The organism is Algoriphagus marinus (assembly GCF_001936475.1).
In the GTDB taxonomy this organism is placed as follows: Bacteria; Bacteroidota; Bacteroidia; order Cytophagales; family Cyclobacteriaceae; genus Algoriphagus; species Algoriphagus marinus.
On the sequence record NZ_MSPQ01000008.1, the window covers coordinates 1 to 57,671 of the forward strand.

At 39.9% G+C, this 57,671-nt stretch carries 44 protein-coding genes and 1 pseudogene (1 of these 45 running past the window's edge); 15 read left to right on the forward strand and 30 right to left on the reverse strand.

The features are described from left to right. Nucleotides 1–231 precede the first annotated feature (231 nt). The 6 genes from BVC88_RS13445 to BVC88_RS13470 all read right to left on the reverse strand — a co-directional run bounded on the left by BVC88_RS13445 (nt 232) and on the right by BVC88_RS13470 (nt 8,216). Nucleotides 232–894 (reverse strand): LytR/AlgR family response regulator transcription factor, encoded by a 663-nt coding sequence (locus tag BVC88_RS13445; RefSeq protein WP_075351230.1) that lies wholly within the window; start codon nt 892–894, stop codon nt 232–234. 1 nt (nt 895) lies between these two features. Continuing rightward, nucleotides 896–2,314 carry a sensor histidine kinase gene (locus BVC88_RS13450; protein ID WP_075351231.1) on the reverse strand — a complete coding sequence of 473 codons (1,419 nt, stop codon included), beginning with the start codon at nt 2,312–2,314 and terminating at the stop codon, nt 896–898. Nucleotides 2,315–2,779: 465 nt separating this feature from the next. Next, complete coding sequence (locus BVC88_RS13455; protein WP_075351232.1) at nt 2,780–4,246, reverse strand: SLC13 family permease; 1,467 nt, start codon at nt 4,244–4,246, stop codon at nt 2,780–2,782. A 198-nt stretch (nt 4,247–4,444) separates the two neighbouring features. Continuing rightward, nucleotides 4,445–5,959 (reverse strand): Do family serine endopeptidase, encoded by a 1,515-nt coding sequence (locus BVC88_RS13460; protein WP_075351421.1) that lies wholly within the window; start codon nt 5,957–5,959, stop codon nt 4,445–4,447. Between the two features lie 754 nt (nt 5,960–6,713). Next, entirely contained in the window at nt 6,714–7,628 is a 915-nt protein-coding gene (locus BVC88_RS13465; RefSeq protein WP_075351233.1) for a ceramidase domain-containing protein, read from the reverse strand. Between the two features lie 126 nt (nt 7,629–7,754). After that, entirely contained in the window at nt 7,755–8,216 is a 462-nt protein-coding gene (locus BVC88_RS13470; RefSeq protein WP_075351234.1) for a hypothetical protein, read from the reverse strand. Nucleotides 8,217–8,759: 543 nt separating this feature from the next. Between BVC88_RS13470 and greB the strand changes: the two genes are divergently transcribed. Next, the gene (gene greB / locus BVC88_RS13475) at nt 8,760–9,275 is read left to right on the forward strand and encodes a transcription elongation factor GreB (RefSeq protein ID WP_075351235.1); all 516 of its coding nucleotides are present in this window, start codon (nt 8,760–8,762) and stop codon (nt 9,273–9,275) included. 211 nt (nt 9,276–9,486) lie between these two features. Here greB and BVC88_RS13480 read toward each other — a convergent pair whose 3' ends face one another. Next, nucleotides 9,487–10,680, reverse strand: a complete 1,194-nt coding sequence (locus BVC88_RS13480; RefSeq protein ID WP_075351236.1) for a PP2C family protein-serine/threonine phosphatase — start codon at nt 10,678–10,680, stop codon at nt 9,487–9,489. 311 nt (nt 10,681–10,991) lie between these two features. Between BVC88_RS13480 and hsdR the strand changes: the two genes are divergently transcribed. The 10 genes and pseudogenes from hsdR (at nt 10,992) to BVC88_RS13530 (ending at nt 21,763) form a co-directional block, all read left to right on the forward strand. Next, complete coding sequence (gene hsdR / locus BVC88_RS13485) at nt 10,992–13,364, forward strand: EcoAI/FtnUII family type I restriction enzme subunit R (RefSeq protein WP_075351237.1); 2,373 nt, start codon at nt 10,992–10,994, stop codon at nt 13,362–13,364. A 23-nt stretch (nt 13,365–13,387) separates the two neighbouring features. Then, nucleotides 13,388–13,853 (forward strand): annotated as a pseudogene (gene tnpA / locus BVC88_RS21770) (IS200/IS605 family transposase). A 210-nt stretch (nt 13,854–14,063) separates the two neighbouring features. Continuing rightward, nucleotides 14,064–15,503, forward strand: coding sequence for a class I SAM-dependent DNA methyltransferase (locus BVC88_RS13495; RefSeq protein WP_075351238.1), 1,440 nt, complete (start codon nt 14,064–14,066; stop codon nt 15,501–15,503). Further along, nucleotides 15,504–17,234, forward strand: a complete 1,731-nt coding sequence (locus BVC88_RS13500) for a restriction endonuclease subunit S (protein ID WP_075351239.1) — start codon at nt 15,504–15,506, stop codon at nt 17,232–17,234. It abuts the gene before it with no gap. A 26-nt stretch (nt 17,235–17,260) separates the two neighbouring features. Next, nucleotides 17,261–19,009 (forward strand): DUF6119 family protein, encoded by a 1,749-nt coding sequence (locus tag BVC88_RS13505; protein WP_075351240.1) that lies wholly within the window; start codon nt 17,261–17,263, stop codon nt 19,007–19,009. An 11-nt stretch (nt 19,010–19,020) separates the two neighbouring features. Next, nucleotides 19,021–19,434: a PDDEXK-like family protein gene (locus BVC88_RS13510; RefSeq protein ID WP_075351241.1), complete on the forward strand. Its 414-nt coding sequence runs from the start codon at nt 19,021–19,023 to the stop codon at nt 19,432–19,434. 39 nt (nt 19,435–19,473) lie between these two features. Beyond that, on the forward strand, nt 19,474–20,220 hold the full coding sequence (locus tag BVC88_RS13515) for an FRG domain-containing protein (RefSeq protein WP_175574421.1): 747 nt from the start codon (nt 19,474–19,476) through the stop codon (nt 20,218–20,220). Between the two features lie 61 nt (nt 20,221–20,281). Then, nucleotides 20,282–20,824, forward strand: a complete 543-nt coding sequence (locus BVC88_RS13520) for a hypothetical protein (protein ID WP_075351243.1) — start codon at nt 20,282–20,284, stop codon at nt 20,822–20,824. 4 nt (nt 20,825–20,828) lie between these two features. Further along, entirely contained in the window at nt 20,829–21,311 is a 483-nt protein-coding gene (locus BVC88_RS13525; RefSeq protein WP_075351244.1) for a helix-turn-helix domain-containing protein, read from the forward strand. After that, the gene (locus BVC88_RS13530) at nt 21,308–21,763 is read left to right on the forward strand and encodes a preprotein translocase subunit SecB (protein WP_075351245.1); all 456 of its coding nucleotides are present in this window, start codon (nt 21,308–21,310) and stop codon (nt 21,761–21,763) included. Before BVC88_RS13525 ends, BVC88_RS13530 begins: the two co-directional genes overlap by 4 nt. A 647-nt stretch (nt 21,764–22,410) precedes the next feature. On the opposite strand, the gene BVC88_RS13535 is transcribed toward BVC88_RS13530, so the two are convergent. The 8 genes from BVC88_RS13535 to BVC88_RS13570 form a co-directional block, all read right to left on the reverse strand. Further along, nucleotides 22,411–23,811 carry an APC family permease gene (locus BVC88_RS13535; RefSeq protein ID WP_075351246.1) on the reverse strand — a complete coding sequence of 467 codons (1,401 nt, stop codon included), beginning with the start codon at nt 23,809–23,811 and terminating at the stop codon, nt 22,411–22,413. Next, nucleotides 23,808–25,163, reverse strand: a complete 1,356-nt coding sequence (locus BVC88_RS13540; RefSeq protein WP_075351247.1) for an NAD-dependent succinate-semialdehyde dehydrogenase — start codon at nt 25,161–25,163, stop codon at nt 23,808–23,810. Before BVC88_RS13540 ends, BVC88_RS13535 begins: the two co-directional genes overlap by 4 nt. A 113-nt stretch (nt 25,164–25,276) precedes the next feature. Further along, entirely contained in the window at nt 25,277–26,257 is a 981-nt protein-coding gene (locus tag BVC88_RS13545; RefSeq protein ID WP_075351248.1) for a C45 family autoproteolytic acyltransferase/hydolase, read from the reverse strand. A gap of 229 nt (nt 26,258–26,486) precedes the next feature. Further along, nucleotides 26,487–27,980 carry a biotin carboxylase gene (locus BVC88_RS13550; RefSeq protein WP_083639099.1) on the reverse strand — a complete coding sequence of 498 codons (1,494 nt, stop codon included), beginning with the start codon at nt 27,978–27,980 and terminating at the stop codon, nt 26,487–26,489. Nucleotides 27,981–28,009: 29 nt separating this feature from the next. Then, a complete protein-coding gene (locus BVC88_RS13555; protein WP_075351249.1) occupies nt 28,010–30,751 on the reverse strand; it encodes an aminotransferase class I/II-fold pyridoxal phosphate-dependent enzyme in 2,742 nt (913 codons plus the stop codon). Further along, a complete protein-coding gene (locus BVC88_RS13560; RefSeq protein WP_075351250.1) occupies nt 30,748–31,149 on the reverse strand; it encodes a VOC family protein in 402 nt (133 codons plus the stop codon). Before BVC88_RS13560 ends, BVC88_RS13555 begins: the two co-directional genes overlap by 4 nt. Before the next feature lie 119 nt (nt 31,150–31,268). After that, on the reverse strand, nt 31,269–32,195 hold the full coding sequence (locus BVC88_RS13565) for a carbon-nitrogen hydrolase family protein (RefSeq protein ID WP_075351251.1): 927 nt from the start codon (nt 32,193–32,195) through the stop codon (nt 31,269–31,271). A 2-nt stretch (nt 32,196–32,197) separates the two neighbouring features. Continuing rightward, nucleotides 32,198–33,505 carry an aspartate aminotransferase family protein gene (locus BVC88_RS13570; protein ID WP_075351252.1) on the reverse strand — a complete coding sequence of 436 codons (1,308 nt, stop codon included), beginning with the start codon at nt 33,503–33,505 and terminating at the stop codon, nt 32,198–32,200. A gap of 624 nt (nt 33,506–34,129) precedes the next feature. On the opposite strand from BVC88_RS13570, the gene BVC88_RS13575 reads away from it, so the two are divergent. Then, nucleotides 34,130–35,086 carry a succinylglutamate desuccinylase/aspartoacylase family protein gene (locus tag BVC88_RS13575; RefSeq protein ID WP_075351253.1) on the forward strand — a complete coding sequence of 319 codons (957 nt, stop codon included), beginning with the start codon at nt 34,130–34,132 and terminating at the stop codon, nt 35,084–35,086. 104 nt (nt 35,087–35,190) lie between these two features. Here the strand turns inward: BVC88_RS13575 and tssD are convergent, their stop codons facing one another. Next, a complete protein-coding gene (gene tssD / locus BVC88_RS13580; protein WP_075351254.1) occupies nt 35,191–35,667 on the reverse strand; it encodes a type VI secretion system tube protein TssD in 477 nt (158 codons plus the stop codon). 481 nt (nt 35,668–36,148) lie between these two features. Between tssD and BVC88_RS13585 the strand changes: the two genes are divergently transcribed. Next, a complete protein-coding gene (locus BVC88_RS13585; RefSeq protein WP_075351423.1) occupies nt 36,149–37,729 on the forward strand; it encodes a CHRD domain-containing protein in 1,581 nt (526 codons plus the stop codon). A 100-nt stretch (nt 37,730–37,829) separates the two neighbouring features. On the opposite strand, the gene BVC88_RS13590 is transcribed toward BVC88_RS13585, so the two are convergent. From BVC88_RS13590 to BVC88_RS13645, 12 genes are all read right to left on the reverse strand, one after another. Next, a complete protein-coding gene (locus tag BVC88_RS13590; protein ID WP_075351255.1) occupies nt 37,830–38,837 on the reverse strand; it encodes a Gfo/Idh/MocA family protein in 1,008 nt (335 codons plus the stop codon). Between the two features lie 178 nt (nt 38,838–39,015). Beyond that, complete coding sequence (locus BVC88_RS13595; protein WP_075351256.1) at nt 39,016–40,134, reverse strand: acyltransferase family protein; 1,119 nt, start codon at nt 40,132–40,134, stop codon at nt 39,016–39,018. Nucleotides 40,135–40,142: 8 nt separating this feature from the next. Next, complete coding sequence (locus tag BVC88_RS13600; RefSeq protein ID WP_075351257.1) at nt 40,143–41,477, reverse strand: Gfo/Idh/MocA family protein; 1,335 nt, start codon at nt 41,475–41,477, stop codon at nt 40,143–40,145. A 35-nt stretch (nt 41,478–41,512) separates the two neighbouring features. Beyond that, complete coding sequence (locus BVC88_RS13605) at nt 41,513–42,658, reverse strand: N-acetylglucosamine-6-phosphate deacetylase (protein WP_083639100.1); 1,146 nt, start codon at nt 42,656–42,658, stop codon at nt 41,513–41,515. Continuing rightward, complete coding sequence (locus BVC88_RS13610; protein ID WP_075351259.1) at nt 42,655–43,983, reverse strand: sugar MFS transporter; 1,329 nt, start codon at nt 43,981–43,983, stop codon at nt 42,655–42,657. Before BVC88_RS13610 ends, BVC88_RS13605 begins: the two co-directional genes overlap by 4 nt. Before the next feature lie 100 nt (nt 43,984–44,083). Beyond that, nucleotides 44,084–44,824 (reverse strand): glucosamine-6-phosphate deaminase, encoded by a 741-nt coding sequence (locus BVC88_RS13615; RefSeq protein ID WP_075351424.1) that lies wholly within the window; start codon nt 44,822–44,824, stop codon nt 44,084–44,086. Between the two features lie 117 nt (nt 44,825–44,941). After that, nucleotides 44,942–45,553: an SOUL family heme-binding protein gene (locus BVC88_RS13620; protein ID WP_075351260.1), complete on the reverse strand. Its 612-nt coding sequence runs from the start codon at nt 45,551–45,553 to the stop codon at nt 44,942–44,944. A gap of 270 nt (nt 45,554–45,823) precedes the next feature. Further along, entirely contained in the window at nt 45,824–46,816 is a 993-nt protein-coding gene (locus BVC88_RS13625; RefSeq protein WP_075351425.1) for an aldo/keto reductase, read from the reverse strand. A gap of 86 nt (nt 46,817–46,902) precedes the next feature. Then, nucleotides 46,903–47,805 carry a helix-turn-helix domain-containing protein gene (locus BVC88_RS13630; protein WP_075351261.1) on the reverse strand — a complete coding sequence of 301 codons (903 nt, stop codon included), beginning with the start codon at nt 47,803–47,805 and terminating at the stop codon, nt 46,903–46,905. Nucleotides 47,806–47,940: 135 nt separating this feature from the next. After that, the gene (locus BVC88_RS13635; RefSeq protein ID WP_083639101.1) at nt 47,941–48,720 is read right to left on the reverse strand and encodes a hypothetical protein; all 780 of its coding nucleotides are present in this window, start codon (nt 48,718–48,720) and stop codon (nt 47,941–47,943) included. 218 nt (nt 48,721–48,938) lie between these two features. Beyond that, the gene (locus tag BVC88_RS13640) at nt 48,939–49,433 is read right to left on the reverse strand and encodes a DUF427 domain-containing protein (RefSeq protein ID WP_075351262.1); all 495 of its coding nucleotides are present in this window, start codon (nt 49,431–49,433) and stop codon (nt 48,939–48,941) included. A 71-nt stretch (nt 49,434–49,504) separates the two neighbouring features. Continuing rightward, the gene (locus BVC88_RS13645; RefSeq protein WP_089153090.1) at nt 49,505–50,977 is read right to left on the reverse strand and encodes a flavin-containing monooxygenase; all 1,473 of its coding nucleotides are present in this window, start codon (nt 50,975–50,977) and stop codon (nt 49,505–49,507) included. A gap of 132 nt (nt 50,978–51,109) precedes the next feature. Here BVC88_RS13645 and BVC88_RS13650 point away from each other — a divergent pair, with 132 nt between their 5' ends. After that, on the forward strand, nt 51,110–53,170 hold the full coding sequence (locus BVC88_RS13650) for a glutamine--tRNA ligase/YqeY domain fusion protein (protein ID WP_075351264.1): 2,061 nt from the start codon (nt 51,110–51,112) through the stop codon (nt 53,168–53,170). 128 nt (nt 53,171–53,298) lie between these two features. Here the strand turns inward: BVC88_RS13650 and BVC88_RS13655 are convergent, their stop codons facing one another. Both BVC88_RS13655 and BVC88_RS13660 read right to left on the reverse strand, forming a co-directional pair. Then, nucleotides 53,299–55,116, reverse strand: coding sequence for an adenylate/guanylate cyclase domain-containing protein (locus BVC88_RS13655; RefSeq protein ID WP_075351265.1), 1,818 nt, complete (start codon nt 55,114–55,116; stop codon nt 53,299–53,301). A 24-nt stretch (nt 55,117–55,140) separates the two neighbouring features. Continuing rightward, entirely contained in the window at nt 55,141–55,575 is a 435-nt protein-coding gene (locus BVC88_RS13660) for a hypothetical protein (RefSeq protein WP_075351266.1), read from the reverse strand. Nucleotides 55,576–55,890: 315 nt separating this feature from the next. Here BVC88_RS13660 and BVC88_RS13665 point away from each other — a divergent pair, with 315 nt between their 5' ends. Further along, nucleotides 55,891–57,671, forward strand: partial view of a VPS10 domain-containing protein gene (locus tag BVC88_RS13665; RefSeq protein WP_075351267.1) — the 5' portion only. It continues 1,282 nt past the right edge of the window; only the first 1,781 of its 3,063 coding nucleotides appear in the window; it begins with the start codon at nt 55,891–55,893; the stop codon falls past the right edge of the window.

Sequence of the window (57,671 nt, forward strand, 5' to 3'; positions counted from 1 at the left end):
AAATTGATCAACCGGATTTTTGCCTTAATCCGTGATAATAGAAAACACGAAAAAAATTATCAACCAAACCTTGCCTGATCCATAAGAATATCGGGGGAGAATAGAGAGCAGAGAATAAAAAATAGAACTGAATTTTTAAGAATTGGAAATGGACCAAAAAGTATCTATTGTTTTCTTTGCGAAACCTTTGTTGGCTTTGCGGTTAAATAAACTTGAAACATCGAAGGATATTCACAAAATCGTCCCTATAAAACTTACACTTACCGGTACCACATGTTTTCCCAAATGAACCTGGTGACGTTCGATTTTGTCAAGACGGTTTTTATTGACAATGAAGGAGCGATGCGTCTTTTGGAAAAAGGAGGGAAGGAGCTTTTCCAATTCCCCGAAGGTCATTCTTGAAATTAGTTTTCCATTTTCCAATTGAAAAGTCACATAATTCCCTGCTGCTTCACAGAAGAGTAACTCTTCAAAATTCACCCGGATTTGCCCTTCGGAAGTCTTCACAAATAAATATCCTGCATCATGTGAGGGTTGCAACGCTTTCCATTCCTGCGCTTTTTGACAAGCCTTCATAAAGCGACTTAGCGGAAAAGGCTTGAGTAAATAATCCAGCGCATCCAATTCAAAACCCTTTACGGCAAAGTCAGAATAGGCCGTAGTAAAGACAACCAAGGTTTCCTTTGGAAGCATAGTGGCCAAATCAATCCCGGAAATGTCCGGCATATTGATATCCAGAAAGATCAGATCGACCGGATTATTTCGGTGGTACTCCAAGCCTTGAATTGCATCGGAAAATACAGCTTGGAGTTCCAGAAAAGGGATTTTTGAAGCATGAGCCTTGATTACTTCCAAGGCCATATTTTCATCATCTATGGCGATTGCACTGATCATATTACTTTAATTGAAGGGAAAAATGTACGAAATGCTCCGCATCATTCCCGACGATAGTCAAAGAATGTGCTTGTGGATAGAGTAGTTCCAAGCGTTTTCTGACATTTTCCAATCCGATTCCAGATTCATCCTTTGGATCCTCGGTGGCCTTTTTGGGATGCACACTATTCACTACATCGAGATGAATAGAACCTTTCAGGCATCGAAGATTAATCTTAATCCAAGACTTGTTTTTAGTACTGATGCCATGTTTGAAGGCATTTTCGATAAAAGGAATCAACATCATCGGGGCGATTTCGCCTTCGCAGAAGTCCTCCTGAATCTGGATGGAAAGCTCCAGATTTGGCTCCTTTCCGAAGCGAAGCAATTGGATATCCAGGTAGTTTTGAAGGTATTCGATTTCCCGCTTGATCGAGATTTTATCCTGTAGGTTCTCATGTAGCATAAATCGCATCATATCCCCAAGCTTCTGAATTCCGTCGGATGTCTTTTCCGCATTTTCAGTCAAAGCAGATCCATAAAGCGTATTCAGCGCATTGAATAGAAAGTGTGGATTGATCTGGGATTTGAGGAAACTCAGGTTGGCCGAACCTTGATTTACCTGAGTGGAAAGCGAGGTGATCTGACCTATGTACGAGTCATATTTTTTGAAAAGCAGGGAAGTCAGGGGGAAAAATAGCACTTGGATGAAAGCAACTGTCCCTAAGCCACCTATGAAGAATATTTCTTCTTGATTTGCCTCTGCGGAGATGATCATGAAAACTATCAGAATTAAGGCCATTAATCCCCAATTATATGATCTGGATTGTTTGATGAGACCTTGCTTTCGTTTTCCATAGACTAAAAAGAAATTGAAAAGGCTGGCTACGAATATCAAAGGAATAAATATTCCAAAAATAATAGATGGACCATCGCTAACAATTGGATTGAGTTGGAGTAGAAACAGAAAAACAAAAAGATAGACAAAAATCAGCCTAGAAATATTGTAAAGCTGAAAGTCTCGGACTTTGGGGGGGGTAAGTGCTTGACTTAAAACATGTGATCCTAAAAGAAAGCAGATATAAAGAACGACAGTTCCCAAATAAAAGGCAGGAAAAGGCGCTTTGATCAAATTAGCATTATACCCAAAAATAGCGCTCACAGCGAATGAGGCAAGCCCAATGACTACCATCCAGACTACGGATGGCAATTTTTTAGTTTCCACTTGATACTTCGGAATTAGGACCATATGAATCAAATGGAAAGCACTATATAAAGTAGCTAGGATAATCAGTCGACTTGTAAACTTGAAAATTTCTTGGCCCGAATCGTTGTAAGATCGAGGTTGGTATCCAAAAAGGATAAAAATAAATGCTGTTAAAATCGCGCTGGTGACGATCCACCATTCGATTTGTCGGAAAGCTAGAGATTGGCTTTTCATGGGTTGGTTTTTTGATTTTGGAAATTCATGTTTAGCTCAACTTCGGCAACTTGGTGATCTGTTTTTGGACTTTTAGTATCTGAAATCATTAAGATAAGATTATAAATTATTCCTAAGATGATCAGAAGATAAAAGCGGTTTCGAGTTCCCATTGCTGCTGGCTAATTGATAGGCCAAGATTAGTTCGATGCTTAAAGACATACAAAAAATTGTGACGAATCCAATCGAATTAGGGATGGAATGAGATTTTGGATTTTTGATAGAAGATTTATGATTTTCTCAAATCCGACAACCGATAACCGACAACAAACCGCGAATGATGAATACTAGACGTCGAATAGCGAAGTACTAACAACCAGGACAACCACAACAACAGAACTCTAATAAGAAATCTAGAATAATCAATGTTAAACGTCGAATTTCAAAGTAACCAAACTTCCAACCTCCGACTTCCAACTTCCTAACTCAGAAAGGATTCCTCAGCAAATCAATCCCCCACATCCAAGGCAGTACAAAATACACCATGAGGGTAATTAAAATGATGGAAAAGATATTCAGCCAAAATCCGGCTTTCACCATATCTTTCATCTGTAAATAGCCCGAACCAAAAACCACCGCATTGGGAGGCGTGGCGACCGGAAGCATAAAAGCACAGCTTGCCGCCAAGGTAGCTCCGACCATCAATCCAAAAGGATGCAAGTCCAACTTGATCGCCACGGAAGCCAAAATCGGTAAAAGCATGGAGGCGGTAGCGACATTTGAAGTAACTTCCGTCAGGAAATTTACTGAAGCGATGATAATCATCAGCAGTAAGAAGAAGCTGATTCCTTCGAGTAGCGTAAACTTTTGACCGATCCATTCTGCCAAACCGGTACTTTGGAAACCTTCTGCCAATGCCAGTCCTCCTCCAAACAGAATTAAGATTCCCCAAGGAATGCGCTCGGCGGTTTTCCAATCCAAAATCCGATCGTCGCCAGAGGAGGAGGGAAGGATAAAGAGTAAAACGACTCCGAATAGCACTATAATGGTGTCATTGATTTGTGGTAAAAAAGGCTGAATAAGAATCTCTCTGAAAATCCAGGAAAAGCAAACTAACCCGAATACCAGCATCACATTCCACTCTTCATAACCTATTCTTCCTAAAAGACTTAGCTGCTTACCGATAATGCTTTTTTCATCGGGCAAACTAAATCGCTTTGGTAGTGGATTGGCAGAGGAAACTAAGTAATACCAGCATACCAACAATAAGAAAACCGATAGTGGCAGTCCAAACATAAACCATTCATTGAAGCCAATGGTATACCCGTATAAATCCGAGATAACCGCAGCCATAATGGCATTAGTCGGAGTTCCAATCAAGGTGGCAACTCCGCCAATGGATGCACTATAGGCTATTCCCAACATAATATTTTTACCCAGCCGATCAGCGATACTTATGTTTCCATCGCCTAATTGAGCTTTAAACTGGCTAACAACTGCCAAACCAATCGGTAACATCATCAGAGATGTAGCTGAATTTGAAATCCACATGGAAAGAAATCCTGTAGCAAGGATAAATCCCAACACGATGCGGCGCAGGTCAGTGCCTAATAAATTTATTATGTTAAGTGCAATTCGGCGATGTAATCCCCATTTCTCAATTCCTGTTGCCAAAAGGAAACCGCCCATATAGAGCAAGACGGTAGGATGCATGTAATTGGCGGATACTTTTCCAATAGGAAGTATCCCAAGCAGCGGCATAAAGATCAACGGAAGGAATGCAGTGGCTGCAATTGGGATCGCTTCAGAAATCCACCAAGTGGCCATCCAAGCCGCAAGAGCAAGCATGGCTTTGGCTTCAACGGAAAGTCCTGGAGATTCCACCAAAAAATAAATCAACAGGAAAGCAATCGGTCCAAGGTAAAGCCCTAATCGGGGTATTAATTTATTCATAGCTGCCTGAATACGGGGTGGTGGTGAATCAGGCTTGAATATAGAAATAATCTAGAATATGAAGAAGTCGCAAATATCTATTTAACATAATATAAATTATATAACAATTAATTAATTATATCACCAACTTATCGATTGGATACTATATCACTCCAAACCATTGATGATAAGTCCAGAAATAACTTGAATTAATAAGCTTTATAAGCCAAAAGCATAGTAATAATCACCCGGAAGATCTTCGTAAACACCTTCTATTAGAACTCCGCCTTTTTTGTTTTCAAGGGCTTTTGCCAATTCCTCGGTATTTTTGATTACTTGACCGTCCACTTTTGTGATGATGAAGCCTTCCCGTATTTCGGTATGTTTTGTCAACTTCCCCGGGTATAATTTTTTCACTCTCACTCCTCCCTCAATTTCAAGTTTCTTCGCCACATCTTTTTCTACATCTTCAAATTCAGCCCCCAATACATTGAAAATCTCTTCTCGATTCTTGGCTAGAAACTTTACTTCCCCTTCTCGATTTTTAAGTTCCACTTTCAAATCAAGTTGCTGTTTTCCTCTGGCTATTTTCAAATTTAGCTGGTCTCCAGGTCGGTGGCGGGCAATAATCTCCTGAAGTTCAGGAGCTGTACTGACTTCAACATCATCAATCTTCAAGATCACATCCCCGACTTTAATTCCTGCATCCAATGCAGCACTATTTTCTGCTACACTATCGATGAATACGCCACGATTCACCTCCAAGTCTTTTTCTTTTGCTAGGTTGCCGTCAACACCACGAATGGTTACTCCCAAATATCCTCGTTGTACAACACCGTATTTAAAAAGGTCATCAACTACTTTATTAACTATATTGGATGGCACTGCAAATCCATAACCTGCATAAGATCCGGTAGGACTAGCAATAGCAGTACTTATTCCAATCAGACCTCCTTGCAAGTTTACCAATGCACCCCCGCTATTCCCTGGATTGATGGCAGCATCTGTCTGAATAAAAGACTCAATAGCATACTGATCTCTCAAAATATTGATATTTCGTGATTTAGCACTTACAATTCCTGCAGTAACGGTGGAGTTCAAATTAAAAGGATTACCCACTGCAAGCACCCATTCGCCCACTCTCACTTCATCGGAGTTGACAAATGGTAAAGAGTGTAAACCATTTTCCTTCACTTGGATCAAAGCTAAATCCGTACTTGGATCTGTCCCAATTACAGTTGCCTTATAGACGCGATTATCGTGAAGGGTAACTTCGATGTCATCTGCATTCGAAATCACATGATTATTGGTCACAATATATCCTTCATCATTAATGATCACGCCCGAACCTGTTCCGATCCGTACCTGTGGTTGATCCGGAAACTGTCTCTGGTCAGGGGGACCAAAAAATTGGTCGAAGAAATCATCCCTGAAAAAATCCCGAAAAGGATCAGGCAACTCTCGATACTGTTGAGGCTGTCGACTTGAGTAGTTCTCAGTATGGGTAGACTTAATATGAACAACTGCATCCATGACTTTTTCAGCAATATCCGTGAAATCAAGAGGTACAATTTCATTATTTTCGTTGAGCGTATAGAGCGAACTTTTTACAGGCGCACCATCTAAATGCTCAATTTTGAGTGTTTTAGCATTAGGCAGGATCTGAGGGGCTGCCCAAATCACTCCCAGAGTTACAACAAGTGCCACAATGCCGGATATGAAATAGCTTTTCATTGTCATTAAGGTTTTGGTGTTTTTATCTTAAGCATCATTCAATAGCGCATCATTTTATTGGGCTTTTTACCTCAATTTTTACGCTATCTGAAACTGCCACTTATCAAATTCCATAAATCCACAGCAGATACCAATGATGTAAGGCATTGAAATGATTGATCTTAGTCATCGATTGTAAAACATACTCTCATTTCCAGAAAGTGGTTTTACATAAAAAAGAATATGTATATCCGCAATTGCACCAGCACTAAAGTGAAAGCAGAATAAGATTTATGAAGTCGAAATTTTTACAAAATCTCAAATAGCCTTCTTAATTAGCTCCGAAGGAGCCAAACCATTCATGACCCTGTACGGAGTGCAGGGCAGTCATTGATAATTTCCTTCCTGTGAGCCCTGAAAGGGTGAAACTTCAACGTGTCACCCTTTCAGGGCTCCTTTTCTAATATCTTGACTTTGCCCCCGGCTACACCGGGGGTTATGAATTGTTACGATCCTTCGGATCTTAGGCTACCAAACATTGACCTTTATATCTCCTAATTAAATTTGCCTAGTGGCATCTTTGCGGATAATCATAAAAAAGAATGTAATAATTTAAAAAAAGGCCACTCTATTTCTGATGATTCTAGACAAGCTTTAGCCTCTAAAGACTCCACTTAATCTAAAAACAATCCCTCTCAGTGAAAACGTTAAAAGCACCAAATCCCAAAGTTTAAATGTACTGCAAGGCCAATCTACAAGTGTTGAAAGAATTGGGCTACCCTATTCGATTTCCCTCACGCTCCTCAGACCTGAAATACAAGTACAAAAACACAAACAGCATACAAGACAGGAAATGCCAAACAGCATGCCCTTGAAAGATGGCGTCCGGAGCGCTAAACTGGTCAGCGATATCAAGGTCACGCACTTTTGAACCTAAAAGAATCGAAGCAACTCCAGCCACAAACCAAGCGATTTGCAAGTGTTTTCCTGGTTGAATCAGGCTGGATATCGCAAATAGAAAAAGTACTGCAGTCAGGTAATTGGAAATCCTGGCAAAAGAATAATCCCATTTGTAAACCGAAAAGTAAATCGAACTAAAAATAGCCAAAACAGCAATGATTGGCCAGCTGGGGTAAATTTTGGAATTTCTCCTGAACTGAATCTGAGGAAGCCAACTGCCAACCGCAATCGCCACCATACAAATCATCATGGCGTACATCCCTCCTACGTCAAACTGCTGCCCATATCGGGTTAGCGAAGCATGGAAAAACCCACTTCCTAATCCTAAATAGATTCCGGAAATGCCAAATAAAAAACCTATCGCTGGAGTAGCACAAAGATACCCTCGGGCCAAAGACCAGTTCCTTTTCCAATCGTAGATCGCCAATGCGATGGCATAAAAACCAAAACAGATATACACCAGATTGGACCAGGTGTTGATTCGTGTTCGAAAGATGCTATCCGGATAGATTTGCTCACCATACTCAGGCTGAAGAAATTCATCTGCTGGAGTCCAATCCGTCCAAACCGGAACTTCCTGAAAAACGCCAAAAAGCACAAGAAAAAACAGGAATACGATTAAAGTACCGCCTAACCCGATGCCATGAACCCAGCGCGGTAAATGATCCAATTTTAATCGCTCCAGCATGCTTTTTCGAATCTGTTTTTCTGTTGGACGGGATTCAATCATCGTTTTTTCATTGGAAAGGATTTAGTATAAAAATAGAAAATAGCTTAAGATTAATCGGACGCTAAAGTGCTGTTTTCTTTTTGACTAAGTGATTCAAGAAACGTTCTATTTACTAGTAAATCCCCACTAAGCTCTCATACCCAGCACTCCTCTTCTCAATTCAATATTTTCGCGGACGGTGCGAGCAGCTTCCTTCAAATAGGCAATATGTTCTTCCCGTCCATACAAAGCATAATCATCCGCCAGGTTGGCACCGGGCTTTTCCCTTCGTTCATAGCGGCTGTTCTTGAGCTGCTGCGCTTTTGGGCTAAATTCCTCTATGCTATCTCCAGTATCAAAATAAGCATCCTCATCCTGAGGCAGGTTATTATTTCGTATCGTCACAAACGGCAGCCCACCGACCTCAAACACAATCTCAATGGCGATGGCCTCCTTCGAATAAACGATCCAAAACTCCCTGCCTTTGAATTCACTCTTGCTCAGCTCATAGCCAAACTCTGAGATCAAAAAATCAAAACCAAGGTCTACCTGCTCCAGATGCGTATTAAATGCTAGACTTTTGGTAAGGGGTATATTTTTTAGGCTCATTTTGGAAAATAATAATGGGAAATAATTGGTAGATACCTTGAAGAATCAGGTTGTAAATATTCAGGATTGAAAGAGTTGAATAATAGTCAAGCTGTTTTTTATAATCTGATTATTCGCAATTATGCTAGTAGATCAAACTGGCCTCGACTTCGCTCGGCCTTCGGATTCGGGGTTAATTATGGTGGGGGAAGAAAATGCGGCGAGGCCGCATTTTCTTCCCCCACCTAATTTAAAACCTAAGGCTCACCGAGCGAAGTCGAGGTGAATATCCATAAAATTTGGTAACTGGAATGAAAGCATATATACACATTTTATAAAAATAAAGCGCCTTTATTCTAAATCTAAAGCCCAAAGATCCACATTTATCGGGATTAAGCGCTGTGATTAGATTTTCAATTCGCTAAATCCAATTTTTCAAACGAAAGCGAAATCCCCAACCAATCAAAACAATGAATCAAGAACAGGAAGCGTCGCAAGGGGCTTACAATCCAATTCTCATCAATCTATTATCTTGTGAAAATTTTCAAAGTAAGATCATTTATCATGAGGCGCAAAATCCCAGAATCAACGCTACCAAAACTTAATCGCTCACCATTTATTACTTCCGAAGGCTTACAAAAATTAAGGGAAGAACATGATCATTTGTGGCGAGTAGAACGTCCTGACGTTACCGCTAAGGTGGCATGGGCCGCAAGTTTGGGAGATCGTTCGGAAAATGCCGATTACCATTACAACAAAAAACGTCTTCGAGAAATTGATAATCGCCTACGTTATTTGCGTCAGTGTATAGATGACTTTAAAGTGATTGACTACCACCCCAACCAAGAAGGAATAGTGAATTTTGGTGCTTGGGTAGAAATAAAAAACGAAAAGAAAGGTCTTAAAAATCGTCTTCGAATTGTTGGTTACGAAGAGTTAATAGGTAACAAAGATTACATCTCTATGGACTCTCCCATGGCTAAATCGCTTCTTGGTAAAACTGTTGGAGATGAGGTGATAGTGAATACCAAATTGGGTGATTTTGTGTGGAAAATTCTCAAAATAGAGTACCAAAAGTAGTTTCGCGCTTCTATTCCTTTTTTACAGATTGTAATTTCAGAATATGTATATCCGCAATTGAACCAGCAAAAGGTAAAAGCGACTTAATTTATGGGAAACACTAGCATTGCTGTTTCTTCTGTCTTTGAGTCTCTGTGCCTTTGCGGGGGATGGATTCTGAGGGTTAATTCAAAAAAATCCTCCTTCCGTAATCAGATAATTCTCCAGGATTTTACTTTAAAACCTCAAATCCAACCATAGTAAAGTCATCATTGAAGGTTTCCTTTCCACTGTACTGTAATCCAAACTGTTTGACACTTTCCAATAATTCTGCAATCGGTAAGTGTGCGTTGTCTACCAGAAAAGAAATAAACTCCTCCCGATTGAGCATGACCTCATCTCTGTTCCAGAGTTCTAGTATGGCATCCGTGTAAAGCAAAAATTTATCTCCGACTTGAAGCTGAATTTTGGCTTCGGAATAGTTAACTGATTTACTGCTGAAAGCACCCACCAATGGGCTTTCCGATTTTAATGAAATGACTTCCTTTATGGCAGGACGGAGGACAAAACCTTCGGGATGACCGGCTTGTGTGAAGTTTAGCGTCTTGTCATTCGCATCATAAATGGCATAAAACATCGTAATAAAAGAACCTCTCGGCATTTTATTATACAATTTCTCATTCGTGACACTGACTACATGAGCTGTCGAAGTCGATTGGATTGCAATATTCTTAAAGGCAAATGAAGTCATAAAGGTCAACAGCGCTGCAGGCACGCCATGTCCCGTCACATCAGCGATTAATACGCCATAGCGTCCATCGCCCAGATCAATGATATCAAAGAAATCTCCTCCAATTTGATCCACTGGTTCAAAGAGGGAAGCAAACTGAATTTTTGAAGTAGTAGGATGAGTAGTTGGCAGGATAAAATTCTGAACCCTTCTTGCCTCGTCCAATTCAAAATTGATCTTCTTTTGAAAGAGCTCCAACTCTTCATTTGCAGCTTTCAATTTCCGCTGCGTTTCTCTCAATTCAGTGATATCTGACTGTACGCCCACATAATGCGTGGTCATTCCATTTTGATCTTTGAGTGGGGTGATGGATAGCCTGTTCCAAAAAGGCGTCCCGTCTTTTTTATAATTGAGAAGTTCTACTGTAGTCTGCTCGCCGCTTCGAATCGCTCTTCGAAGTTGCTCGATAGGAGCCTGATCGGTCTCCTCCCCTTGCAGAAAACGACAATTTTTCCCCACTACATCTTCTTTGGAGTAGCCAGTCAATCGCTCAAAGCCATCATTGATAAAAATAAGTGGACGGTCAGGCTGATCCATTGCACTGATGGTAATGCCCTCATTTGCTGTATTAGTAGCTTTGATCAGCAAATTCTCAAACTCTTGAAACAAACTCTTTTCTTCGGAACTCTTTGTCATCTGAGAACTAAGTTACGCCTATTGCCTAGGAGGATAAAACGCCTCATGTAAATTTTTTAATTACTGTCAGGTTGGGTAATGATGTAGAATAATCAATTCAATGCCTGGAATCGGGGGAAATGAAAGACGTTTTACAGCACTTGATACCTCTTGAAACTCTCTGTTTGCTCAAAAATCCCTATGGTTTTCTTTTATAATTTAAAATTAAGTTCGATTTCGAATAAAAAACTACTAAAACTTACACCAAAGGATTTTTCCTTCTGGCTCAAACTAATATCTTTAGAAAGTAATTTTTGATCTAATTTTTTCTAATGGACAAGAAGACCCTTTCTGAACGCGACGTCTGTACCAAATTAATAACCCCAGCTATTGAAAAAGCTGGATGGAATATCAAAAAGCAAGTTCGCGAAGAAGTCTCTTTCACTGATGGAAGGGTGATTGTCCAAGGAAGTCTTCACACCAGAGGTCAACGAAAAAGAGCTGACTACATTCTTTATTATAAGAATGACATTCCGATTGCAATCATAGAAGCAAAGGACAATAAGAAGCCTGTTGGGTCAGGAATGCAGCAAGCAATTGAATACTCGGAAATCCTTCAACTTCCTTTTGTCTTTACTTCGAATGGGGATTCTTTTGTCTTTCATGACAAAACAAACGATATAAGAAGAGAAGAGGAAATAAGTTTGGATTCCTTTCCAAATCCTGAGGAACTTTGGGTTAAATATTTAAAATATAATGGCTTAGAAGAACCTGAAAAACGGAAAATAGTCGAGCAAGATTATCATATCGATGAAAGCGGAATGAGTCCCCGCTATTATCAAGCTAATGCAGTAAACCGAACCATTGAAGCAATTGCAAAAGGACAAGATCGAATCCTATTGGTGATGGCAACTGGCACAGGCAAAACCTACACTGCATTTAATATCATTTGGAGATTATGGAAAACAGGAATCAAAAAACGAATTCTGTTTTTAGCTGATCGGAATGCCTTATTGACTCAAACCAAAAATGGGGACTTCTCCCCTTTTGGTAATGATATCATGCATATCATTAAAAATCGAAAGATTGATAAATCCTACCAAATTTACTTCGCCCTTTATCAGGGTTTAACAAGTAACGAAGAAGAGAAAAACGCATACAAAGAATTCAGCAAGGACTTCTTTGATCTGATCGTCGTGGACGAGTGCCATAGAGGATCAGCTTCTGAAGCTTCTGCATGGAGAGAAGTCCTGGACTATTTCGAGGGAGCAACTCAGATAGGAATGACTGCTACTCCAAAGGAAACCAAGGATATTTCCAACATGGATTATTATGGTGAGCCTGTCTATACCTATTCCCTGAAGCAAGGAATCATGGATGGGTTTTTGGCTCCTTATAAAGTAGTTCGAATCACGACAAATCTAGATGAAGGCTGGAGACCATCGGCAGGAATGCTGGATAGATATGGAAATGAAATCAAGGATAGAATTTACAACCTAAAGGATTACGATAGGAAAATGGTCATCGATCAGCGGACGCAACTGATCGCCGAGAAGATTACTGAATTCCTGAAAGCCACAGATCGATTCGCCAAGACAATTGTCTTTTGCATTGACATAGAACATGCGCAACGAATGAGACAGGCACTGATCAATGCTAATGCGGATTTGGTATCAAAGCATCCTTATTATGTCGTCAAGATTACCGGAGATGATGAGATCGGGAAAAGGGAGCTGGATAACTTCACCGATGTGGAAGAGCGCTTTCCTGTAATCGCCACCACTTCTAAAATGCTTACCACAGGAATCGATACTAAAATGGTGAAGCTTATTGTCTTAGAATCCAATATCGCTTCCATGACTGAGTTTAAGCAAATTATTGGAAGAGGTACTAGAATAAGAGAAGCGGAAGGAAAACTGTTCTTCACCATTATTGACTTTAGAAAAGCGACCAATCTCTTTGCTGATCCTGATTTTGATGGAGATCCTGTACAGATTTATGAACCAGGAATTGAAGAATCACCTGTGCCACCAGAAGAAGAACCATCAGATGATCTTGATCTAGTTGCAGATCCAGAGCGACCTGAATTAGAAACCCTTCCTCCGAATATTGATATTTTGGAAGGAGATCCTGAAGCGGAGCCCAGAAAGTACTACGTTAATGATGTGCCTGTCACAGTAATCAATGAACGGATTCAATATTTCGGTTCTGATGGAAGATTAATCACCGAATCGCTAAAAGATTATACGCGCAAAAACATTGATAAGAACTTCAGTTCTTTAGATGCATTTATTCAACGTTGGTCTGAATCAGAAAAGAAAGAAGCACTTTTAACTGAACTCGCGGAGCAGGGAATATTATTGGAAGCTTTACGTGAGGAAGTGGGCAAAGACATGGATGCTTTTGATTTGATTTGTCATGTCGCATTTGATCAACCTCCCCTCACCAGAAAAGAACGGGCTGAAAATGTGCGTAAGCGCAATTACTTCTCCAAATACAGTGAAAAGGCTCAGGAAGTATTAACCACCCTTTTGGATAAGTATGAAGAAGAGGGAATCACGACCATCGAACAAGGATCAATCCTCAAAGTACAGCCGCTTAATCTGCTAGGTTCACCAGTAGAATTGGTACGAGCCTTTGGAAAACCCAAAGATTTTGATGCGGCAATCAAAGAATTAGAAAACGAAATATATCAAACGGCTTAATAATGTCCTTTGAGGAATAAAAGATGGGCACCTTTTCACAAATATATATCCAAGTGGTAATGGCAGTAAAAGGCCGGTATAGTTTGATTTCTCAATCTTGGGAGGAAGAATTGTATAAATACATCACAGGGATAATAACCAACAAAGGACAAAAGCTAATCGCTATTAATGGGATGCCTGACCATATTCATATTTTAATAGGCTTGAAACCATCTGGCTGTGTATCTGATTTAGTGCGAGAGATTAAAAAGTCGTCTAATACATTTATTTAACGAAAAGAAATTTACCAAATCGAAATTTGAATGGCAGGAAGGCTATGGAGCTTTTTCCTATTCACATTCTGCCTTAGATCATGTGATTGCATATATTCAAAATCAAAAGGAACATCATCGAAAAAAATCATTCAAGGAAGAATACATTGATTTCTTGAAGAGATTTGAGGTAGAATTCAAGGAAGAGTATTTATTCAAATGGATAGAAGATGAATAAAGTTAGACCTCGAAGAGGTCAAATGTTTATAAAATAAATAACGAACGAAAAGGACAGACCTCGAAGAGGTCACATATTTATAGCAATGGAGCGATTGTCCGGATTAATACGACCCCCTCGGGGTCGTACATTTCCATCTCGAATTGTAGCTATAAACATTTGATCCCGTTGGGATCAATTAACGAACAATAAAGAATTTAAAAAATAAAAATGTCCCTAATAACAACAAACATTAAAGGCATCCGCGATATCATGCGGAAAGACACAGGAGTAGACGGAGATGCACAGCGTATCTCCCAAATGGTGTGGATGCTCTTTATGAAGATTTTTGCCGATAAAGAGGAAGAATGGGAAATCACCATTGAGGACTACGAAAGCCCGATTCCTGATAACCTCAAATGGCAAACCTGGGCTGCAGATGAAGAAGGCCTGACGGGCGATGACTTGATGGACTTCATTAATAATAAGCTGTTTCCTGCTCTTAAAGAACTGGATATCACCATCAGTCCTCAAGCTAAGATTATCCGATCGGTTTTTGAAGACACCTACAATTACATGAAAAACGGAACGCTTTTCCGTCAGGTAATTAACCAAATCAACCGCATCGATTTCAACAGCTCTTCTGATCGACATTTATTCAATGACCTCTATGAAACCATTCTAAAGGAACTGCAATCTGCGGGATCTTCCGGGGAGTATTACACTCCACGTGCGGTCACGCAGTTTATGGTGGATATCATCAATCCTCAGCTAAAAGAATCTGTTCTTGACCCTGCTTGCGGTACCGGTGGATTTCTAACCTGCACCATTGATCATAAAAAAGCACTGGTGCAAAACAATAAGGATGAGCGGGATTTGCAGGCTACGATTCGAGGAATCGAGAAAAAGCCTTTACCGCATTTGCTGTGTACCACCAATCTGATGCTGCATGGCTTTGATGTACCAGCCGTTCGTAGAGATAATTTGCTGAGCAAGCCTTATGCGGATTGGGGTGCTGGGGATAAGGTAGATATCATCCTGACCAACCCTCCTTTTGGGGGTGTGGAAGAAGATGGTACCGAAACCAATTTTCCACAGAAGTTCCGAACCAAAGAAACTGCCGATCTTTTCTTGGCCCTAATTATTCGCTTGCTGAAAGATGGCGGAAGATGTGCCGTGGTTTTACCTGACGGAACGCTCTTCGGGGAAGGTGTGAAAACCCGAATCAAAGAGGAACTGATGGAGCGCTGCAACCTACATACCATCGTGCGACTTCCCAATGGCGTATTTAATCCCTACACAGGCATCAAAACCAATGTGCTCTTTTTTGAAAAAGGAACACCCACCAAAGACATCTGGTATTTTGAGCATCCCTATCCGGATGGGGTAAAGAGCTATAACAAGGGCAAGCCAATCCATATCAAGGAGTTTGACTTGGAAAAAGCTTGGTGGAATAACCGGGAAGATGAACAATACAATGCCTATGCCTGGAAGGTGTCAGCGGATGAGATTAAAGCCAGAGGTTATAATCTGGATATCAAAAACCCACATCAGGAAGCAGATGACCTAGCTTCACCAGCCGTGATTCTGGAAAAATACAATGGTACTTCCAAAAAGATCAGCAGCATACAGGATGAGATTATAAATATACTAACCGAGGCTTTGAAATAAATGAAGTTATTAGAACATTTCAAGGAATTGACGATGCATCCCAAAAATGCAGAAGAGCTAAAAGGCTTGATCCTGCAACTTGCTGTTCAGGGCAAACTCACTAAAAAGTGGCGTGAAGAAAATCCTGATGTTGAGCCTGCTTCTATTTTACTAGAGCGAATTAGATCTGAAAAAGAAGTCTTGATACAAAATAATAAGATTAAAAAGGAAAAATTACTTCCAGATATCACTGAAGATGAAATTCCATATGAATTACCAGAAAGCTGGGTTTGGACTAGATTAAATAATGTTTGTGAATATATACAAAGAGGAAAATCACCAAAATATACAGAAGAACCAAAAATACCTGTCATCTCACAAAAATGCATTCAATGGGCTGGTTTCGATATATCGAGAGCTAATTTCATAACCGAAGAATCTCTCGAAAAATATGGTGAGGAAAGATTTCTTCAAGTGGGTGATTTGCTATGGAACTCCACCGGAGATGGTACGATTGGGAGAGTAATTTCTTATCCTGGTTCTGATTTTTCTAAAGTTGTCGCAGATTCACATGTCACAGTAGTAAGAGGGTTCAAGAAATATATTATTCACGATTATTTATGGACTTTCACCGCAAGCCCTCTAATTCAAAATTTAGTTGCGGGAAGAGTTTCTGGAAGCACTAAACAAACTGAACTTGGTACTGGGACAGTCAAACTAATGGAATTTTCTCTTCCTCCCCTCGAAGAACAAAAAGCCATTGTCAGCATAGTCAATACTTTGTTTAAAGAAGTTGAAGAATTAGAGCAGCAAAGCAAAGCGCGTATAAAGCTGAAAGAAGACTTTGTGACTTCTGCCTTGAATCAATTGGCAAATGGAGATACCGCCACCGAATGGGGGTATTTACAAGCCCATTTTAAAACCTTCTTTACCGAGAAAAGCAGCATCAAAAAACTCCGGGAAAGCATTTTGCAATTGGCTGTACAGGGGAAGCTGACTCGAGATTGGCGCGCCCTTCGACAAGCTCAGGGACCGGAAATGGAGTCAGCCACTACCCTACTCGAACGCATCAAAGCCGAAAAAGCCCAACTGATCAAAGCTGGAAAAATCAAAAAGGAAAAACTACTTCCAGAGATCTCAGATGAGGAGATTACTTATGACTTGCCTGAAGGATGGGTTTGGTGTAGGTTTCAAGAGATATTTGATATTAGAGATGGTACACATGACTCGCCAAAAGATGCCCTTGGTTCTAATACTTATCCACTCGTAACAAGTAAGAATTTCAATAACGGTGAAATCGATTTTGAGACAGCAAGAAGGATTTCTTTAGAAGATTATTTAAAGGTGATTCAAAGGTCACAAGTTCACTCAGGTGATATTTTGTTTTCAATGATAGGAGGAAATATTGGTAACCAAGTTGAGGTTGGAATAGTAACAGAGTTTGCAATAAAAAATGTGGCACTTTTCAAACATTATCGATATGGATTACCCGTTCCAGGGTTTCTAAAACTCTTTAGTCAATTCATTGCTATGAGTTTACAGGGAGAAGCCGCAGGAGGAGCACAACCTTTTGTTTCACTTAAATTTTTCAGAAACTTGATTATCGGATTGCCACCAGAAGCGGAACAAAAAGCCATTGTAGAAAAAGTCAATGCCTTAATGGGCTTCTGTGATAGCCTAGAGAAAGAAATAGAACAAAACACTCAGCAGCTGGAGGATTTGATGCAGAGTTGTTTGAGGGAGGTTGTTTAGCATTTAAATTTTTAAAAATATCAATTATGGAAGTTGAAAGCCCTCATGACGTAAAAGTCTATCAAATTAATCGGGGATTCTATGAGTTTCGAAATTTAAACTCGAGCTCGGGAATTATCCATCACATCATTAACTATCACGTAGAGCACTCCCTGAGACAAATTGATTATGATGGAAACTTACCAGAATATCAAAAGGACAATATTAAATATAGTCTATATGTTTATAATGAAGTCGAATATGTTTCCCCATGGAAAGTATATTTACCTGCTGAAATCACCGAGGATAATGATTTTAATGTAAAGGCCTCGTCATTTGTTTTATTCGCAGAATTAGAAGATAGAATATTCTGCATTGTTGGCGGACGAGGTATATCAGCTATAAAAAGGTTCATCAATTATTCATTTGGTCTTGAATTATATGAAAAATTTTCAAACCCAACTACCGATATTGTTTATACTTTATTTTCTAGATCCCTATCTGGAAATTTAACCTCTCAATTCTCAACATTTAAAGAACAACAAATTCTCATTGACGCTTTATCATTAGGAAGAATACCCATAAAAATATTAATTGGGATAAACCAAGAGGGGTTTCTTGAAATCTTTAATTTTTTACCATTAACTGAAAATACAGAGCAATTTATTGAAATAGGAAACTCATTTTGGTTAAAGAACAAACTAACGTTTGACGAAACCCATCAGTTACTTCAAATTGTAGGTGATCTTTTACAAAGACCATCAAACAATAGAATAAGTCGTTTTGAAGAAGTGAAAGATCAAGAATTTTGTGATAATTCATTGATTCCAGGCTTGTCTACTAATATTTTTGATGATTCTCAAAGAGTAGCTAGCGGAAGTCATGCTCAACTAGATTTTGATTTTGTTCATCCTCAAAAACTTTTAATGTTTTATGAATGTGATTCATTTCAAGCCTTCTACAAAAAAGGCAAAGTCCCAATGTACTCCACAAATAATAGAAATGAGATATATCAGGGAGTTCTAACTAAAATCAGGAATGATCATGGAAGTATTAACCAATTTGATTTTAATGGAATACTTTGGGGAATACAAATAAAAGGTTTTAAAGGAGGTAATGAGGTAACAAAAGCACCATTCATCACACACATAAATTGTGAATATAAAATAAATCAAACATCTTATTTTTTCCTAGACAATCGTTGGTATCAGGCGAAAGGGGATTTTATTGATACAATTAATTCAGAAAGCAAACAAATCTTAAAAGCGAAGTTTTGGGAAAACAATCCTTTAGCTTTAAGCTGGAACTCTAGTCAGACTGAAGGAGTCTATAATCTTAGCTATTTGAATCAACAAGGTTTTATTGTGCTCGATAGAATGTTGGGGCAAAACATAGAACTTTGTGATTTACTTTACGAAACAGACACTACGATTTACCTTATTCATGTAAAAGCAGGGTTTGATGCTAAGTTGAGAGAACTCACAAATCAGATTTTAATTTCATCATCTAGACTTTCCAATGATTTAACGACAAATAAGGATTTCGTAAGAGAAGTTTTTCAATCTTTCCAAAATAGCCCTAACAATATTCATTCGTTCGATGAAGAAAGATTTTTGAATCTTTTTGAAAAAAATATTGAGTTTGTTCTTGCCTTTTGCCCGAAAGGTGTCAGAAACGATGTAATTAATAATATAGAAGCATTCACATCAAATGTGGCCAAATTTTCGATAATCAGCGTTTCAAGGGAAATGGCTACAAACAGCTACCCTCTAAAAATAGTAGAACTTTCAAGTTAACTAAAAGCTATATGGCTGAAATACATCGAAATAATACAGGTTTATCAGGAGAGTACTTTGTTGCAGCAGAGTTGTATAGAAGAGGTTGGTCTGTCGGTATGACCTTGGGTAATGCCAAAGCAGTTGACCTTTTTGCGGAGAAAGGTAATACGAGAATTTCTGTCCAAGTAAAGTCAATATATAAAGCTAAAAACGTAGGATGGCCTCTAATGAATACTGCTGTTAAGCAGGACTGCTTTTATATTTTCGTCAATCTGAATGGCGACAAGATCAATGCTGATTTACCTGATAGTCCGCAGTATTTTGTTTGTACTTCAGTGGAAGCACTTTTAAAGGTTAAACAATATAAAACTCGCGGTATTGTAAATCTTAACTCTCTCAATAATCAGTTATTTTTAGAAAGATGGGATAAGTTGGAGATTTAAGATTATGATATGGAAAGATTAGCCTCAGATAAATTCCGAATGAATTCTTTAGATGAGTTTATTTCATTTTTACAACTACATCTAATTGATGATGATGAATTCCGACTATTTCGAGGTCAGAAGAATGCTTCTTGGAAACTAGAATCGAGGCTCTATCGAGAAGTAATGGAGGCTGATCTTGAGCAATCTTTTTATGAGATAGAGCAAACATTATTTGAAAGCTTCAAAAGCAAGCTAGACAAATTAAAAAAAGAGACTTCTTCAAACACCGAAGTTTTGGCATATGCTCAACATTATGGTTTACCTACACGACTACTTGATTGGTCGACTAATTCTTTGGTTGCTTTATGGTTTGCATTTAGTGAAAGTCAGATGGGTAATTTTGATAGAGTTGTTCAAACGATTACAATTCAAAAATGGGATGTTAAAGGTGCTGAAGATGAAAACATCTTTAATACAAGAGTTGCTAGATTTATTAATCCTCGAAATCATTTCATAGATGACAGAATAAAGAACCAAGAAGGTTGGTTTTCAAATCAGGATATAAACATTATTCCTATAGGTAAAGAGCGTTCAGGAGATGGTCTCCCCCATTTTGGTCGATCTGGTTTAATTGAAGAGGACGATTATTTCAACTGGAAAATCTCAAAGTATTATTTCAGTAATTCACTTAGAAATTCCATTTTGGAAAGCCTTGAAGAAGCCGGAATTACAAAAGAGTTTTTATTTCCTGACTTTTCGAGAATATGTGAGGAGATAAAGGATGACGTTTATTCGAGATTTTGAATGATTCATTATGACAAATAAATATCTATTGAACCAAAATGTAAACCTGTAGGTTGACACTATGAATATTGTTACTATATTTGAGCGCTCTAGGGACTGTCTTTTTGCTGTTAAGTATGATGACAATAAGCTAGATGCGCTTGAAATACTACAAGAAACATGGTCAGATCCAGAAGAATTACGCAAGTTTTTCATACAATACAAAAAGGATTATGAAGCCTATTATGGCAAAGCAAGAATCAGTTCGATAGTTGAGATAGCCATCGATGATGCGGATTTGCTGTTTGAAACCTTATTTAAATTGGCTGAAGATGAATCAGGAAGTCATCTTGGCGAATTTTTAAAACCGCTACACAATAAAGAAGCTGGAAAAGCTTATGACTTACAACAATTAAAAGGATATGGAACACTCAATAATTCATTTTTGAGAGTGTATGCTATTCGGTATGGAAATTCCTACGTTATTACTGGGGGTGCCATTAAATTGACGGATCAAATGAAAGATCGGAAACACACAAAAGATGAGCTTTATAAACTCAATTTGGTAAGAGATTACCTCCAAGAGAAAGGTGAAGAAGGAGAGTTCGTTTACTTAGACATTTAAGACAATGAGCATTACAGAAGAAAAATTAAAGAATTTAGCAGCAAAGAATCCAACCTCCAACTGGAAGGAAAAAGTTGCTTTTAGAAAAGAAAATAAGGCATGGATCAAGAAGGCAACAAGAATTGCTTTGCGCATTTTGGATGCCTTGGATGATAAAGGCTGGAATCAAACCGATCTGGCAAAAGCGCTAGGTGTGACTCGTCAGCAAGTAAGCAAATTGGTAAAAGGACAGAATGATTACAAGCTTTCAACCCTTACCCAATTGGAAAAAGTGCTGGAGATTCAGTTGCAGGCTATTTTGGCAGAGAATGAGCAGGTAATGACTGAGGAGATGATTAAAGAGCGATTAAATGAAGAAATCACTGATTATCATCGCAAATGGGTTCTTACCCAGCAGTATTTTAATTTGAAAAATCAAAAACCAAATCCTCAACTAGTAATGGCAGTGGAAAAAGCTTCCGAGGATGATTATGCAATGGCAGGATGAAAGCAAAATTCTCACCCTTACAATTATTGGATTTCAAGCTCTTGGAGTCTCATTATGAATTTATAGTTCCTGAAAATGATGAACTGGACCCAAAAGAACTGTTTTTCTCCTATCCAGTCGAAATAGATTTTGGTATGAGCCCTATCGAAGAAAATGGCGAAATCCAATTGATAACTATAATTGAAGTCAATCTAGACGAGGAAAACAAATTCCCTGGATATAAAATAATGGTTGAAGGTGGTGGTACTTTCAAAATCAGTGAATCTGAAGAAATTGAAGATGGACTAAGAAACAATCTGTTAAGATTTTCTACGCTCAATATGATGGTAAATAACTTACGTAATATTATCTACCAAATTACTAATTTGGGGCCAATGGGAGGCTATTTGCTACCCCCTATTGATATTACTAAGTTATTAAAGGATAAAGCTGATGAACAGGAAGATGAATAAATAAAAACTTAAAAAAACCGAGATAGATTTGTTTCGGTTTTTTTATGGTTAAATGTATTTTTTCAAAGCTCAGCAATTCAATGTTTATAATGTCAAATCCTAATCTTAGGATTTTCAATGTGTAGAAAATCTACGATCCAAGTTTTTGTCTTGCTGCGTCTTGTCCCGATGAATTCGGGGGCAAAAAAACATGGAAAAAGAAAATAAAAATCGTTACCATCCCCCCGCACATACACCCTTTTCCAGATAGAAATCCTGCGCGGGAGGTTTTAAATGGTGGGGTTTCTTTTAACCATGGCCCCGATAACTATCGAGGGCGCCCATGGCTACCGAGCTTTAGCACCTACGGCGCAGGTGGCTAGGTCACTATTTGAGTGATCTTCCAATTTTAAGGTTTTCAGACTTCGCAATTTTGCCTTCTGATTTCAAAAGCTATGTTTCCTATGTGACTATGTGGTTTTAATAAAAGCCATACTACTCTCCTTTCTTTGTTCTTTTGGCTTGATGCAAAAGAACATTGAAAAAGAAAATAAAAACACCTTCGGTGTTATCTATTGCGGTAGAAAAACTATGTTTTCTATGTGTCTATGTGGTTTAAATAAAAAACATCTATGTTTCCGGAACTTTGTCGGGAGTAATAAAAAAACTCAACTCTCCAGATGATCATCCATCTTTTCCCGCATGCCCTTTCGGGTATAAACCCGGCTAGCCCAGAAATAGAAGATTAATCCGATGACTAACCAGCAGGCGACAATGGTCCATTCGATGCCATTCAGTGCAGAAGGATTTCCGGGTAAATACAAATAGAACAAGCCTAATCCGCATACAAAAGCCATGATCCCAACCCATTTCCCAAAAGGCACTTTAAATGGTCTAGGCATAAGCGGTTCCTTCTTTCGCAATCGGTAAAAGGACAGCGCCACCAAAGTCCAGGAAATCACTATTCCCAGCCCTCCGGCATTGACCAACCAATTCATCGCTTCTTTTCCGAAAACTGTGGCTAGAATTGAGGTCAGCGTGACAAATAGGATCGCTACAATTGGAGATTTGAATTTAGGATGCAGGACTGCAAAGGCTTTGGGTAGCATTCCAGAATATCCCATTGCATAGATCGCCCGGGTCGCTCCTACAAAAAAGCTATTCCAGCTGGTAATAATTCCTGCCAGACCCGCTAAAATCAACAGGTTTTTGGCCCAGACTCCTGAATAGATTTTCTGCATGGCATCTGCCGGGGCCAGTGTGCTTGCTTCCAGTTCAATGCTGCTAAGGGTGGTTCCAACGCTATAAATAATCGCCGTGTACCAGCCAATGGCCAAAAGCACGGAGAGAATCAGGATCTTGCCAATTTGCTTAAAAGGAAGATTGATTTCTTCCGCAGCCTGTGGAATCACATCGAATCCCACAAACATAAAAGGCGTCATTACAATGACTGCCAGCAAGCCAGTTGATATCTTCTCCGTTCCCCAGATTTCCCCGGATGAAATAGCTTCATTGGGAGAAAAAAGGCTTCCGAAAATCAACATCAAACCAGCTACTAGGATAAAGAGCGTAAAAACAGTTTGGATAAAAGCGGCAGATTTGACTCCAAAGAAGTTGATGACTCCGATCAAAACCGATCCAACTATTCCAATCAGAACCCAATCCAGGTAGATGGGATTGCCTTGGAAGTTCCAGAGTGCTTCCCCTTGGGAAAGGGGTAAAATATTTCCCAGGACCACGGGCAAGGCCACCGCTTCAAAAGCACAGACGGAAACGTAGCCCAGAATAATAAACCAAGTACAGAAAAAGGAGGCGTCCAACCCGAGTCCCCGGTAACTGAACACATGCTCCCCTCCCACTTTTGGCATTGCTGCAGTTAGCTCGGAATAGGTCAAGCCTACCAAAGCCACCACAAATCCTCCGATAAAGAAGGCGAGAATTGCGCCCATTACTCCGGCTTTGAGAATCCACTCAGAGGTGAGCACCACCCAACCCCAGCCGATCATCGCGCCGAAGGAAAGAGTGAAAATATCCCATTTGCCTAGTACTCGATTGAACTTTGAACTCATTTGATATAGATGGTCTTTCGATTGATGAATTCCATCATGCCATCCTTGGAGAGTTCACGGCCGTAGCCTGAATTTTTTGTCCCCCCAAAAGGTAATCTCGGATCAGATTTGACTAATTCATTGATGAAATAAGCGCCATCTGACACTTCCCCCGACATGCTCAAAGCCTTTTCGATATTGGTCGTGCATACTGTCACACCCAAACCGTAATTTGATAGTTCAGAAAGTCGGAAGGCATCCTGCTCATCTTTTGCTCGGATCATGGCTGCCAAAGGTCCAAATGTCTCTTCGTCAAAAGCTGGCATTCCGGGTTTCACCTCTCCCAATATGGTAGGCTCGTGGTAGCAGTTTTCCTGTTTTCCCCCTAAGAGTAATTTGGCTCCTGCAGCAATAGACTTTTGGACTTGGCTTTGGAGTTCTTCTGCCAGATCTTTTCGTGCCAAGGTTCCTACTTTAGTATCTTCAGCCATGGGATCACCTGATTTAAGTTCTTTTACCCCTGCGGTGAATTTGCTCACGAATTCCTCATAAATCCCTTCCAAGAGTATAAAACGCTTGGCCGCAATACAGCTTTGACCACAGTTCAGCATGCGCGCTGCAAGTGCAGTTTTCACGGCTTGATCGATATCCGCATCTTCCCAAACGATAAAAGCATTGTTTCCCCCCAATTCAAGTAATGACTTCTTCAAGTGCCTGCCGGCGATTTCCCCTACGGCTGTTCCTGCTCGTTCACTTCCTGTGAGTGTGACCGCTTTAATCGCCGGATGTGAAACAATAGTTTCCGTCAGATCATGATGAACGATAAGATTTTGAAAAACTCCTTCGGGAAAACCAGCCTTCAGAAAGACAGATTCGATTTGCTTTGCGCAGCCAAAAACGTTTGAGGCATGCTTGAGCATTCCTGTATTTCCTGCCATCAGAGTTGGGGCAGCGAATCGAAATACCTGCCAAAAAGGGAAATTCCAAGGCATAATCGCCAAGACACATCCAATCGGGTCATGCTTGACCATGCTTTTCTGGGCATCCGTGGCAATGACTTCATCTTTCAAAAATGCAGAAGCATTTTCAGCATAATAGTCACAAACCCAAGCACATTTATTTACTTCTGCACGAGATTCTGAAATGGGTTTGCCCATTTCCAAAGTGATCATTTGAGCATATTCTTCGACATTATCCCGTAGAACAGTTCCTGCCTTTACCATCATGGCGGCACGCGATTCAATAGGTACTTTACGCCAAGAGCTAAAAGCATCGGCTGCTTTTTGGAGCATTAAGTTCACTTCTGATTCAGATTGAGCTTGATATTGACCGACTACTGCTCCGTTATAAGGGTTGATACTTTTAAAATCCATGGTTGATTAGGTGTTTATGATTATTATGTTGTCCAGTAATTTTTTGGGTTGAAAGGAATCAAAACTTGTTTTCCTTGGACAATCAAATTGGTTTTAATCGATTTTTATTTTGTTTAATGGCGATGAATCAGAGCTTGATGAAAAGTGATCAGTTTTTCCTCTTCTGTGAAATCGTCAAAAGACTGATTCATTATTTCGCCAGGCCAAAGCAGCTGCATTGCTCCGAGTTCCGGATAATAAGCAGCGGTATATAAAGTGCCTAAACCTTGTTCGTAATATTGGTTATAAAGCGGTGGATGGAGGAAAGAATTGCACAGTGAATCGCCACTCATTCCTCTTTTCAGGATATTTTCCAGGTAAATTGCTCTGGTGGCAGTTCGGTTTAGGTTCTTCTTTTTTGCCCAGTTGATCGGGCCTTGGTGGTTGGTGGTGAAATTGGCATCAGTCACTACAGAATTCCGATCCGGAGCAATCTGAACGGTTTTTACCTGGCCACTCTTATCTACCAAGGTCACATTATAAGACATGTGTGAGGGTACATTTTGAAGGACGCTGACTCCTTCTGCTACCGTGCTACAAAACTCCAAAATGTATCGGAGTATAAAAGGAACTCCGAATCCAAAACCCACGGTCTTTCTGCCACCATAGGTCAGAGAAAGTGCCAAACCATCTTCATTCATCCCGTCCAGCACGCCCATCAGGCAGTCACTGCTGGCGATAACGGATTTTCCGTTCCAAGCAGTTTTCAATAATACGCCTTCAAATCTTTCGGCATGGTAGTCGTAGTTCCGTACCAATTGGATGGTTTCTATGGTAGAGACCGCTTGAGAACAAGCACTGGAATAAGTTGGCGGCTGAAAACCAGTCAGAAAGCAGGCTGCGACTTCATCTGCCCGGACTAAATCACAGAGGTGATAATAAGTCGGTAAAAGCTCCGGCATGTAAATTTTCAAGGCCGAAATGGATTGGTTTGAATTAAATTCAGATACACTCGCATCCAACCAGGCCTTATAAGCTGGCCAACGTTCATGAAATAATTTTTGCCATTTGAAGTCTGCGATCGACTCATTGATGGAAGTGAAAAGGCGCTGCATAGTTCCCAGCAATTCAAAAACGAATTGATTCTAAATTTTAATTTTTCCGATTAGCTAAAATCAAGTCCAGAAAGTTATTCTTTGACCTTTACCCGAATTCAGATAGCCGAGGCTTCTAAGATTAGGGATTTTAATAAGCTCTTTTAAGGTAAGGCATTTAATCCTATTCTTAAATTAAAATTCCCCAGCGCTAAGGAAACCTAGTGCTGGGGAAAAAAGAGCTTTTGTATTATTTGGTCAAACTTCCTGTAAGATGAATTGGCTCTCTCTTATCTTCCACCAATTCTGAAGAATACTGACCTTTGACGGCTTTGATCCAAGTTTTTGCTCGCTCGGTTAGCTGGAAATTATCGGTCATCATGCGACCTCTGGAAACCAAAATCCCCATATCCGCACCTTCATATAAGTAATCGCCTTCTTTACTGATTCGCAAGAAAAAGGCTTCTTGCTCGGATTCTACAGCTCTTCGGTGAGTATCCATTCGGTCAAATTGGATATGACCATTGTCAAACATATGCCAGATTCCTGATTTAGGAGCGGAATGAATGTATTCCACGGTGTCTTCGGTATGCTTGATGACCATTTGACTCCAGTTATCAATATTTTCCTGTCGACCCCAGCGATCATTGATAGTTTTCACATTCAATTCGTATTTCTGATCCATCCATTCTAAAATATGAAATAGGTAAAGTGGGGCATCAGCCAAGGCGAATACGGCGTGATTGGTGATCGAACTTGCTCCAGTTACTCTTGGGTTAAGTTCTCCCAGATAGATCTTACCATTGTCCTGATCGATCAAGAAATCCAATTCAAAGTATCCCTTATAGCCTTCTTTCTTCAGTTGATCTCCAAAAAGCTGGGTGTACTTTCGAGCTTTTTGACGGATAGCTGGTGTAAAGGCATTCGGGTAAATCTCATTACCACACCAGCCTCCTTTGTAAGGAGTGAGCTCTTTAAAACCAACGAGCTCAGTCATTAATGGAGCGACTATCGTTCCGTTACTAGTTACGCAGGCTTCTATAGCAGATCCTCGGCAGTTAATCCGCTTCATAATTTTCACCTCTTCTTCTTTTTCAATTTCTGGAGCATGCTTCAGATATTCTTTTTCATTTGAAATAAAGAAAGTTGTATGTCCGGAGTCACCAAAAGGTGTTTGAATCACAAGATCAGTTCCCAGAGCCTTTTTAGACACTTCTTCCAAGTGCGCATAATTTTTTACTGGAGAAAGCACGTAGGGCACACAAGGAACACCTGCTTTTTCTGCGATCCGATTGGTATTGACCTTATTATCCATGTCATTCCGCATCTTTGCGCTTGGGAAAATCACTTCAAGACCAAGCTTTTTAGCAAGTTTTTCAGTTTTCTCATCAAACATTAAAAACATCGCTTTTCCTGCTTTGCCCTTTACTTTACGCTGATGAATAAATGCCTGAACTTCAGGGTGCTGAAGAAGGTAATTGTTAATGTCTTCAATACTCTCAAACTCGTCATGTGGTATCTCAGTTTGTGGTGCAAAAACATTCGGATGTAATCCATCAAAGCACTCTATATTACTTATAAACTTGAAGCCCTTTATCCACTCATCTGCTCCCAAAAGATTAAAATTTGTAGCACTGATAAAATAGATTGGAGTTTCATTCTTATAGAAAAATCGTCGGATATCGGATATGCCTTTCAAAATTGGGTTGGTAGGCTTTGCTTTTTCGATCGTTTTAGTAGTCATAATTTTATTATTGGTCTATACTTTTTTAATTATCTTTTTTTAGAAATGCTCATTGCTCCCATTGCGGTTGCTGTTTTCTGTCGATTCAGAACTGAGTCTTTGAATACTCTTAATCCTAAGTCCGCTCTATATCCGTGAATTTCAGAAACATCCAAAGCCAACATAAAGCGAAGAATCTCTTCACTGATCACTTGACCTGGGACCAAAACTGGGAATCCTGGAGGATAGGGAATTATAAATGAAGAAGCCACAAACTCTTTTCCTTCTTCAATTGCTTTTTTGCAATCTACCATAGAGATGTATTCACAATTATCCTCGTCGTAAGCAAGGAAATATGCTGCTCTTAAATTCCCTCCTGGAACTCCAGGTACCGCAAGGAATGAAGAATGAAATCGGCTGAAATCAGGTAATGGCGGCACATGTTTAGTGAGCGATTCAATCTGGATATCCGCAATTTCTCTTTCTCTTTGATTAAGGGATTCGAAATGCTGATCCAATTGCTCTGCAATATCCAAAAGCACTTTCGTCAGGTAGGCCACACTTCCTCTTGTGGTTCCAATATTGGTCATAAATAGAACCGTATTTCTCGAAGTCTTATTGATTTGGATGTTGTACTTGTCCATCAGATACTTGTTTTTGAAAGTATCTCCATCGATTCCGGTACGCCCTATAAACAAGGTGATTTTAGTGGGATCCAACATGAATTCGTCTTTTTCCCAAGCATCCTCCATACGATTCCATCCTTTTGTGGAATCGTAATATTCGCTTAATCCTGTATTTCGGTATTGATCTGGGATAAAATCCTTCACCGTCAACACATTGAAGTATTTACTGAGCTTTGGATTTCCAATGACTTTGGCCCTAAAAACCATTGCCAACTCGATGCTGCGCTCCACCATTTCATAGCCTTCAAACTGGGCTTGCCTTCTTCCGACATCAAGTGATGCCAACATCTGATAATTGGGAGAAGTGGAAGTATGCGTCATATACGCTTCCAGGAAGGTGTTTTCAGCTCTTTTTCTAAACTCTTCATCCCATATATGAATCATGGAACCTTGGCGGAAACTACTCATTGTCTTGTGTGTACTTTGAGTGGCGTAGACTCTTATTTTTACCAAATCGGGATCAGGTAATAAAGGATCTTCCCCTTCTTTAAGGCTCGCAAGGTGGTTTAGATATTCTTTTCGGTAAGCCTCAGTTTGGTATTTTTCATATAGCTTTTTGGCACTGAACATTCCTGTACGCTGCTTATAGGTGTAGGTAAATCCTGCAAAAGCAAACCAGGCCTCATCCCAAAGGAATACCATGTCTGGTTTGATTGCCAGCACACTTTCCATTACGCGTTGTACATTGTACACCATTCCATCAAAGGTGCAATTGGTCAGTAATAGCATTTTGACTTTGTCCAATCGCCCTGCGGCTTTCAAAATTTTAAGTTTCTTAAGAATTTGTTCTAAAGGAACTGCTCCATAAATGGAATATTTTTCAATTGGATAAGAATCTAGATATACCGGATATGCTCCTGAAAGTACTAATCCATAGTGATGCGATTTATGGCAATCTCTATCAATTAAAACCAAGTCTCCAGGTGCTACCAAAGCTTGAAGTACAATCTTATTAGCAGTTGACGTTCCATTAGTTACAAAAAATGTTCGCTGAGAACCATAAGCCTCTGAGGCCATTTCCTGAGCTTTCTTCAATGGACCCGTAGGCTGTAATAATGAGTCCATTCCCCCAATGGTAGATGAGGTTTCTGCCAAGAACATATTTCTCCCGTAGAATTCCCCAAAATCTTTGATCCATTTCGATTTAAATACTGAGTTACCTCTAGAGATAGGCATAGCATGGAAAACCCCTGTTGGTTTTTGACTATACTCTTTCAAAGCGGTGAAGAAAGGAGTCCTGTATCGTTCGTTTATTCCTCTGATTATTCCTAAATGAAGTTCCTGAAGATCTTCTTTTCGATAGAATATTCTCCGGAAAGTAGCTAATGTCTTGTCTTGCAACTGACCAAGTGCTGTGTCAGTGACATAATAGGTGTCTAATTCAGGTCTAAATTGTTTGATCAATTGCCCTAGCCTTGGCCCTAACTCGGCCTCAGAAAGGTCCTCCAATTTTAAATTAAGAACATTCTGAATATAAGGTTTGATCAAAGGGGTAATATTCGAAGAGAGGTATGGGGGTGCGTATCGAATGACAACTGCCTGAATATTTGGATTGAAGAAAAGGGCGATTAAAGCATCCTGGAAGGAATGCTGCACGACAATGTTATAAGTAAACTTATCGTTTGGATCATGAAGATCTCTGATTTTTTCATGCAAATTTGCCTCATCAATTGGGCTCAAATTATCCAGAAAAAGAACTTCGAAGTAATTCTTTTGTCCACTTTGACGAATACTTGTAATCAACTCATTTTCGATATCTTCGTCATCCTCTGCAGAAGAAACATTAGGATTACCGCTATACACATCATCAACAACCTTTTTGGTTGTGTTGGTGATTACTTGACCCATGAAGCCATAATCTCTCTTATCAAATGATTTAATAAGTTTTTCGATTACTGCTTTACCAGGTATTGCAAAATATTTTTCTACCACCGCTAAATCACTTAGCAATTGACCAATACTGGTTTTATGCTTGGATTCGGCAGCAGATCCAGGTTTAGCTTCGATAAGTTCTTCGCTTTCGATCTTTAATTCATTCCATCGGTCAAGTCGAAGCTGACCAATACTATAATAGGGAGCGCTTATTGCTTTTTTAGTGATTTTCATTTAATGGAGTGGAGAGCTAGTTTGTTACCTTCAGTATCAATAAATAGGGCAAAGTACCCATCATCTTCACTAATCAAGGTTTTACCTAAAATGACACGGCCGCCTGCGGCTTCCACTCTTCCTAAAACGGGTGCAAGATCTTTACCGGCATTTAGATATACTAAGGTGCCGGTTTCACTGGGAGTACTTCCTTCACCTACTACAATAGCTCCCCCAATACCATTCTCAGCGGGGAATAATGCCATGGAATAACCATTGGTTTCCATAGTTTCCATTTCGATTGAGTAGATGTAATTGTAGAAAGCAACTGCCCTGTATAAATTCAAAGCAGGTATTTCAAACCAGCTTACATAGTGACGGATTTTTTCTCTTTTTTTTCCTGTGGAGGGTAATCCCATTAGTTTTTGTTAAAGTTGAAGAATTGATTTTACAAGTGATGTTTTAAAGAAGATGATCTGAAATCCCAGCCAATTTCTCTTAAGGAATGGCTGGGAATACAGAAAATCATGCTAATAAATTAAAGGCCTTTGAACCCCATTGGAGTTGCCTCTTGATTATATTCACTTTCTTTTTGACGCAGCTTCGCGAGCTCGTCCAATTTTTTGGGCTTGATCAATGGCCCAAGTGAGTCCAAATAAGGTAAAGGCGTACCTGCCTGATAGATGGAAAAATCTTTAATATTATCTCTGAAACTTTTCAAAGGCTGACCTAGGCGGAGAATTCCTAGCTCCCTACTTCGTTTTACCCGATCGATGTCCAGTTCTATCGGAATGATCTCTTCGGTACTTCCGGCTTCATAAAGTACTCGCCCATCTGGTCCGCAAACAATGGAGCGGCCACTGCCACCGGTATCCAATCCATTGACATCAAATAGGAAGCATTGATTGACACTGGCCATTGCTCGTGCGATTGAGAGTTCGATGTCACGATCAATTGTCCCTGTCAGAGTTGGGTGAAGAATCACTTCTGCGCCCATTACAGCGAGTGTTCTGATCGTTTCAGGGAACCACATATCATAACAAATAGATACTCCAAAACGGCCAACATCCGGCACGTCAAAGACGCAAAATTCATTTCCAGCGGTCACTCCTACTTCATAGGGGTAAAAAGGAAACATTTTACTATACCGATTGACTATTTCTCCATTTGGGTTGATGACTGAGGCGGTGTTGAAAATTTTCCCATCCTTTTTCTCAAATATAGATCCCGGTAAGAGCCAGATTCCATATTTTTTTGCCATCTCCTGCATTTCAAGCTCAAAAGAGTTTGGTACTTCCTGCGCGGTGTGAAGCAATGGTCCAAAAGCACATAATTCGCTAAATACCACCATCTCAACCCAAGGGTAAAGGTTCATAGTAATATCCAGTTTCAGCTTCATCATTTCCACATTGGAATGAATTGCGGATACTTTCATTTGTATTCCTGCTATTGCGAATGGTTTCATTTTTATTTTTTAGTATTAATTCTAATTTGATTTTCCAGGATATCTAATCCCTTGTTTAATTCTTCATCAGTAATGACTAGTGGGGATAAAACTCGGATGATGTTTTTATAAGTACCTGCAGAGATAATGATCAGTCCATTTTCAGCACAACCTTTTACAATCGCTGCACATAGCTCCCCATCAGGTTGCTGAGGATCGCCATTTTTGACAAATTCAATTGCATTCATAGCGCCCAACCCTCTGACATCTCCCACTTCCGGGTATTTATTTTTGATTTTTTCAAATCGATCCATGACGATCTGACCTACTACTTTTCCTCGCTCATTTAGGTTGATATCCTTCATGTATTGTATTGTAGCCAATGAAGCGGCACAGGCGATAGGACTTCCGATATAGGTTCCACCTATTGTTCCAGGAGCAGCTGCGTCCATTACTTCTGCTTTTCCCACTACTGCAGCAATCGGCAATCCCGAGCCCATCGACTTGGCATACGTACTCAAGTCTGGCTGCACATTGTAATGTTGCCAGCTTGCCCAATGACCGGTTCTGCCAAATCCACTTTGAATCTCATCCGCGATAAGAATGATCCCATATCGGTCACAAAACTGACGCAGACCCTCAAAGTATTTTTGAGGAATTGGATTAAAACCACCTTCTCCTTGCACTGGCTCGACAATGACAGCTGCCAAATTTTTGGGATCAATAAGGTTTTTCGTTGACTCCTGAAGATTTTTAAGATGAAGGGCCACAAACTCTTCCATTGATTTACCTTCAGAATTATGGTAAAAATTAGGAAAGGGGATTCGGTAAACTTCGGGTGCAAATGGGCCACATTCAAGCTTATAATCTACCTTGCTGGTAAGTGTCATTGCCATCATAGTTCTTCCATGATATGCATCTGTAAAACATAGCACTGCTTCTCGCTTTGTGGCTTGACGCGCTATTTTGATTGCATTTTCAACAGCCTCAGCTCCTGTACTAATCAACATGGCTTTTGTCTTCGCTCCGTGCGGAAGAATTTCACAAAGCTCTTCACATAATTTTATGTAAGGTTCGTAAGTGACTACGTTGAAGCTGGTATGGATATACTTTGCAGCTTGCTCTTGAATAGCTTTGACAACCGGCTCAGGGCAGTGTCCTGCATTTACTACTCCAATTCCTCCTGCAAAATCCAAGAGTTCTTTGCCATCTTCATCTATAATAATTGCGCCTTTGGCTTCCCTAACTGTGGCAGTATTAAATACGCCAACTCCATTTGCAACCACATTTTTTCGCCTTTCTAATAAGGCATTAGAATTACTCTTAATCATGTACAGTTTTTTATTGTTTGGATACTTCTAAATCGATCTGAGACAATAGCGCTTGGCCTAAAAAGTAGGCAACCTATTTACTTCAGTGGTTTGGATTGAATAAGGTGGGTGAAGTCGATAATAATAGCTTCTAAAAAAAGATAATTTGAAATTATCAGGGATCAACTAACTTATTTTAAGAATATCATTAATTTCTAAAATGATAATTATGCTATTAATTATACCTGATTATACATTAAGTTTCGAGGTGAAAAGAACTTTCGATTGAAACTTTTGGAATGAATGAATAAATGTTCGGCATATTCGTAAGATAGGAAAAATATCCCGAAAATGGGCTATATAGGAGGGATAATTCTATCTGTTGATTGAAAAATCTTGTCTTTATTTGATAACAACAAAGAATCCCAATTTCAACATTTCTAGTTGCTTACGATCTTTTTTTATTTAAACTCAAGCTTATTAAAAGTTGCTTTCTATAAAAGTATTATTTGACAAAAATGACTTTTTAGGGCCCTATTCATAAATTTCCAAGAATTCTTCAAACATAATTAAGCTATTTAATTCAATGAAGGAAAACTGTTTTTCTGAATATTCCCTAAATTCCTTCCCAAACCAAAAATCGCCATGATCCACCTACTCCAAAATCACTTTCCAGAAAGCAGCGAAGTTAAGCTCAACTCTAAAACAAGAGGTTTTATTTCTATACCGGGAACTCCGGTTGAAATGCCTTTTACTTTTATCCATGGGGCAAATCCGGGTAAATCCATGTTAATCACCGCAGGAGTGCATGGTGGAGAGTATCCATGTATTGAGACGGCGATTCAGTTGGCCAATGAGATTGATCCTGCTCAGGTTAGCGGCACGATACTGATTATTCATCCGGTCAATCCAGCAGCTTTCCTTGCCCGGATGCAATATTATGGACCTTTTGATGGGAAAAATCTCAATCGAGTTTTCCCTGGGAAAGCCACCGGAACAGTCAGCGAGCGAATTGCATATGCGGTGCATCAGTTTCAGCAGGCAGCTGATTTTTACTTGGATCTTCATGGAGGCGATATTCATGAGGGCTTGGTTCCTTTTGTGATTTATTCTACGCTGGGAGGTGCAGCACAAGCGGAGCAATCTCGCCTTGCCTCTGCCCTGCTGGGATTTCCTTATGTGGTAGGTTCTGTTTCAGAAAATGGCTCTATTGGAGCTGCAGCAAAGTCAGGCACTCCGGGATTTTTGGCTGAATTAGGGCAATGTGGGCGATGGAGTCCAGAGGAGGTTGATCAATACAAAGAAGCAGTACTGAATGTACTCCGTTCATTTGAAGTCATTCCAGGGGAAGTGAAACAGTATGAAGTGGAATTTCTTGAAAAAATGCTGGTGACTACCGCGAGCGTAGAAGGCTGCTGGTATCCGTCTGTTCAGTTGGAGGATACGGTGAAAAAGGGTCAAAAACTAGGTGAAATCCGTGATTACTTTGGAAATATGAAAGCAGAGTACTTTACCGATTCCGATGGCGTAGTGCTATATCTGGTTACCTCGCTGGCGATTATGGCTAATGATCCACTTGCTGCGGTTGGGGTTTCGGCTTGACGATAGTTTACAGTTGGAAGTTTAAAGTTTAAAGTTTTTAGAATTATACATTCTGCCCACTGCCTACTGTTCACTGCCTCCTGCTCACTGCCCACTGCCCCTGCCTAAGCCCCAATATTAGTATCGCTGGAGGCTTCTAAATTTCCATCGGCAAAACGCCAGGTTATCTTGCTATAGATAAAGGAGACAACTTCTAACTCGGGTACTGGAGAAAGTGCAGGATTTGCGAGTTGCTGCTGTATGGAGCTGATTCTAGCATCTTCTAATTCCACAGAATAATAGAGGGATAAAACACCTTCCAGATTGGTATTATAGCATTCCAACCGAAAGACTGATATCCGATCATTTCTATCCCAACTATCATATAATAGCACAGTCGCTTTATCAATCCCCTTAGTTACCGCAAAGGCCCCATGTTTGTTTCTCCCTCTGGCACGTCTGCCCGTTGGATTCAAATCTGTTGATACTTCATGGTCTGTAGAAAACACTTCAATCAGGTTTTCAAATCCCGCTTGCATTACTGAACCTGCAATGGATCCGTGGCGAGCACTTTCGAGAGTTAAAAGAATTAGATGTGACATGGACTTTTTGTTTTTGATCTTTAATTTAATAAAAAGTTGCCACTTATAATTTGAAGAACTTTCACCTTTTTGAGGAAAAAAAAACAGCTTAAGCTTTCAAAATAAGCAACATAGTTATTTCAAAAGAGGTATCGAAAGGAAGTTTTTTTGTTGATCAGTTTTACAGACTGAGGAACCTCAATTTATAAGATTAGATGCGGTTTCAGAATCATAGACACTGTTTTTGGTACCCAAAAATTTAAAATAAAAACCTTTGAGTATGAAAATATCTCAAAGGCGATTCGTGTTTAAGATTTCAAAAAAGAGCTTTCTTTTAGATCTTACTCGATCTGGTTTTTTGATTTTTTCAATCCAAGGAATTCTACTGTTTAAAAAAAATGATCTTCCCCTAAATCCAACATTAAAGTTCACTTCGTAGGTAGGAAAGCAACCAACTTATTAGGAAGCTTTTAATCAATTTAAATTTTAACTACCAATGAAAATGAATTATTCAAAACATCTCTTTGGAGGATTTTTACTTTTATTCTCCTTAATTTTCATCAGTTGTGATGATGAAATGGATCCGATCCCTTTGCCAATGCCGACTGGGTCCAGTACCACATTTAATCTTGCAGCTGTGTCAAATCCAGGTATTTCCGGAACAGCTGAGTTTATTGAAAATGATGATAATAGCACAACCATTAATTTAATGCTTTCCGGAACTCCGGCAGTTGGAATGCATCCAGCTCATATCCATTTTAATACCGCTGCCGAAGGTGGCGATATCGCATTAACCCTGGGAACAGTTATGGGTGGAACAGGAATGAGCAGCGTAACAGTTAATGCCTTGGATGACGGTTCTCCTATCTCCTATTCCCAATTAATTAATTTTGACGGATACATTAATGTACACCTTTCCTCATCTGATTTAGCAACATTGGTTGCCCAAGGAGATATAGGAGAAAATGCGCTGACCGGTGAGTCCAAAACTTATTCCCTGGGAACTAAAGATGTACCAGGCATCAGCGGTACTGCAACTTTTAGTCAGCGTGTAAACGATGAAACATTAGTTAAAATCATGTTGAATGGAACACCTGATGGTGGAATGCATCCTGGTCATATTCACTTTAATACTGCTGCTGAAGGCGGTGCTATTGCGGTTTCTTTCAGCCCTGTAAATGGTTCTACAGGAATGAGTGTCACAAATATTTCAGCCTTGGATGATGATTCCTCAATTACTTATGATGAATTGTTGGATTTTGATGGATATATAAATATTCATCTTTCAGCAGAAGAGCTAGGAACCATAGTTGCACAAGGCGATATAGGACAAAATGAGTTGACTGGAGAGGAAAAAAGCTATGAATTAGGCGAAAAAGACGTGGATGGAATTAGCGGAACAGCAACATTTAAAAAGCGTGTAAACGGTGAATCTTTGGCAGTGCTTGAGCTGATGAATACTCCAGCAGATGGAATGCATCCTGCGCATATTCATTCAAATACTGCGCTTCAGGGTGGTGGGATTGTATTTACGTTTAACCCGGTAAATGGAGCTTCTGGAATGAGTCAAACCAATGTTACAATGCTGGACGATGATTCCATGATTGGTTATGATGATATCTTGGATATCAATGGCTATATCAATGTGCATCTTTCCATGAGTGAACTAGGCACTATTGTAGCTCAAGGAGATATTGGACAAAATGAGTTGACAGGCGAATCTAAGACCTATGTTTTGGGTGAAAAGGACGTTCCCGGAATCAATGGTACTGCTACTTTCCGAGAAAGAGCAAATGGTACTACATTGGCTATTTTGCAAGTTCAAAATACCATTGCGGGTAGTACTCATCCAGCTCATATTCACGAAAATACCGCGGCCATGGGTGGAGGTATCAAATTCACTTTTAACCCAGTTAATGGAACTTCAGGAATGAGCATGACCAACATTGTTACTTTAGATGATATGACGGCCATTACATTTGATGAATTATTAGCTTTCAACGGCTATATCAATGTGCACCTTTCGATGGCTGAACTTGGAGTAGTCGTAGCACAAGGGAATATTGGAAGTAATTCAAATTAATTGCCTGATTAATCCTGAATAGAAAAACTTAACATTTATAGAGCCCAAGCTAGCAACTTGGGCTTTTTTGTATAAATATGCTCCTAATCACTAATCAGCATTATTTCCCAAGCAAATACCCAACTTCTACGCTTTCTCCTCCCCTTCGTTTGCTTTCGTCGGCGGCTTCCATAAAGGCATAAATCTCTAAAGTTTCAGCAGGATCCACAGGAGAATTACCGGATTTAAAGAACTCAGCAATTTTTACAGCCAAAGGTTCGTAGCCTTCGTAGTTTCCAAGAACCAGATTTCCTTCCGAACCGAAAGCAGTTCCTCCGTATTCGTGTTTTCCAGTTCTCGTTCCTCGAAAAGTCCCGATTCTTCCATCTTTCCATTTTCCAACAACCAGATCAGTATCGGGTGTAGATACCCGGCTTACTGACTCGCATCCTGGCCCCATCACCGTAAAAAGGATCTCCACTCCGTGAATGCCATACCAAAACAAATCCGTGTGACCGGCTTCTAAAGTTGCAGGGCTAAACGCATCGCAGCCGAGTACTTTTCCAATTTTCCCGTCATGTCTTACCGCTTGGGCATTGCTCAAATATCTCAGGGATGAAGCAGAAAAGATCGGAACTTGTTTCGCTGCGGCTTCCTGATAGATCTTTTTTGTATCCTCAAAACTTGATGCAACCGGCTTATCAATAAAAAAGGGTTTTCGAGCCTGAATTACTTTTCTGGCTTGTTCCAGTCTGGGTTTTCCATCATTGGTTTCTATCAGTACCACATCAACTCTCTTGAGGAGCTCCTCGATCGAATCCATGATTTCCACTCCCCATTCTTTGACCTGCTTTATGTAATCAGGGATCCGGTTAAAACTGGACTCTATATCCCGGCTTCCATAAGGATAAGCAGCAACTACCCTAAATCCAGCTAATTCAGGTCTAGGATTTTCTGCATTAAAAAGTTTGGTAAATGCCGGTGAATGAGAAGTATCCAAACCAATAATTCCGATTTTGATAGGGTCTACTTTTGAATTTGCTAAGACTGAAAATGGTAAAGCACTCAGACTTACTGCTGCTCCCAAAGCACTGGATTTTTTGATAAAAGATCTTCGGCTATTTTTCATATGATTATAATTTGACTTTTAAAGGCCATTTGGAATCTCGCATGGTAGATAATTATCCCGTTGTTTGACGCTTGAGTCATGCTCGATTTCATAAAACTTTGAAATAAAATTTTTTGAACTACTATACTTAAACTTTTTTATACCAACTTCCAACTTCCAACTTCCCACTTCCTACTTCCTAAACTTTGAAGAAAATCTTCTTCCGATAAAGGAAATACAGGAACAACCAAACCAAAAGCAATGCACCAAGACTTTCCATTACTGGAAACCATTTTTCATCCAAAGGACTGTATAGGCCTTCAAATAACATCTTTGAAGTATATCTGAAATTGACAAAACGATAAATCAGGTAGATTGTCAGACTGTTCATCCCTACCACAACCAGAAAGAAGGACCATTTTTGAAATTTGAGGATATCAATAATCCAATAAAACATACCCAGGAAAAGTAAGGACATCCCACCTGTAAGCAGAATAAAAGAACTAGTCCACAAGCGCTTGAAAATCGGAAAGTGAAGTCCCCATACCAGCGCAATGGCAATGCAGATCAAACCAGTTAGCAGAAGCTGCTTGAGTTTTTGCTTTTCTGGAAGATTTACATTTTTCAGGATTTCTCCTGCGAAAACGCCCATAATCACAAGACATATTGCCGGAAAGGTGGTCAGAATACCCAGTTCATCAAATTGTCCCTGAAGTAACCTTCCTGGAAGGAAAGTTCTGTCAAACCAGCCTGCCAAATTCCCTTCAAAACTGAGATTTCCGGCTCCGAAGCCAGGAACTGGAATCAGGAAAATAGCAGCATAATAGACCAACAAAATAGCTCCTCCAATAATGAGCCGCTTTTTTGAGTCAAAATTGATGAAAAGAACAGAAGCAAAAAATCCGGCAATCCCGATTCTTCCTAGCACTGATCCCAGACGGATCTGTTCCCAATCAAAAAATGGAAAAGGAACATTTTTTACCAGTAAACCAAAACCAATCAGCCTAAGCATTCTGATAAATGCTTTTCGATAGATCTCTTTTTCAGGAACCTTTGTCTCTATTGCTTTACCTAACGAAAAAGGAATAGAAACTCCGGAAATAAAAATAAATAGTGGGAAAATAAAGTCATAAAATGTAAAGCCGATCCACTCGGGATGCTCAAATTGAAGTGCTAATGCATCCAACCAAGCCCAGGAAGTCTTTCCTTCAAAACTTCGAAAAAACGCATCTGCACCACAGATCATCAACATATCAAAACCTCTCAAGGCATCGATTGATACTAGTCTCTTAGAAGTCAAATTGGCTGGACTATTCATAAGGATCTTTACATTTTTGGTTCCCAACCTTTTTCGTATTCCCTACTCCACAGCTTCATTGCCTCTTTGTCATTTTTAATTCTTCCATTGGAATTATCCAGTTCCAAAGCTCGGCCCGTCCGATAAGAAATATTCCCCAAATGGCAGAGCATGACGCTTTTTACGATTTCTTGATAAGGTGAAATCAACTGCTCTCCTTTCGTAATCGCGTTTGTAAAATTTGTGAAATGAGCAATATCCATGTCAAAGCCTGCACCGCGCTGATCTACTACCGTGTTACTGGTGGGTTCGGCGCTTTTCACAAGCTTATTGGCATTGTCATAGATCTTGTAGGAGTTGTCCAGCAATTCAAGCGTTCCATTTTCACCATGGAAAGACACTCCGGAACCCATGTCGTTGATTCCCCTTTTGTTGCAGCTTCTACCCTCCCAGAGGATACTTTTTCCTTCAAAATCAAAAGATGAAGTCTGGGTATCAGGAGTCTGCCAGTCATCCTTGAAATGATATCTCCCCCCGCTTGAATAGGCTTTTTTGGCATAATCCACATTCAGTCCCCATCGTGCTAGATCAAGGAAATGTACCCCATTGTTGACGATTTCGCCAGTGCCCCAGTTCCAGAACCAATGCCAATTGTAATGAATCAGATTGTCTTTGAAGGCTGCTCTTGGAGCTGGTCCCTGCCAAAGTTCAAAGTCCAGCCATTCCGGAACAGGAACTTCTTTCCCAAAACCAATGGACTGGCGGGTATTGGTGTACCAAGCTCGGGCATAATAAGCATTGCCGATTACCCCGCCGTGAAGTTCGGCGATTGCTTCCTGAACTCTTGGCCAGCTTCTCCGCTGATTACCCATTTGCACTACTTTTCCATAGGTTGACGTAGCCTTGGAAAGCAATTCTCCCTCAGCAGGATTATGACTCCCCGGCTTTTCGATATAGACATGTTTTCCTGCTTTCAAAGCCATCAAAGCCATTGGAGTATGCCAATGATCAGGTAAAGCAATGGAAATGGCATCTACATTTTTATGATCCAAAGCCCTCCGAAAATCAGAAATACCCTGTGGCAGTTTGCTCACTCCAGATTTTTCCGCGAGTGACAATCCATTTGTTACTGCTCTTGAATCTACATCGCAGATGTATGAAATCTCCGCATTCGGTACTTTCGCAAAAGCCTGTATATGTTGTGAACCACGACCATTGACTCCCATAATTGCCACACGAACCTTATCCTGAACCGGATATTGGGATAAAATATTGAAAGAATGAGCAGAACTCATCACCCCTAATCCTAAACTTCCAGTGGCTACGGTTTTGATGAAATTCCTTCGATTGACGTCTTTTGGCATAGTTGTTTGGTTTTGAGTTAATGATTCAGATAGGTTCAGGCGGAAAATACTTCTTGCCCATGTTTGATTGTTTTTACCACTTTAAGTTCTCCATTTTCATCCATTTGGCAAAGAATCAAATCCGCTATGGCACCTTCTTCAAATAGAATATGACCGGGATTCAAAAGCTTTTGTGGGCGAACAGAAGCCATTTCCCAGGCTTCAGAAAGGGAAGAAAGTTTATTCTTTATCATAAAAGAAACTCCTCTTCGGATATTGGAAGCAGAGCCGGCAAGGATCGAAGGGTTGGATTTCAAATGTAATTTTCCCTCCGGGGTTAGGCTTACTTCACCGCCTATATGAAGATCATAATCTCCGGCTGCCATTCCTGCCAAAGAAACTGAATCGCTTACCAGGATCAGTTTATCCTTTTTTACTTTTTGAAAAACCTCGATTACTTCTGCCGGTAGGTGAAAACCATCCGCAATAATCGAAGCTCCCAGTTCATCCTGAGCGAGTTGTGACCAGAGGTAATTTGGATGTCTGGCGATAATTGGGTGCATGCCGTTTCCAAGATGAGTCGATAGCCTAGCCCCGGCGCTTACCGCATCCAAGATTTGCTGATGCGTGGCATTGGTATGACCAATGGAAACCAGAATCCCATGTTCCACGCACTTTTCAATAAAGGAATTGGCATTTTCCCATTCCGGAGAAAGGGTAATCATTTTGATCAGGCCTTTGGATTCAAGCTGCCATTTTTGAACCAAGCTCCAATCCGGAGCACTTACAAATTCCTTTGGGTGTGCCCCTCTTGGTCCATCGATTGGTGAAATAAAGGGACCTTCAATATGCAAGCCTTCAATGCTCATTCTGGACAATTCATCACTTTTCCGAAGGTAAACTATCTGAAGAATCAAGCGACTGATCTGCGCTGGATCATTGGTAATGAGGGTTGGGAAATGAGTGGTGACTCCTTCCTGGTATAAAAGTCTGGAGATTTCGGCCAGTTTTATCGGATCAGATTGGATTTCATTGTAATCGATTCCTCCATAGCCATTGATTTGAATATCTGTAAACCCGGGACCGATAATCAGATCCTTTTCCAAGGAAGTTTGAGTTTCGGAGATGCTATCAATGATCCCTTCAGAACAAGAAATCTGAATTGGTAATCCGCTGCGGTAATGTTTGCCTTGAAGTATCATTTCGCAAATGCCCATTTTCTAACCTTGTGCCCAGCAACCGCATAATAAACCAAGTAGAGATAGCATGGAAATAGAACCCAATAGGCTAATCGGACCGAATACAAATCGGCAAAATATCCATAAACCAATGGCAAGATGGCATTTCCACAAAGCCCCATAATCATGATGGAAGCTCCTAGCTTCGTAAACCTCCCTAAACCATCCAAAGCCAATGGCCAGATTCCCGCCCAAACCAGTGAGTTGGCCAAACCAAGCAAGACCACAAACAAAATGGAGATATCCACGGTCATTCCCCAAAACTGGATTGGACCTTCTGAAAAGACAATCATCAAGGTGAGAATCGTACCCAAGAGGGTGCAGATTCTTAAAATATTGACTTGAGAGATGAATTTGGGAATCAATGAAATTCCAATCAAGTAACCCAAGATCGTAAAAGCTAAAGTAAATGAGGGGAAGACTTTAGCATCCATCAGGCTGATGCCAAAGGAATTTGCGTAAGGAATCACGGTGTCGATGGCAATCACTTGGGTACCGACATGAAGGAAAATAGCGAAAGCGCCTAAAATCAGATGCGGGAATTGGAAAATGGAAGTTTTTCCTGAATTGGCTACAGCTACCTCTTCGGATTCATGCTCCGTATCGATTTCAGGCAAAGGAGAAAACCGGATAAAAAGACCAAGACCAATTAATACGGTTCCTACAATGGAATAAGGTAAAATCACCCGTTGAATCAGTTCATCCAAAGCAGCATCTCTAGCTGCTGCAGACATTTGATCCAGTTGCTGAAAGAGCTCATTATCCCCTACTCGTAATACTACCGCTGCAAAAAGGATAGGTGCCAAAATACCAGCTCCTTTATTGAAAATACCCATAATACTGATCCGCTGGGCAGCTCTTTCTTTGGGACCAAGTACAGTCACATAAGGATTAGCGGCAGTTTGTAATACCGCCAAGCCTGTTCCTAAGGTGAATAAGCCCAATAAAAAGAGTTCGTAGGTTCTAGCCATCGCCGCTGGCACAAAAATAAATGCCCCAATCGCCATCACGAAAAAACCATACATCATTCCTCTTTTAAAACCTACCGCTTTGAGTAAATAGGAAGAAGGTACTGACATCACCAAATAGGAAATGTAGAACGCAAATGCCACCAGATAGGAGTCGAAATTGCTAAGCGTAAAGGCAATTTTAAAGTAGGGAATTAGGATTGCATTTACCCATGAGACAAAGCCAAAAATGAAAAACATCATCCCGATTATGGCTATGGAAATCCAAGTATCTCTTTGACTTAATGACTCCGCTTTTACGGCCACTGATTTTGAAGACATAGTTCTTTTGGGCTGAAACAAACAATGGAATTCTCGAAATGAATACCTGAGAATTGGTATAAATACAAAATTTTTTTTCAGCAAAACAAGACTTTTCCGATCAATGACCTGAAAGTTGTGACGAGGAACCTTGGTCTAAAAACAATTGATAATTGGGGTGACTTTGAAGTATCGAAGCAGGATGATCAGGAGTAATTGGACCTTCTACACAGTTTTTGATTGCCAAGGCTTTTCGGGTATCCGGTACGGAACAAATAATAGCTTTTGATTTCATGATTTGCCGAATAGACATGCTGATTGCCTGTTGAGGAACAACTTCTAAGCTGGGAAACCAACCCTCTCCCAACTGCTGCATTCGGCATGCATGGTCGAGATCCACCAGGATATAGGGTTTTTCTGTTTCAAAATCAGCTGGAGGATCATTGAAAGCAAGATGCCCGTTTTCCCCAATTCCCACAAAAGCCACATCAATTGGATGCTTACTAATCAATTCACCCAAACGATTACATTCTTCCTCTGGATTCACTTCCCCGTTGATTAAATGATAGGCCTTCAATTGCGGTAAATGATTGAAAAATCGCTCCATCAAATACTTTCTAAAACTTGCCGGATGGGTAATCGGCAGACCTAAATATTCATCCAAATGGAATACGGTCACCTTGGACCAGTCAATATCTTTTTCAGCAAGCAATTGCTTTAAGGTCTCAAATTGGCTGGTGCCTGTGGCTAGGATGATATTGGCATAACCTTGTTTTTGGATTGCTTCCCGGATTAAGTTGGCACCTTCATTTCCGGCTAATTTTCCTAATTCCTCGGGATTTTGACAAATGCTTCGATTCATAGAATCAGTTTTTTCAGGGGTGATTTTTAATACCACTCAAATTATCGAAATAATTTTGAAACTAGGTTAGATGACAAATTTCCCAATTGTTATAGCCTAGACTTCGTTGGAAAAAGCTTAGGGGGATAGCTTTTCAGCTTCTCCACTATCCAACTCCACAATAATTTCATTTTTCCGATTTATCACTTCAAATGGAGGATTATATCCCAAAAAGTAAAATCGATTGGTGTACTCAATTCCTTCAGCCACAAGAGCCGCAATTAGTTTTTGTTTATTCTGTTCTATTTTTTCATCAGTAGCCCAACCGCCAAAAGTGAGAGCAGCGACAGTTTTTGCGGGTTCTTCTCGAAACTCGATCTGAGATTGGTTCGGCTGAGGAAGTGTTTCTTTGTTGAATTTCTTTGGAACCATAAACATCATGGTCATCGAGTCTTCCAAAGACATAGCCACTGGAGATGTCATAGCTATCTTCTCATTGCTTTTATTTCCACCAAAAATATATCCTGCCAAAATAGAAAATCCTTTGCTGGATGATTCTTTATATTTATTTCCTGAGAGTTTGACGGAAGTGAATAAGCTTGCTTCATAGCTACGAATCTCAAAGTCTTCATATTTCTTGTTGACCTTGTATGGATAAGTTTCAATATTCTCTTGACTTCTCATCGCAAAAAGTTGGATCACGATAAATATCAAAATAATTACTCCGATTATGATTAAGGCGATTTTCATTTTTGGGGATTTGGGTTGTAACTAATTTCGTTGCTTGTGATTTCCAGTTACTTATTTTAGTCTAAGGATTATTTTACCCAATTCGTTTCATTTTTTATTCGGCTTTAATTCTCCTCTGTTTATTCTTACAAATTATCCTAAAAAAAACGCATTCCTTTTGCTCATCAAAAGAGTTGTAAGAGTTTTTCCTCTAATAATGAAAATCGCACTTTAATCAGTTTTGGATTGCATAAACCTTAACTTGTAAGTTTTTAAGGCTTGAATCAGGTTCTACAATCCAGTGGATTTTTCCATTGCTTCAGGATATCGATCACCTAGGATTTGAATCTTACTGGAAAGGCTATCAATTTCTTTAAGTTCTGAGGAGAAGAGCTGAACTTGATTTGCTCCTAGATTTTCTTTCAATCGGTGTAATTTGGTGGTTCCGGGAATAGGAACTATCCATGGTTTTTGAGCCAGGACCCAAGCTAGCGCAATCTGAGCTTGAGTAACTTCTTTTTCCTTTGCAAATCTTTCGATCACATCCAATAAGGCTCTATTCGCTTCTCTTGCTTCCTTGGTATATCTCGGAAGTATATTTCGGATATCACCCTCCTGAAACTGAGTACTTGGATCAATTTTTCCAGTCAAAAACCCCTTACCCAAAGGACTATAAGCCACCAAACCTATACCTAATTCCTCAATAGTGGGGATTATTTCCTTTTCATGCTTTCGGGTCCAAAGCGAATATTCGCTTTGCAAAGCTGTGACAGCGCAAACTTCATTTGCTTTTCTGATCGTGGCAGCTCCAGCTTCAGACAAGCCAAAATGCTTCACTTTACCTGCACTAATCAAATCAGCAACCGTTCCTGCCACTTCTTCAATGGGGACATTTGGATCTACCCGATGCTGATACAATAAGTCAATGGATTCGACTCTTAGTCGCTTAAGAGATTCATCCACGGTCCTTTTGATGGTTAAAGGTCGGGAATCGATTCCTACGTGCTTCATTTGCTTTCTGTCAATATCAAAGCCGAACTTGGTTGCGATAGTCACTTTACCTTTGAAGGGCTCGAGGGCCTCTCCTACTAGTTCTTCATTAGTGAAAGGGCCATAAACCTCCGCAGTATCAAAAAAAGTAACACCTAAGCCCACCGCTTCCCGGATCAATTGGATCATCTCCTTCTTGTCTTTGGCAGGTCCGTAACCAAAGCTCATGCCCATGCAGCCCAAACCTATTGAAGATACTTCAAGACCTTTTTTTCCAAGTATTCTTTTTTCGATTTCCATATTTCTTTTTGTAATTAATTATTCCTAAGGAGATGGATTTGGTAAAATATTTTCTTTCCTAATTGTTCTGGTTCATTAGTCTAAATAGATTTCCTGAAAACGGTAGGACTTATTTCGAGGTGCTTTTTGAAGAAATTATTGAAATGGGTGACTTCGGTAAAACCGAGTGCATAAGCTATTTCTCCTACATTCCAGTTGGTATGCCGGAGCAGAACTTTTGATTCCTGCAAAACACGTTCTGCAATAATCTGTGTGGTGGTTTTAGAAGTAGAAGCCTTTACTGCCCGATTCAGGTGATTTACATGAACATTTAATCGGTCCGCAAAATCTGAAGCGCTTCTCAAGCTAACTGATTGATGAGAATCATCAATGGGAAATTGCCGCTCCAGAAGTTCAACAAAAAGCATGGAAATCCGCTGAGATGCATTGATTGGTTTATCTTCAAGTGCGCTGGATGGTTCCAGTTTCAACGCAAAATGAAGTATTTCGAAAATCTGATTTCGAATGCTATCAAATTTATATTTATAGCCGGAATTGAATTCTGTTTCCATCTTTTCAAAGAGCGCTTCGACTTCAATTAATTGCGCATCGCTAAGCTCATAAATATGGTTTCCGCTGGGTTGAAAAACTTCATATTCTCCGAACTGTCCAAATTGATGAAAGAATTGGGAATTGAAAACACAATACACTCCCTCCCGAATTTGATCCAAATGTTCCCATTTATACGGGATTTGTGGATTGGAAAAAGACAGCGCCTGTTTTTTAACTTCTACTACTTTATCAGCATAATGAACCCTACCGCTGCCTTTAACCAGCATGACTTTATAAAAATCTCTTCTCCGATAAGGGATCACAGTAGGTTTTCCTTCCACATAAGGTTCATGATGAAAAAGATTGAAATGGCCAATATCTTTCTTTAGGTCTTCAGGAAGCCATTCAAACTTTCGTTTGTAAAATTCTTCTAAGGATTCAATGCTTTTCATGTGTTTATAATTTGCTTTTCAATTGTCACATGGAATGCCTTGGATAATCATCCTCCTGATTGAGAACTTTTCTCATGGGCATTTCATGTTATGAAATTTACAATATTCAAATAAATCTATCCACAGCTCTCTCATTTACTTCTTTTTCAACTCATTCTTGAAAGAATAGGTCAGACTGATATTCCAATCGAGGTTTCCAGAATTAATATTGGTATCAATTCCCTTATTCATCATCGAGGAGATAGAAAACGGGAATTTTTTGTGAGCCAGTGTCAGGTTTTGCGCGACATAGACACCATCCGTGCCATCGATATTCATGTAATAGAGCTCAGGATTCCAATTCAGATATACCTGCTCTGAAATCCTAATATCCCGGACTCCAAGCTGTAGTGATATAAAATGAGTGTTTTTGGATTGGCCTTCTTTCTCTAAACCTCTTCCATAGATATAATAGGTACCAATACTTAGGCGGTTTGAGACTTTGAATGATGTGGTCAATTCAGGAGTGAAAAAACGCTGAGCATAAAGCTCTTCTTTCATCACTCCATTATAATCCACTTGGCGAGTACGGAAGGCAATAGCAGGTAAATGAACTCCAGCTCTTACCAGCCATCGGTCACTTTTGATCACTTTGTAGCGCCAGATAAAAATAAATGACCAAGGTCTTAGCCCGTCCAGATCAAAGCGGAACTGTGGGTCAAAACTAAAGCGATTACCTCCAATGGAAAGGGTGGCAATTGCTGCTGGCTTTCCCAAGTTGAAGGTGGGAATGAAGGAAAACCCATTATTTGAGACACTTACATTCCCATCGAAATGAAAACTTTTGGTAGAATCAGCCTCTTGAGAAAAGACTGAGAAAGATGAAAATACAAGCAGCACGAATACGAAAAGCTGAAGAAATCTTTTTTGCATCATTTTGAGATAATTGATGATACAAAGAAACTTGCTCCTCTGCCGTATTTTTAATAGTATTCAAATCAATACTTACGATTTTCAAACAATTGAAATTTAAGCTGCATAGTTGTAGTTTGACATTGCCAATCATATTCCGTGCTCAATTTTTTACTTCAGAATTTGAGGAGCTTAGCCTATTAAAAAATCCTACATCTATAATCATAAATCGGCAATCCCGATTACCATCCCCATGTCCCTGGAGCGCCTTTAAATGGGCCAACGATGTCAGAAGTGATCCAGCCTCCGTAAAAATCCCCTTCCTGAGCCTGTACTTTTTCATCATTCACAAAGCAGGCATCCATATGGTGGGCGTAGACGGATACCGTATTTTTTAGCTGTGGATATCCTTTGTTTGGATTTAAGTAGCCCCAAGCTGACCTTGAAGCTGTTTTGCCCCCTACTCGGATATCATAGTAGTTGGCCGCGCCTTTCCATTCACAAAAAGAATAACCGGGAACGGGAATCAACATGCCTTCTTTGAAAGTATCCATTGGAATATAATAAGTTGGTGGATGACTGGTTTCTAAAATTCGAAAGGATCGATTCGTGTCTAGAATGATTTCTCCATTAAATACTATTCGAAGGTGCTTTCTGCATTCTTCCAGTCTTGGTGGACGTGGATAGTCCCAGACTGATTCCTGACCTGGTTTGGGTTTGATGGGCTTGACGGACATGTCTGTTCAACCTAGCTCCCCCACTTTTGTTATCAAATATTTCTCTCAAAAAGTGCATTTAAATCTCCGATTTAGGACTTAGGCGTAAACTTTAAGGCTTGATCCCGTATAGGTCCAAATCGAGTGGTAAGCATATCAACAAGGTAATTTTGGTAAACGCGCCATGGACGCTTAGAACCTTGCTTCGGTAGCTCATTTTCAGCACGGGTGATGTATCCCGAGCTTAGATTCAGAAAATTCTCTTCGCTCTCGATCTTGCCAGATTTTGGAGTCACAACTTCAAACCCATTCTTATCCATGTATTTTAAGATTTTGCATAGGTAATTGGCCGTCAGATCTACTTTTAAAGTCCAAGAAGCATTGGTATAACCAAAGCAATAAATAAGATTAGGTAAATTACTTACCATCATTCCTTTATAAATATAAGACTCACTGACTTTAACTTGAATATTATTCACCGAAAGTTGCGCACCACCAAGCAATTGAATTTTCAATCCTGTGGCCAAGACGATAAGATCTGCTTCGATGAATTCCCCGTTTTTCATTTGGACTCCATTCTCAGAAAAATGCGAAATTTCGCCAGTTACGACATGGGCATCCCCCTTATTAATGCTCGTGAAAAAATTCCCGTCAGGTACCACACAGAGTCTTTGATCCCAAGGATTATAACTCGGATTAAAATGCTTTTCTACTGGGTATCCGTCGGGAAGTTGTTTAGCTGCTGCATTCATGATTATTTTTTTCATGAATTTTGGGAAAGCTTTCGAAAACCCAAAAGAAGCCATAGAAAGCAGAATATTTGTACTTCGGGTCAGACGATATGCCCAACTATTCGGTAAAACTTTTTTTAGAAAAGCAAACTGACCATTCCGATTGGGAAGATTCATCACGTAGGTTGGAGAGCGCTGAATCATCGTGACTTGCTTAGCCCCTTGATTCGCAAGGCTGGGAACCAAGGTAATTGCAGTAGCCCCACTTCCAATGACTGCGATTTTCTGATTGGAAAAGTCCAGGTTTTTTGGCCAGAATTGAGGCAAAATGATCTTTCCCTGGTATAGTTCTTCCCCTTTAAATTTTGGGCGGTGTGCCTCTTGATAATTGTAATATCCAGTGCAAATGCTCAAAAAACGGCTTTTTAGAACTTTTAGTCCTTCGGGTGAATCTACTTGTAGACTCCAACATTTCTCTTCATCAGACCAGTTGGAGCTGAGCATTTTATGCTTGAAAGAAATAAGCTGATCTAATTTATTTTCCTTCACAGTCTGCTCAAGGTACTTTAGGATTTTATCCCCACTGGAGAGGGACTGAGGGTCATTCCAAGGCTTAAACCTGAAACCAAAAGTGAACATATCTGAATCTGATCGGATTCCAGGATACTGGAAAAGAGACCAAGTCCCTCCGATGGAATCCCTAGCTTCAAGGATTAAAACTCGCTTTTCGGGACATTTTTTCTGAAGCCAATAAGCCATTCCGATACCAGAAATACCTGCTCCAACTATGATGATATCGTAAGTGGCCTGGGTTGTTGAGGAATGATGCATCATGGAATCAAATTATGAAAAAAAGCTGTGCAATAAGAGACACTCTTTGTAAATCTGCATGCTTACTTTTGAATTCCTAAATTGCAGGCTCGATATTCTCAATTTTGCCTTAATTTTGAAATTCAATTTCTATCCATGACAGAAGAAAACTCATCACTGAATTTTATCGAACAAATTATAGCCGACGATTTGGCAGCGGGCCTTTCGCCGGACAAGCTTCGTTTTCGATTTCCACCTGAGCCAAATGGCTATCTACATATTGGTCATGCAGCTTCTATTTGTCTAAATTTTGGTTTAGGCGAAAAACATAATGCACCGGTCAATCTTCGATTTGACGATACCAATCCTGCCAAAGAAGAGCAGGAATATGTTGATGCTATTAAAAGAGATATTCAATGGCTTGGTTTCAAATGGGCGGTTGAATGTTACTCATCTGACTATTTTCAGCAGCTCTATGATTGGGCGATTCAATTGATTAAAGAAGGAAAAGCCTATGTGGATGGTCAATCTGCCGAAGCTATGGCGGAGCAAAAAGGGACTCCAAGTACACCAGGCGTAGCTGGTCCATTCCGTGATTTATCGGTTGAAGAGAACCTTGATTTATTCCAGCGAATGAAGGATGGGGAATTTGAGCAGGGAAGCTATGTGCTTCGAGCGAAAATTGATATGGCTTCACCGAATATGCTGATGCGAGATCCGATTCTTTATCGGGTTGTCAAAAAAGCGCATCACCGGACTGGAACCGACTGGTGTATCTATCCAATGTATGATTGGACTCATGGAGAGTCTGATTACATCGAACAAATTTCTCATTCCATCTGTACGTTGGAGTTTAAAATGCACAGGGAATTGTACGATTGGTTTTTGGATCAGATCATCGATCCTGCGAAGCTAAGACCGATTCAACGGGAATTTGCAAGGAGAAATTTGAGCTATACTGTGATGAGTAAGCGAAAGCTTTTGGAATTAGTACAAAGCAAGACTGTATCGGGTTGGGATGATCCTCGAATGCCAACTATTTCCGGACTTAGGAGAAGGGGCTATACCCCAGAATCAATCCGTAATTTCAGTGATCTTTCAGGCATCTCGAAGCGTGATAGCGTTACCGATGTTTCCTTATTGGAATATTGTATTCGAGAAGACTTGAATAAAGTTGCTACTCGGGTAATGGGGGTTTTGGATCCTGTCAAATTAGTAATTACCAATTATCCAGCAGGGAAAACTGAACTCTTGGATTCCGAAAATAATCCAGAGGATCCGAACTCAGGGACACATGAACTTCCATTCTCCGGGGAATTGTATATCGAGCGGGAAGATTTCAAAGAAGCCGCAGGATCCAATTTCTTTCGATTGACATTGGGAAATGAAGTTCGTCTGAAAAGCGCTTACATCATCAAAGGAGAATCTGTGGTGAAAGATGTGGAAGGTAATATATTAGAAATTCATTGTACTGCTGACTTGGATTCAAGATCAGGTTCTGGTACCGAAGCGAGCACAAGAAAAGTAAAAGGAACACTTCATTGGGTATCTATCCAACATGCAATCACTGCTGAAGTGCGGGAATATGATCGTTTGTTTTTGGACGAAGCACCAGACTCTCATGAAGACAGGAATTTCATGGAATTTGTAAATCCTGATTCTTTGAAAATCATTTCAAAAGCATATTTAGAGCCGTTTTTGGCTGATGCCAAAGTCGGCGATAAGTTCCAGTTTCAACGATTGGGATATTTTACGCTCGATAAAGATTCATCGGCAGACAAGCTTGTCTTCAATAAAACTGTAGGCTTGCGGGACTCTTGGGCTAAGCAAAAGCCAGCACCTGCTGCTCAACAAAACCCTTCAAATTCCCAGAAAAGCAATCCAAAACCATCACAAGATCAGCAAGTGCGATCTGCAATCAATGAGATTCAGAAAATAGCTAAAAAGTACACAAACCTTTCTGGAGATAAATTGGCTGCTGCCCGTGCAGATATTGCCCGATTGGCTGAAGAGGTAAGCTATGAAGAGTTGGAGCCTTTGTTCCAGACTGCGGCCAAAAAAGTCGGAACCCGAATCGGTGTGATGATTACCCTCGGTGTTTTATTGAATAAAGGTCAAGCCCGGAATTCAGTGATAGAAGCCTTTGTTGCTGCGGGATTGTCGGATGAAAACGAATTGCTGGTAGAAGAGGCGAAAGCAGTTAGCAGTTTACAGTAGACAGTATTACAGTAGGCAGTTAGCAGTATTACAGTAGACAGTATTACGGTAGGCAGGCAGTTAGCAGATATAATTTAGAAAAACGCTCGTTGAAATAAATCAACGAGCGTTTTTTTAATCTAGTCTTCTCAACTTTCCTTTAAAAAATACATCTTCCAGATCCCTCTATTTTTAACATCGATACTTCCGCGGTATTCACATTCAAATTCATCTTTGATCAGTTCGTAGGTTGTTTCTGACATATTGATTTTACCTTCTACAGAGTTGGTTTCCATGCGCGAAGCGATATTCACTGTATCTCCCCAGATATCGTATTGCCATTTTTTGATTCCAACAATTCCGGCGACTATAGGTCCTGTATGGATTCCGATGCGCATTTCAAAGTGCATCAAGTCATTCTTAAGTTCCTGATTTACGAAGGCCATCATTTCTTTTGCAGCCAAAATCACGTCTTTGGGATGGGTTTTGTTCTGAATTGGGAGACCTCCGGCACACATATAAGAGTCGCCAATAGTTTTGATCTTTTCAAGGCCATATTTTGTCGTGATCCGATCAAATTCTTTGAAATAAAAATCAATACTTTCTACCAATTTTTCGGGAGAAATATTCTCTGAAATCGCGGTAAAACTTTTGAAATCTGTAAACAAAACCGTTACTGAATCTATTCTTTTGGCCATTACTTTGCCGTCATTCTTTAATTCTTCAGCGGTTTCCTCCGGCAAAATATTCAGCAATAATTCCTCAGATCTGTTTTTTTCCTTTTCAATAATCAATTTGGTTTCCTTTTCAAACCGATAGCGTCGATAAGTCATTATTGCTACAAGAATCACAAAAAGCAACACGAAAAGTACAGCGTAGATAATTAATTGCTGTCTCTTTTCCTTGAGTTGGGAAATTAATGCTTCCTTCTCCAAAGAATCGACTTCAACTTGTTTTTGAGATACTTCGTAATCGGTTCGGAGGTTTGCAATCTCTTGTACCGCCTGAATATTATTTACACTATCTCGATAGAGGATGTATTGTTTATAAGATTCCAACGCTTTTGGAGCATTTCCTGATTGTTCATAAATCTTTGATAATAATAGATTTGACTCACTGATTTGCTCTTTAAGGCCATATTTTTTAGCCAGATCAAGACTTTGCTGTGAATAGGACAAGGCCATTGCTTCTTCACCTTTTTCCAAATAAATAGAGGACATGAAATTCAAATAAACTGCTATGGCATAGTAATCCGCATACTTTTCCAGAATCTCAATGGCCTGATTTATTCGATCTTCAGCAATGCTATTATTGCCATACTTGGCGAAGATCATCCCCAAATTACCGAGGCAATATGCTTCACCTAAGGGGAAATTTACACGCTCAAAAATCTGCTGAGATCGTTCTGTAAAAAGTAAGGCCGAGTCCAATTTCCCCATGTTTAAGTATTCATCTCCAGCATTGAAAATGGCACTGCCTAAACCTATGGAGTCGTTTCCATTTTCGAGGATTTCAATACTTTTCCGATAATAAATAATAGCGTTTTGGCTATTCTCGCTTGCGGAATAGGTGTCAGCTATTGCGACAAATATTTTCCCTATATCCTCATTATTCTCATATTTCTCGGCATATTTTAAGGCAATAAAGTAGTTTGCCAAGCCCTCAGACAAATTGCCTTTTAACTTATATGCATTACCGATTTGAAGGTGTGCAGCATATAAGTTAGAGAAAAGGGAGTCTTTTGAAGATTTCTGAAGTAGGATATTGCCGTATTTCAAAAGCGTATCAGGATTTTGTTCTTTGGCTAAAAGTTTGTTTAAAAGGTCTAGATTTTTCTCTCCACCATCAAAATAGGCTTTTTTAAGACTGTCTAGTATAAAAGCATTTCTACCCTCCTCAGTTTCTGATTGCCCATAGACTTGGAAGGATGAAATGAATAAGAAAATGAATAAGACGGTGATTTTCAAATCAAAAAAATTAGGCTTATGCTATCAGAATATTTTAATCTTTGGATCAATGGTGTATTTTTTTTCTACTCCGCCTGAGTTGACCATGAACTTGATTTTATACTCTTCAGGTGGAGATGAATCTTTTATTTTGCCTACATGGCCATCGATATGCGTAGATCCTGCACCGTTTTTACGGTTATAAATCTTAATAAAGGATTTACTTCCTTTCTTGGCCTTAATTTCTTTGATGATCACAAAATCCTCTTTGCTAGTCATGATATACATGGCGGCTCCAACCCAAGACAGCTTCGAATTTGATTTGATGTAGCTCGTGAAATCTTCTCTTCCAGGAACATCATCATGATTGTCGCAGATAAGCACGCATTCTAGAACCTTGTCTTTTTCCTTGTTAGAATACTGGATGATTTTAGTGGTATCCACGTAAAGTGTGATAATGGTATCTTTCATTTTTGACATGATTGTGAAATTTTTTGATAAAAACTAAAAAGGATAGCGTGCTATTTTTTTGATTTTTAAAAAATTAGCCTCCTCAAAATAGAAAAAAGTAGGCAAAAACCAATACCCCATTTTCACTGAGGAAGGTATTTTTAATCCATGGTTTCCCCAAAAGCAAATCTGTCAAGTATATCACCAAATACATTTTATTTTTATGGTGAGTCTTAAAACAGCGTAGAGCAAAAAAATGAGGAAGCACTTTCCATTGGTATATTAAAAAATCGCATCATTTCCAGAGAATTTGTACTTTGTATCAAAGCCACAAATATCAACCTTATGAAATACTTTAAAAATCCTTTTGCTGCGCTGATCATAGTTTGCTTGATTTTCGCATCGATTCAGGAACTCCAAGCCCAGAAATTACAGGTAGACACCTCATTTTATTCAAGTTATACCTGGAGAAATATAGGGCCAAATCGCGGTGGAAGATCACTCGGTAGTTCGGGAAGTCCTAGTCGTCCCTATGAATACTATTTTGGAGCTACTGGTGGAGGACTTTGGAAAACCATCGATGGAGGAAATGAATGGTTTCCGGTTACCGACGGTCAAATCTCTTCCTCAAGTATAGGAGCAGTTGCGGTAGCTGAAAGCAATCCTGACATTGTCTATATCGGTGGAGGAGAAACTCAACTTCGTGGAAGTATCACACAAGGTGATGGAGTCTATAAAACTACAGACGGAGGCAAAACCTGGAAGCATCTCGGACTTGAGGAAACGCAAGCCATCTCCAGAATCAGAGTAGACCCAACCAATGCTGACCTTGTCTATGTGGCTGCTTTGGGACATCCTTACGGCGAAAATGAAGAACGGGGAGTTTTCCGTTCAAAAGATGGAGGAGATACTTGGGAAAAAGTGCTCTATGTAAGTGATAAAGCAGGGGCTGCGGATCTAATCATAGACCGTACCAACCCAAGTGTACTTTATGCATCAACTTGGCAGGTGTACCGTAAAGCATGGAAAATGTGGGGTGGTGGTCCGGATTCTAAGCTTTGGAAATCTACAGATGGTGGAGATACTTGGACTGATCTGACCTCCAATCCTGGAATGCCAGCCGGACCCATCGGAAAGATCGGGGTGACGGTCTCCCCTGCCGATCCCAATCGCGTTTGGGCTATAGTTGAAGCCAATGAAGGTGGAGTTTTCAGATCCGATGATGCAGGAAAAACTTGGGAAAAAGTAAATGATGAGCGGAAATTAAGACAAAGAGCATTTTACTATTCGAGGATTTATGCAGATCCTATTGATAAGAATACAGTCTATGGATTGAATGTGGACTTTTGGAAATCGACGGACGGTGGAAAAACTTTTGATGTAGAGATTACAGTGCCCCATGGAGATAATCACGATCTATGGATAGATCCAAATGATCCGATGAGAATGATCAGTTCCAATGATGGTGGTGGTGTTGTGAGTATCAATGGTGGAAAGACTTGGACAGAAGAAGACTATACAACCACACAATTTTATCATGTGATGACTACTTCAGATGTTCCCTATCATGTCGCTGGAGCCCAGCAGGATAACAGTACTTTAGCAATGCCTTCAGAGGGTTGGGATCATATGCTTGGAAGAGGTCCTGGACATGGATGGCACTATGCAGTAGGTGGTGGAGAAAGCGGCTGGATCACTCAAAGCCCTACAGACCCAGATATATTTTATGCTGGTTCTCAGGGAGCTTTGCTGACAAGGTATAATCGAAAAACAGGCCAGATTCGTGATATTCAGGTTTACCCTAGATTCTTTTCAGGCGAACCAGCTTCTGCCCTACCTGAAAGATGGCAATGGACTTTCCCTATTATGTTTTCTCCCTTGGATCCCAAGACGATGTACACCACTTCCCAGCATGTTTGGAAAACTACCAATGATGGACAAACCTGGGAAAAAATCAGTCCCGATCTTACCTATGCTGATCCTGAAACCTTGGGAAAAACCGGTGGGGTGATCACTATGGATATGAATGGTCCAGAAATTTATGCGACTGTCTTTGCACTTGCACCTTCCATGCATGATGTGAATACTATTTGGGCTGGTTCGGATGATGGAAAAGTCCATATCAC

What these genes read in the sequence shown, in the direction of transcription:
- BVC88_RS13445 (WP_075351230.1), bottom strand. Translation starts at nt 894, where the DNA reads ATGATCAGTGCAATCGCCATAGATGATGAAAATATGGCCTTGGAAGTA.
- BVC88_RS13450 (WP_075351231.1), bottom strand. Translation starts at nt 2,314, where the DNA reads ATGAAAAGCCAATCTCTAGCTTTCCGACAAATCGAATGGTGGATCGTC.
- BVC88_RS13455 (WP_075351232.1), bottom strand. Translation starts at nt 4,246, where the DNA reads ATGAATAAATTAATACCCCGATTAGGGCTTTACCTTGGACCGATTGCT.
- BVC88_RS13460 (WP_075351421.1), bottom strand. Translation starts at nt 5,959, where the DNA reads ATGAAAAGCTATTTCATATCCGGCATTGTGGCACTTGTTGTAACTCTG.
- BVC88_RS13465 (WP_075351233.1), bottom strand. Translation starts at nt 7,628, where the DNA reads ATGATTGAATCCCGTCCAACAGAAAAACAGATTCGAAAAAGCATGCTG.
- BVC88_RS13470 (WP_075351234.1), bottom strand. Translation starts at nt 8,216, where the DNA reads ATGAGCCTAAAAAATATACCCCTTACCAAAAGTCTAGCATTTAATACG.
- greB (WP_075351235.1), top strand. Translation starts at nt 8,760, where the DNA reads ATGAGGCGCAAAATCCCAGAATCAACGCTACCAAAACTTAATCGCTCA.
- BVC88_RS13480 (WP_075351236.1), bottom strand. Translation starts at nt 10,680, where the DNA reads ATGACAAAGAGTTCCGAAGAAAAGAGTTTGTTTCAAGAGTTTGAGAAT.
- hsdR (WP_075351237.1), top strand. Translation starts at nt 10,992, where the DNA reads ATGGACAAGAAGACCCTTTCTGAACGCGACGTCTGTACCAAATTAATA.
- BVC88_RS13495 (WP_075351238.1), top strand. Translation starts at nt 14,064, where the DNA reads ATGTCCCTAATAACAACAAACATTAAAGGCATCCGCGATATCATGCGG.
- BVC88_RS13500 (WP_075351239.1), top strand. Translation starts at nt 15,504, where the DNA reads ATGAAGTTATTAGAACATTTCAAGGAATTGACGATGCATCCCAAAAAT.
- BVC88_RS13505 (WP_075351240.1), top strand. Translation starts at nt 17,261, where the DNA reads ATGGAAGTTGAAAGCCCTCATGACGTAAAAGTCTATCAAATTAATCGG.
- BVC88_RS13510 (WP_075351241.1), top strand. Translation starts at nt 19,021, where the DNA reads ATGGCTGAAATACATCGAAATAATACAGGTTTATCAGGAGAGTACTTT.
- BVC88_RS13515 (WP_175574421.1), top strand. Translation starts at nt 19,474, where the DNA reads ATGAATTCTTTAGATGAGTTTATTTCATTTTTACAACTACATCTAATT.
- BVC88_RS13520 (WP_075351243.1), top strand. Translation starts at nt 20,282, where the DNA reads ATGAATATTGTTACTATATTTGAGCGCTCTAGGGACTGTCTTTTTGCT.
- BVC88_RS13525 (WP_075351244.1), top strand. Translation starts at nt 20,829, where the DNA reads ATGAGCATTACAGAAGAAAAATTAAAGAATTTAGCAGCAAAGAATCCA.
- BVC88_RS13530 (WP_075351245.1), top strand. Translation starts at nt 21,308, where the DNA reads ATGAAAGCAAAATTCTCACCCTTACAATTATTGGATTTCAAGCTCTTG.
- BVC88_RS13535 (WP_075351246.1), bottom strand. Translation starts at nt 23,811, where the DNA reads ATGAGTTCAAAGTTCAATCGAGTACTAGGCAAATGGGATATTTTCACT.
- BVC88_RS13540 (WP_075351247.1), bottom strand. Translation starts at nt 25,163, where the DNA reads ATGGATTTTAAAAGTATCAACCCTTATAACGGAGCAGTAGTCGGTCAA.
- BVC88_RS13545 (WP_075351248.1), bottom strand. Translation starts at nt 26,257, where the DNA reads ATGCAGCGCCTTTTCACTTCCATCAATGAGTCGATCGCAGACTTCAAA.
- BVC88_RS13550 (WP_083639099.1), bottom strand. Translation starts at nt 27,980, where the DNA reads ATGACTACTAAAACGATCGAAAAAGCAAAGCCTACCAACCCAATTTTG.
- BVC88_RS13555 (WP_075351249.1), bottom strand. Translation starts at nt 30,751, where the DNA reads ATGAAAATCACTAAAAAAGCAATAAGCGCTCCCTATTATAGTATTGGT.
- BVC88_RS13560 (WP_075351250.1), bottom strand. Translation starts at nt 31,149, where the DNA reads ATGGGATTACCCTCCACAGGAAAAAAAAGAGAAAAAATCCGTCACTAT.
- BVC88_RS13565 (WP_075351251.1), bottom strand. Translation starts at nt 32,195, where the DNA reads ATGAAACCATTCGCAATAGCAGGAATACAAATGAAAGTATCCGCAATT.
- BVC88_RS13570 (WP_075351252.1), bottom strand. Translation starts at nt 33,505, where the DNA reads ATGATTAAGAGTAATTCTAATGCCTTATTAGAAAGGCGAAAAAATGTG.
- BVC88_RS13575 (WP_075351253.1), top strand. Translation starts at nt 34,130, where the DNA reads ATGATCCACCTACTCCAAAATCACTTTCCAGAAAGCAGCGAAGTTAAG.
- tssD (WP_075351254.1), bottom strand. Translation starts at nt 35,667, where the DNA reads ATGTCACATCTAATTCTTTTAACTCTCGAAAGTGCTCGCCACGGATCC.
- BVC88_RS13585 (WP_075351423.1), top strand. Translation starts at nt 36,149, where the DNA reads ATGAATTATTCAAAACATCTCTTTGGAGGATTTTTACTTTTATTCTCC.
- BVC88_RS13590 (WP_075351255.1), bottom strand. Translation starts at nt 38,837, where the DNA reads ATGAAAAATAGCCGAAGATCTTTTATCAAAAAATCCAGTGCTTTGGGA.
- BVC88_RS13595 (WP_075351256.1), bottom strand. Translation starts at nt 40,134, where the DNA reads ATGAATAGTCCAGCCAATTTGACTTCTAAGAGACTAGTATCAATCGAT.
- BVC88_RS13600 (WP_075351257.1), bottom strand. Translation starts at nt 41,477, where the DNA reads ATGCCAAAAGACGTCAATCGAAGGAATTTCATCAAAACCGTAGCCACT.
- BVC88_RS13605 (WP_083639100.1), bottom strand. Translation starts at nt 42,658, where the DNA reads ATGATACTTCAAGGCAAACATTACCGCAGCGGATTACCAATTCAGATT.
- BVC88_RS13610 (WP_075351259.1), bottom strand. Translation starts at nt 43,983, where the DNA reads ATGTCTTCAAAATCAGTGGCCGTAAAAGCGGAGTCATTAAGTCAAAGA.
- BVC88_RS13615 (WP_075351424.1), bottom strand. Translation starts at nt 44,824, where the DNA reads ATGAATCGAAGCATTTGTCAAAATCCCGAGGAATTAGGAAAATTAGCC.
- BVC88_RS13620 (WP_075351260.1), bottom strand. Translation starts at nt 45,553, where the DNA reads ATGAAAATCGCCTTAATCATAATCGGAGTAATTATTTTGATATTTATC.
- BVC88_RS13630 (WP_075351261.1), bottom strand. Translation starts at nt 47,805, where the DNA reads ATGAAAAGCATTGAATCCTTAGAAGAATTTTACAAACGAAAGTTTGAA.
- BVC88_RS13635 (WP_083639101.1), bottom strand. Translation starts at nt 48,720, where the DNA reads ATGATGCAAAAAAGATTTCTTCAGCTTTTCGTATTCGTGCTGCTTGTA.
- BVC88_RS13640 (WP_075351262.1), bottom strand. Translation starts at nt 49,433, where the DNA reads ATGTCCGTCAAGCCCATCAAACCCAAACCAGGTCAGGAATCAGTCTGG.
- BVC88_RS13645 (WP_089153090.1), bottom strand. Translation starts at nt 50,977, where the DNA reads ATGATGCATCATTCCTCAACAACCCAGGCCACTTACGATATCATCATA.
- BVC88_RS13650 (WP_075351264.1), top strand. Translation starts at nt 51,110, where the DNA reads ATGACAGAAGAAAACTCATCACTGAATTTTATCGAACAAATTATAGCC.
- BVC88_RS13660 (WP_075351266.1), bottom strand. Translation starts at nt 55,575, where the DNA reads ATGTCAAAAATGAAAGATACCATTATCACACTTTACGTGGATACCACT.